The sequence below is a fragment of the Thalassovita mediterranea genome (assembly GCF_001458435.1).
In the GTDB taxonomy this organism is placed as follows: Bacteria; Pseudomonadota; Alphaproteobacteria; order Rhodobacterales; family Rhodobacteraceae; genus Thalassobius; species Thalassobius mediterraneus.
In genome coordinates this window covers 396958-453185 of the sequence record NZ_CYSF01000007.1, presented here as the reverse complement: position 1 = coordinate 453185, position 56228 = coordinate 396958, and the positions used below count along the sequence as shown (strand labels likewise).

The window sequence follows — 56228 nt, the reverse complement described above, 5'->3', positions numbered from 1 at the left end:
GATTTCCCCTGCGCGCTCCACGTCATCCTATCAAAGGCGACTTATTTCTGTGTGATACGGCCATCCACATAGGGGGTGTAAGGCGCGTTTTTGGCCAGGAACTCTGCCGTGACGTCGGCCAGATCGGGGCCGTAGTCATAGGCATTGTCTGCGTCGCGGAACATCTTGTAGCCGTCACCGCCATTGCGCACGTAGTTGTTGGACACCAGACCGTAGGTCTTGGCCGGATCAATCGCGACCCATGCGCCGCCTTCCATGACCATCACGTCCGAAACACGGCCTTCGTTCGGGGCAACTGCCAGATCGAAGGTGTATTTCAGACCCGAAACCTGCGGGAAGCGGCCTTTGCCTTCCTCAACTTGGCTGACACCGTTTTCCAGCGCCGCCACAACGGTTTCACCGCTGACATAGAAGGTGGACAGGGTGTTCTGGAACGGCAGTACCGTCAGTACTTCGCCCATGGTCACTTCACCCGCGTCGATGGAGGCACGCAGACCACCGCCGTTCTGGATCGCAATCGAAATGCCCTGATCCTTCACACGGTCCAGCATCGCATCCGCAACAAGGTTACCAATGGTGCATTCCTTGGCGCGGCAGACGTCGCGGTCGCCCACAATCACGTCAGAGGTTTCCGCAACAACGCGCTGCTTCATTTCCTCAATCGGGGCACCCATTTCGCCAACACGGGCTAGGATCGCCGCATCTGGGGTGACGGACGCATCCAACAGCATCGGCTCACCGCTGGCGGCGGTCACTTTGCCGTCTGCGTCAAAGGTAACGTTCAGCTCACCCAGATATTTGGAATAGGCATAGGCCTGAACCACCGGCACATCACCCACCATGGTGGGGTACGGGCCAGCGGCGCGATCGCTGGTGTTCGACAGCAGCGTGTGGGAGTGACCACCAACCACAACGTCGATACCCGGCACATTGGCCGCGATGTCCAGATCCTTGGGCAGGCCCACGTGGGTCAGCGCGATGATCTTGGTCACACCTTCCGCTTCCAGCGCGGCAACATCTGCCTTCAGGCTCTCAATCTCATCCTGAAAAACGACGTTGTCGCCGGGGGAAGAGGTTTCAACCGTGTCGGTCGCCAGAACGGAGATGACGCCAACCTTATGGCCGTTCACGTCCAGCACAACGTGGTTGCTAACCTTGTCTTTCAACAGCGGCTCGGACGACAGGTCGAGGTTGCCGGAAATGACCGGGAAAGACACCGCATCAACGAAATCGGCCAGACCTTTGGGGCCGTCGTCAAATTCGTGGTTGCCCACGGCCATGACGTCATAGCCGATGGCCTCCATAAACTCGGCCTCAGCCGCGCCTTTGTAGGTGGTGTAAAACAGCGAGCCCTGGAACGGGTCACCGGCATCCAGAACCAGCACGTTTTTACCGGCCAGTTCGGCGCGTTTCGCGTCAACGGCGGTTTTGATCCGTGCCACACCGCCGAAGCATTTGCCCTCAGCTTCGCTCTCGGCATTACAGGTCGAATCGTATTTGTTGATCGATTCGATACGGCTGTGAATGTCGTTGGTGTGCAGAATGGTCAGGTTGAAATCAGCAGCAGCAACGCCAGCGCTCAGCGCTAGGGTGGCAGCAGAAGCAAGCAGACGAACAGACATGGTCTTCCTCTCTGTTAAATTATGGCGGGAGCCTGCACTGTGTTGGCGCAACTGTCAAAATCTCTGTGCAGGAAATCGCCCAGCTTTCGGGATATTGCCCTTGCGATGCTCTTAGGGGGGCGATGTAACCAAATCGCGACAGTGACGCGGCGCAGGTCATGCTCCATATTCCAAAGCCGTTGCGACACCCCATTGCCCCAGCACCACTTGACGCACGCGCCATAGGGCGGCATCACGCGCCCATGCTGATTTACAAGATATTTCGCGCACCCGAATGGCAGGTGCTGGTCGATCACGGCGAAACCGATGGGGCGCCGATCGACATCGCTGATGGCTTTGTCCATTTTTCCACCGCCACGCAGGCCGCAGAAACCGCTGCCAAGCATTTCGCCGGTGAGGCTGACCTGATCCTTGTGGCACTGGACGCAGATGCCCTTGGCGATGCGTTGAAGTGGGAAGTGTCGCGCGGCGGTGCCGAGTTCCCACACCTTTACCGCAAGATGACCATGGCAGACGTCAGCTGGCACAAACCCCTGCCCTTGGTCGACGGCGCCCACCAGTTCCCGGAGGAGATGGTATGAAACTGATCGAAAAACTGGGCCTTGGCGCCCTGCACCGTCTGGATCCCGAACGCGCGCATGGTCTAGCGCTACTAGCGCTGCGCACCGGCGCGGTGCCTTTGGCGGGGATGGTCACATCGCCGCGCCTGCGCACATCGGTGGCGGGGCTGAACATGGCGAACCCTGTGGGCATCGCCGCCGGTTTTGACAAAAACGCCGAAGCGCTGTCGCCCCTGTCCCGCTCTGGCTTCGGGTTCATCGAGGTCGGCGCCGCAACGCCCCGCCCGCAGCCCGGCAACCCCAAACCCCGCCTGTTCCGCCTGTCCGAAGATCGCGCCGCGATCAACCGTTTCGGCTTCAACAACGAAGGGATGGAGGCGATCGGCACCCGCCTGTCCCAGCGCCCGCGCGATATGGTGCTGGGCCTGAACCTTGGTGCGAACAAGGACAGCGACGACCGCGCCAGCGATTTCGCCCGCGTTCTGGCCCATACAGGCGCGCATCTGGATTTTGCCACGGTCAATGTCTCGTCCCCCAACACCGAAAAACTGCGCGACCTGCAGGGCGCTGCGGCGCTGACCAGCTTGCTGGACGGTGTGGTCACGGCCCGCAACGCGCTGGATCGCCCGATCCCCATCTTCCTGAAAATCGCGCCGGATCTGACCAGCGACGAGATTGCCGAAATTGGCGAGGTGGCCCTGTCCACCGGCATTGATGCGGTGATTGCCACCAACACCACCCTGTCGCGGGATGGGTTGCAAAGCGCGCATGCCTCGGAGGCTGGCGGTCTCTCCGGCGCGCCGCTGTTTGAAAAATCGACCCGCGTTCTGGCGCGATTGTCGGCGCAGCTAGATGGCCGTTTGCCGATCATCGGCGTTGGCGGCATCGCCTCAGCCGAGGATGCCTATGCCAAGATTTGCGCCGGTGCCTCCGCCGTGCAGCTCTACACCGCGCTGATCTATGGCGGCCTGTCGCTAGGGGCAGAGATCGCCCGTGGTCTGGATAAATTGCTAGAGGCAGACGGGTTCACCAATGTGACCGACGCTGTGGGACACAAACGCGGGGACTGGCTATGATCACCATCTGGCACAATCCGCGTTGTTCCAAATCCCGCCAAACGCTGGCGTTGATAGAGGACAAAGGCGACGTCACCGTGCGCCGCTACCTCGACGATGCGCCGAGTGAGGCGGAGATTCGCGAGGCGCTAAGCCTGCTGGCGATCCCAGCCGTGGAACTGATGCGGGTGAAGGACAAACCGTTCAAGGAACTGGGCCTGAGCAAAGACGATCCAGAGGACATGCTGATCAAAGCAATGGCAGAAACGCCCGCGCTGATCGAACGGCCTGTGGTCTTTGCCAATGGCAAGGCCGCATTGGGCCGCCCGCCGGAACAGGTTTTGGATATTCTTTGAGTTTTGGTCGGCTCGGGCGACAGCCCGGGCCGCGCTCGACCCTACCGGATCACGCAGTGAACCGGTTCGCGTCCGACCCCGCCCGACAGGGCAGACGCGATTGGCAGACAGGATGGAAGCCTGTGTTCCCTCACCTCTTTGAAGTCATGACGGTGCAAACGGCGCGCCGCCCTCGGGGTCGGCCACAAACCTATGGCTTCCCCAAACCCATCCGCGCCTCCAGCGCCGGATAACGGCTGGCCAGCGTTCCGCCGCGCACCACAAAGGCGACCAGCATCGCCAACCACAGACCATGATTGCCTAGGCCCAATCCCCATACCAACAGCGCCACAGCCGCCAGATAGACGCCCAAACTCACTGCCATCATATTGCGCATGTCCCGCGTTGCCGTCGCGCCGATGAACACCCCGTCCAGCATATAGGCACCAAGGCCCAGCAGCGGGCAGATGACCAGATATGGCAGATAGACCCGCGCCACGTCGCGCACAACCTCTGCCGTGGTCAGCGTGTCGATGATCGTCCCGCCAAACAGCGCAAACCCAACGGTCATCGCAATGGCAACCGTCACGGCCCAGATACTGGTCAGCTTGATCGACCGCCGCATCGCCCCGCGCAGACCGGCGCCGAAATACTGCGCCACCAGCGCCTCGACCGCGAAAGCAAACCCGTCCAGCCCATAGGCAATCACATGCAGGAACTGCATCAACACCTGATTGGCCGCCAGCGTCACATCGCCAAACCCCGCGCCGACCAAGAGAAACGACAGGAACATCGCCTGCAACATCAGCGATCGCAGCAAAATATCGGTGTTCACCACCATCATGTGCCGCAGCGCCGCGCGGTCAAACACCCGCGCTGCCTGTCGCCATGCCGGATTGGCAAAGACATCGCGGCACAGGTACAGGCCCAGCGCCAGACCGCTCCATTCCGCCAGAAACGTGGCGAAGGCCACGCCTTCGACACCCCAGCCGAGGCCAAGGGCAAACCACAGATCCAACAGGATATTCACCCCGTTCATCCAGATTTGCAGAACAAACACCGCGCGGGTGCGCTCTTGGGCAATCAGCCAGCCCGTGACGCCATAGAGCGCGATGGCTGCTGGCGCGGACCAGACGCGGATCTGCATATAGGCCCGCGCCATGCCTTCCACCTCGCCCGACGCGGGCGAGATTTGGAACGCCGCCCAAAAGAGCGGCCCCTGCAACAGGATCAGCGCCAGTCCAGCAAAGCCAGCCACCAGCAGCGCCCGACTGAACAGCGCCGCAACCTCGCCCATACGGCCCGCGCCCAGCGCTTGGCCCACCAGTCCGGTTGTGCCCATCCGCAGAAAGCCGAAGATCCAGTAGAGCGCGCCCAAAAATACCGCGCCAACCCCCACAGCCCCAATCGGCGCCGCCTGCCCCATCTGACCGACAACGCCCGTATCCACCAGCCCCAGAAGCGGGACGGTGATATTGGACAGCACAATGGGCACCGCGATGTGCAGCACCCGTTTGTGCGTCACCTCTGATTGGGTGACCGGTTGCGCAGTGTTATCAACCATCCCGCGACGGCATCAGGAAATGGCCCGTGGCCTGCGCAAAAGGACGGGCGCGGTTGTCCTGCCATGCCTCTACATGCACGGATCCATAGCGACGCCCCGACCGGTTCACCTGTGCGCGTGCATAGGCATCGCGCGGCAGGCCCGAGCGTAGATAGTCCACAGTGAAATCGATGGTTTTGGGCAGGCGCGGCAGTTGCCCTGCCTCAATCATGGTGGCGTCGATCCCGCCTGTTTCGATTTCATCCCAGAGCGACACCCAACTTAGGCCGATGATTGCCGTCATTTCCAAAAACGCAGCGGTCGCCCCCCCGTGCAATGCGGGCAGCATCGGGTTCCCGATCAGCGTTTCCTTGAACGGCATGATCGCCGTCAACTCATCCCCGCGACGTTCAAACTCGATCCCCAGAAATTCGATATAAGGCACGCTATGCACCAGCGCGTGTAGCGCGGCGTCGCGACGCTGTTTGATCACCTGCACAGGTTCTGGTCGTTTATGCGCCATCACTTCTTCTCCGCTACAAAAGCACCCGTGGCGGTGGCCACAACCGAGGTGTCATCTTCATCCAATGCCTCGGCCCGCACGAAAGCGACAGACCGGGTCACGCGGTAGCAGGTCGCCCGTGTACGGATCGACTGACCGGGGGTGGCGGGGCGCATATAATCTATGCGTAAATCAATGGTAGCGGTTGTTCCCTTCACGTCGGGATGGGCCATCACCGCGGCGCCACAGGTGGTGTCCAGCAGCGCGAAAACCGCGCCGCCGTGAATGACGCCAGTTTCCGGATCACCGATAAACCGCTGATCATAGGGCATTTTCATCTCAGCGCAGCCATCCCCGAGTGAGGTAAACTGCATCCCCAACGCCTTGGCGTGGGGTATGGCCTCCATAAACTGCTGGGCAGCTTTTCTCTCTTTTTCGCTCATTTCGGACCCCTCCTTGCTGCGACGATATGATCCCCTTCGCGCTCAGATCGCAAGGCGTGCGAATACGGTTGCCTGTTGCTCTTGCCAAAACGACGTCCTAACTTGCCCCCAAGGGAGCATTAGACCATGTCCGACATCAGACTGTCCTTCAAAGAGATGTGCGCAAGATTCGACGTAACGCCGCGAACCCTGCGCTATTACGAATACATCGAACTGCTGCAGCCCGAACGGCAGGGCCGGTCGCGTTTCTATGGCGCGCGCGAAGTGGCCCGGATGACGCTGATTCTGCGCGGCCGCAAGTTCGGTTTCCCGCTGGAAGATATTCGCCAGTGGTTGCTAATCCGTGAAAACGAAGGCGACATCGCCCAGAAGAAGGCCTGGGTGGAAATGTCCTCCAGACAGCTGCAGGAACTGGCAGAGCAACGTCAGCAGATCGAAGAGGCAATCACCGAACTGCAAGAACTGCACGACGTAACCATGACGGCCCTCAAAGCAGGGTGATTCTGCCGCTTTTACGCCGTTTCAACGCAAAATAGAGGCAATATTGTCTCATTCTGTCGCGCACAGCCCCGGTGATTCCGGGGCTGTTTTGCATCTGACGGAGCGTAACTAGGGGTCTGCTTTTGCTTTCCCTTGATTGATCCCACGTAAAGAAACAAAGTGACGTTACGTATTGATTACGTCAACGTAAATCAGTGGTGTAGCCCTATCTGACAGCTCTAGATCTGTCTTCAGGGGCCAACGTGGGGAGCGTGAAATATGACCGTAGAAGACACAATGACCATCCGCGAAATGTGCGAAGCATTTCAGGTCACGCCAAGAACCCTGCGCTTCTATGAAGCGAAGGAACTGCTGTTTCCGATCCGGGAAGGGCAGAAGCGTCTGTTCACCAAAAGCGACCGTGCCCGCCTGAAACTGATCCTGCGAGGCAAGCGTTTTGGCTTCTCGCTCGAAGAGATCCGGCAGCTTCTGGAACTCTACGACATGGGTGATGCGCAGCTGACCCAGCTGACCCGCACCTATGAGGTGGCCCAGGATCGCCTCAACGACATGCTACGTCAGCGCGAAGAGCTGAACGAAGCGATCGAAGAGCTGAAAGACCAGATGAAGTGGGGCGCCGAGATGATCGCCTCGCTGAGTGAAAAGAAGGACGCCGCCGAGTAATCGCGGCAAGAAGTAAATCGGGAGAGAGAGATGCCTAGCTACACCGCCCCTACCAAAGACCTGCAGTTTGTCCTGCATGATCTACTGAATGTCAGCCAATCGACCATCCCCGGCTATTCCGATCTGGAAACCGAATTTACCTCGGCCGTTCTGGAAGAAGCTGGCAAAATCACCTCCGAAGTACTGGCGCCGCTGAACGTGGTTGGCGACAAAGAGGGGTGTTCGCTGGAAAACGGCGTGGTGCGCACGCCCACCGGCTTCCAGGAAGCGTTTGATCAGGTCCGCGAAGGCGGCTGGACCGGCCTCGACATGCCCGAAGAGTTCGGCGGCCAGAACCTGCCCGCGGTCCTCAGCACCGCAGTAGGTGAAATGTTCTCTGCCTCGAACCAGGCGTTCACCATGTACCAGGGTCTGACCCACGGCGCGGCGTCGGCCATTCTGGCGCACGGTACTGACGAACAGAAACAGACCTACCTGCCCAACATGGTCAGCTGCGAATGGACCGGCACCATGAACCTGACCGAACCGCACTGCGGTACCGATCTGGGCCTGATGCGCACCAAGGCTGAACCGCAGGACGACGGCACCTACAAGGTATCGGGTCAGAAGATCTTCATCTCCGCCGGTGAGCATGAGATGTCGAAAAACATCATCCATCTGGTTCTGGCCAAAATCCCCGGCGGCCCCGATGGCATCAAAGGTGTATCGCTGTTCATCGTGCCCAAGTTCATCGTGAACGAAGACGGCTCCGTCGGCGCGCGCAACGGCGTAAGCTGTGGCGCACTGGAAGAGAAGATGGGCATCCACGGCAACTCCACCTGTGTGATGAACTATGATGAGGCGACCGGCTACCTGCTGGGTGACATGCACAAAGGCATGCGCGCCATGTTCACCATGATGAACGAAGCGCGTCTGGGTGTGGGCATGCAGGGCATGGCACAGTCCGAAGTGGCCTACCAAAATGCTGTCATCTACGCCAACGACCGCCTGCAGGGCCGTGACGTGACCGGCGTGAAAAACCCCGATGGCCCGGCCGATCCGCTGATCGTACACCCCGATGTGCGTCGTTCGCTGATGGACCAGAAAAGCTTCAACGAAGGTGCGCGTGCCTTCCTGCTTTGGGGCGCTCAGCTGCTGGATAAAGCACACCGCGACGGCGACAAAGACGCCGACGGTCTGGTGTCGCTGCTGACCCCGGTCATCAAAGGCTTCCTCACCGACGAAGGCTACAACATGACCGTTCAGGCGCAACAGCTTTACGGTGGTCACGGCTACATCGAAGAATGGGGCATGTCTCAGTTCACCCGCGATGCCCGTATTGCGATGATCTACGAAGGTGCAAACGGCGTTCAGGCGCTGGACCTCGTGGGCCGTAAACTGGCGGTAGACGGCGGCAAGCACGTGATGGCCTTCTTTGATCTGGTGAAAAACTTCATCAAAGACAACGCCGACAACGAAGCGCTGAAAGCTGACTTCCTTGACCCGCTGAAAGAAGCGTCCAAGGACCTGCAGGCAGCAGGCATGTTCTTCATGCAGAACGGCATGAAGAACCCGAACGCTGCGCTGTCTGGCTCGAACGACTTCATGCACCTGTTCGGTCACGTCTGCCTGGGCCTGATGTGGGCGCAGATGGCCAAAGCCGCTCACGAAGCCCTGGAAGGCGGCGCATCGGACAAAGCCTTCTATGAGACCAAGCTGGCAACCGGCCGTTTCTACATGGCCCGCCGTCTGCCCGCGACCAAGATGCACCTGGCGCGCATCAACTCGGGCGCAGATCCGGTAATGTCGCTGGCCGCAGACCAGTTCTGATCAGAACCTTGAGGGCGGGCATGAGAATGCCCGCCCTTTTGGGCAGGTTGGAGGACCACGCCCAATCAAGAGGTGACATCGTCATTGCGGCACAGCTCTTTTCAGATCTGACGCCCCGTCACATGGCAATGATGTGATCTCTCCTACGGTAAGAGACAGGTAGTCTTTGACCACCAAACAGCAGGGTGCTGCCTGCACATCCGATCCGAGGATCGTTTTGACGCTTCGTCAAACTGGCACGGGATCACCAAGGGTGCGTTAGTACAGCCATGCCATTTTGGTTCGAAAAGAAAACCAAGTTTCTACGCCAGACGGCGTATGGTTCGGGAGGAAAACCATGACGATCAAACTCTACTGCTTCGGTGAAAGCGGCAATTCCTACAAGGCAGCACTGGCCCTTGAACTGTCAGGGCTGGACTGGGAACCGGTATTTGTCGACTTCTTCAAAGGTGCAGCGCGATCCGCCGACTATCTGGAACAGGTCAACAACATGGGCGAAGTGCCCGTGCTGGTCGACGGTGATATCCGACTGAGCCAATCCGGCGCGATCCAGCAGTACATCAGCGACAAGTCTGGCAAATTCGCCGGGTCTGACGCCGACAAATACGAAGTGCTGCGCTGGGTTCTGTGGGACAACCACAAACTGTCCAGTCAGGCAGGCATGACCCGCTTCTTGATGAACTTCCTCCCCGAGGACAAACGCCCGCAAGAGGTCATCGGCTTTATGCTGGGCCGCCTGAAGGGCGCTTACACCACGCTGAACGCCCATCTGGAAGGCCGCGACTGGATCGTCGGCGACGGGCTGACCAACGCAGATATTTCCTGCTGTGGCTACCTCCTTTACCCCGAACCGTTCGGCTTTGACCGTGCCGAATGGCCCAACATCGACCGCTGGCTGAAAAACATCGAACAGCTGGACGGTTGGAAACACCCCTATGACCTGATGCCCGGCCACCCATCGGATCGCGCCTAAGCGATTGGCCGACAGGGCGACCGGACATCAGCCACTGAAACCCAGTTCAACCTGAGAGAAACAGGAGACAACAAAATGAAAGACGTCTACATCTATGACGCGCTGCGCACCCCGCGTGGCAAGGGCCGCAAGGACGGCTCGTTGCATGAGGTGACGCCCTCGTACCTGTCGGCCAGCGTGCTGAACGCGCTGAAAGAGCGCAACAATCTGGAAGGTCACGCCGTTGAGGATGTGATCTGGGGCAACGCCACTCAGGTGATGGAACAGGGCGCATGTCTGGCCCGTACCGCCGTTCTGGGGTCCGATCTAGATGAACGCATCCCCGGCCTGTCGATCAACCGTTTCTGTGCCTCGGGCATGGAGGCCGTGAACCTTGCCGCCAACCAGATCGCTGGTGGCGCAGGCGAAGGCTACATCGCCGGTGGCGTCGAAATGATGAGCCGCGTGCCCATGGGCAGCGACGGTGCTGCCATTGCAGCAGACCCTTCGCTGGCGATCGACGGTTACTTCGTACCGCAAGGTATTTCGGCCGACATCATCGCAACCGAATATGGTTTCACCCGCGAACAGGCTGACCAACTGGCCGCCGAATCCCAGCGCCGCGCCGCGCAGGCGATGGCCGAAGGTCGTTTCGACAAATCGGTCATCTCGGTCAAGGACATCAACGGTCTGACCATTCTGGACCGCGACGAATACCCCCGCCCCGGCACCGACATGCAGTCGCTGGGCGGCCTGAAACCTGCGTTCAAAGACATGGGCGAAGTGATGCCCGGCTTTGACAAGGTTGCGATGCTGAAATACCCGCATCTGGAAAAGATCAACCACATCCACCACGCCGGTAACTCCTCGGGCATCGTGGACGGTTCCGCTGGCGTTCTGCTGGGCAGCAAAGAGTTCGGTGAGAAGTTCGGCCTGAAACCCCGCGCCCGCGTCCGCGGCACCGCGAAAATCGGTCTGGACCCCACCATCATGCTGACCGGCCCCGTGCCCGTCACCGAAAAGATCCTGGCCGACACCGGCATGGCGATCTCTGACTTCGACCTGTTTGAGGTGAACGAAGCCTTCGCATCTGTTGTTCTGCGCTTCCAGCAGGCCTTTGATGTGGATCCTTCGGTGGTCAACGTGAACGGCGGTTCCATCGCACTGGGTCACCCGCTGGGCGCAACGGGCGCGATCATCATCGGCACCCTGCTGGATGAACTGGAACGTCAGGACAAAGAGACCGGCCTTGCCACTCTCTGCGTTGCTTCCGGTATGGGCGCAGCCACCATCATCGAACGCGTGTAATTCAGGGGTAGGAGTTTAGATCATGACCGACTTTACCATGACCAAAGATGCCGAGGGCATCGCAACCATCACCTGGGACACTCAGGGCAAATCCATGAACGTGATGAGCGAACAAGGTTTCTATGACCTTGACGCGCACATGGATGACGCGCTGGCAGACGAGGCCGTCAAAGGCATCATCATCACCTCGGGCAAACCGGGTTCCTTTGCGGGCGGTATGGACCTCAACGTCATCGCCAAGATGAAAGACTCCGCAGGCGACAGCCCTGAACAGGCGCTGTTTGACGGGCTGATGAAAATGCACGGCGTGCTGCGCAAGATCGAACGCGCCGGTATGGATCCCAAAACCAACAAAGGCGGCAAGCCTGTGGCCTGTGTGATGCCCGGCACCGCATTGGGCATCGGCTTTGAGATCCCGCTGGCCTGCCACCGCACCTTTGCTGCCGACAACCCCAAGGCCAAAATCGGCCTGCCGGAAATCATGGTCGGCATCTTCCCCGGCATGGGCGGCACCACCCGTCTGACCCGCAAAATGGGCGCGATGGCCGCATCGCCGTTCCTGTTGCAGGGCAAACAGGTTGATCCGAAGAAAGCCAAAGGCGCTGGCCTGATTGATGAGGTCAGCGAAGATCCGATGGCGGACGCACGCGCATGGGTTCTGTCCGAACCCAAGATCGTGAAGCCTTGGGACGAAAAGGGCTACAAAATGCCCGGCGGCGCCCCCTACCACCCCGCTGGTTTCCAAACCTTCGTTGGTGCCTCGGCCATGGTGAACGCCAACACCCAAGGCGCCTTCCCCGCCGCCAAAGCTCTGCTGAGCGCGGTTTACGAAGGTGCGCTGGTACCGTTTGACACCGCCCTGAAGGTTGAAGCGCGCTGGTTCACCAACGTGCTGATGAACCCATCGTCTGCGGCAATGATCCGCTCGCTCTTCATCAACAAAGAGGCGCTGGACAAAGGCGCGGTACGTCCGCAAGGCATCGAAGACCAGTCGGTCAAGAAGCTGGGCGTTCTGGGCGCAGGCATGATGGGTGCAGGCATCGCGCTGGTATCGGCGCAGGCCGGTATCGAAGTGGTGCTGATCGACCGTGACCAAGAAGCCGCCGACAAGGGTAAAGCCTACACCGAGGCCTACCTGGACAAGGGCATGAAGCGTGGCAAAGTCACCGCCGACAAGAAAGAGGCGATGCTGGCCCGCATCACCGCAACGCCTGATCTGGAACAGCTGAAAGGTTGCGACCTGATCATCGAAGCGGTTTTTGAAGACACCGCAGTGAAGGCCGAAATGACCAAAAAGGTCGAAGCCATCATTCCCGAAGACTGCATCTTCGCCTCCAACACCTCGACCCTGCCGATCACCGGCCTGGCCGAAGCGTCGGTGCGCAAGGATCAGTTCATCGGCATCCACTTCTTCTCGCCCGTAGAGAAGATGCTGCTGGTGGAAATCATCAAAGGCGAACAAACTGGTGATCGCGCGGTGGCCAAGGCGCTGGATTATGTGCGCCAGATCCGCAAAACCCCGATCGTAGTGAACGATGCGCGCTTCTTCTACTGCAACCGCTGCATCATCCCCTACATCAACGAAGGTGCCCGCATGGTCACCGAAGGTGTGGCACCGGTGCTGATCGACAACGCCGCACGCCAGCTGGGCTTCCCTGTGGGTCCGGTGACGCTGACCGACGAAACCTCGATCGATCTGGGCGCCAAAATCGCCCGCGCCACCAAGGCCGCGATGGGCGACGCCTATCCCGAAAGCCCGTCGGACGATCTGGTGTTCTGGATGGAAAGCGAAGGTCGTCTGGGCCGCAAGTCCAAGGCTGGCTTCTTTGATTATGACGAAAAGGGCAAGCGTCTGGGCTACTGGAAAGGCATGCAGGACAAGTACCCGCTGGCCGAAGAGCAGCCCGATCTGCGCGAAGTTCAGGACCGTCTGATGTTCAGCCAGGTTCTGGAAGCGGTTCGCGCACTGGAAGAGGGTGTGATCGAAGACATCCGCGAAGCAGACGTTGGCGCCATTCTGGCCTGGGGCTTCGCACCTTGGTCCGGTGGCCCGCTGAGCTGGGTTGATATCATCGGCACGCCCTACGCGGCAGAACGCTGCGCCGAACTGGCCGCTAAGTATGGCGATCGCTTCACCCCGCCGGCACTGCTCTTGGAAATGGCAGAGAAGGGTCAATCCTTCTACGGACGCTTCGACAAATCGGCAGCCGCCAAAGCCGCCTAAGTCAAAGCGATCCGCTGAAACAACAAAACGCGCCCCCCCGGGGCGCGTTTTTGCGTTTCTTGTTTTAATCCCGCATATTGCCCACATTAGGGCATTCGGCGGCCGCATGTTTTAAGCGCATGAGTGCACTGTTTGTTCGATCAATACTGAGTACGTTCTTTTAAACCGATGATAAGTCACACTTTGAAATCAGAAGCGGCAGATGAATAGCCCGCTTATCTCCGTCTTGATGCCAGTCAAGAATGCACAAGACACAGTGGAAGAAGCTGTTCTTAGCATTTTGCATCAAACATTAGAAAATCTGGAACTGATCGTAGTTGACGACGGCTCCACCGATGGCACCCGCGCGTTGCTACAAAAACAGATGGATGCAGACAGCCGCATCCGACTGTTCACGGCCTCAGGGTGGGGCATCAGTGACGCATTGAACCAGGCCCTTGCCAACGCGCGCGCGCCATTCGTGGCGCGTATGGATGCCGATGATATCTCCATTCGACATCGTTTCAAAACGCAATACCAACGCTTTCAAGAGGCGCCGGAACTGGTACTTCTGGGGTCGAACGTCCATAAATTCTGCGGTGCAACTGACACGCCTTGGCAAAGCCAGCCCTCTCCGACCAAAACGGATATTCTGAAACAGCTTCAGACGCGCACAACACTTATGCACCCAACGATTATGGCGCGGACCAGCGCTTTGCGACAAGTCGGCGGATACCGTAGGCTCTTTGATGGTGCAGAAGATCACGATCTCTTTTTGCGCCTCAGCCGTGTAGGCGAGATCGAGATTTTGCCAGATACCCTATTGAAATACCGCATACACGACAAACAAGTTTCGACCCAATCAGCAGCACGCGGCCTCTGCGCGTCGGCGGCGGCTGCATTTTGTCACTTCTGCGTCCAAACGGGGCGTGCGGACCCTGCGCGAACCAGCCAAAGCTGCCAGCAGATAGCGCGGGGAATGCTAAAATTCTTTGCTGCAAACCCTGCTGAATTCACGCGCGATCATGCAAAACTGTGTGGGCTTGCTCTGAACAGTTTTGCACAATCGAATGACGCGTCCGAACAGGACCGCGCGCTGCGCAACCAGATTTTGCGGGGTGCCCTGCTATCAGGCAACGTACGAAGTGCCTATGCTCTTTGGCGCCGAACCGCCTCCAGACCTCAAATGAAAGAGCGATCTAGGGTTCGGTAGGTAGCGCAGCGTCGTTCATAAACACTGCCCTATCGCTCACGCCATCACATCGTCAAAGGCATAACCAAACCGCTCAATATCCTCGGCGCAGATCTCACCCAGAAAGGCTGCATCACTGTCGCTGTAATAGCGTCGGTAATCGCGGGTCCGGCTGGAAGCATTGACGTGCGGCAATTCCAGCGCCAATCCCAGATGCGCCTCTAGCGGCGGAATGTCTTCGGCCAGATGTTCCAGCCGGATATAGAGGTCGCACACCTCGTTGCCGCGTGCATCCGTCATATAGTGGCGCGCTGGTGCGGCTTTCTGCGCCTGCCATGTCATTGGATGGGCCAAGAAGCCTGAAAACTCCTCCTGACGTGCCAGTTGCACCGCCGGATGATCAAAATCCTGCCGCTGTAGCCAGTGGTAATAGCTGACCATCCGGTCCCACGGATTGCGCACAATGGTGAAGGTGAAATACCGCTCCACCTCATCGGGGCCAACCAGCCCCTCGATATCCGCCAAGGTCGAGTGTTTCCACAACCGCCCGCGCGTCTCTGCTTCGCGGAACCGACGGCGACGGCGGCTGGCCTTGGGGGTGTCACCGATCAGCACATCATCCTTTTTCGCCCGGGCCTCTAGTGCCAGCGCCATAGAGGTGCCACCGGTCTTGGGGATGTGGATGAAGATGTATTGGCGGCCATGAGAGATGAACATGTCCCAAAACTAGTCAATTCCACCGGATAGGCAAAGCCCGTTCACGCGGGATAGCCCCGACCTATACGTTCGCAACAAAATTTCCGCCTTACGCAGAAATACGTTCTTTTCAATCTCGCTGCATCTGCACAATATGCGCGCACAATTGTAACGGAGGATGTGCAATGGGCTGGATGGCAGACGAAACCGGATTGGACAAAAACGCGGCAAACCATGTGGCACTGACGCCGCTGTCATGGCTGAAACGGGCTGCCGTTGTCTATCGTGACCTGCCTGCCGTGGTCTATGGCACCCATCGCAAAACCTATGGCGAATATTACGCACGTGTCAGCCGCCTTGCCTCTGCCCTTGTGCAACGGGGTGTGAAACCCGGCGATGTGGTGGCGACCATCTTGCCCAACATCCCCGCTCAGGCCGAAGCACACTTTGGCGTGCCCGCCTGCGGTGCGGTGCTGAACACCATCAACACCCGTCTGGAACCCGACACCATCGCCTATATCCTCGACCATGGTGAGGCCAAGGTGGTGCTGTGCGATCCCCAATTTCTGCCCGCGCTGGCCACTGCGCTCGATCTGATGCAGGGCCCTGCCCCGGAAATCATCGAAGTGGCGGATGATCAGGCAGGCGTTCATGCCCATGGACACTACATGGAATATGAGGCGCTGCTGGCGTCTGGCGATCCTGACTATGACTGGATCATGCCGCAGGACGAATGGGAAAGCATCGCGCTGAACTACACCTCCGGCACCACCGGCCGGCCCAAAGGCGTGGTCTACCACCACCGCGGCGCATATCTGAACGCGATGAATCAGGTGATCAGCTGGCGCATGACCCTGCACCCGCGCTACCTGACCATTGTGCCGCTGTTTCACTGTAACGGCTGGTGTCACACTTGGCTGATGCCCGCGATGGGCGGCACGGTGATCTGCTGCCGTGATATCACGGCCAAGGCGATCTTTGACGCCATCGCGGATGAGGGCGTCACCCACTTCGGCGGCGCGCCCATCGTGCTGAACACACTGGTCCATGCGCCAGAGGCAGACCGCCGCAGCTTTGACCACACGGTTGAGGTGTTCACCGCCGGTGCCCCGCCCGCGCCTGCGACACTGGCCGCGATTGAACCGATGGGGTTCAACATCACACAGGTCTATGGCCTGACCGAGGTGTACGGCCCCGCCACCGAATGCACGTGGAAGGACGAATGGGACCACCTGGAGGGCGATGCGCGCGCCGCGATCAAGGCCCGCCAAGGCGTCGCCATGCCCGCCTATGAACATGTCACTGTGGTGGACGAACAGATGCAGCAGATCCCGATGGATGGCGCCACGCAGGGCGAAATCGTCTTCCGCGGCAATGGGGTGATGAAAGGCTATCTGAAAAATCCCGAAGCCACGGCAGAGGCCTTCAAAGGCGGTTATTTCCACACTGGCGACATCGCCATTCAGCATCCCGACAGCTACGTGCAAATTTCTGACCGTGCGAAAGACATCATCATCTCGGGCGGGGAAAACATCTCCTCCGTCGAGGTGGAGGGCGTGCTGATGGCGCACCCTGACGTACTGCTGTGCGCGGTGGTCGCCAAACCGGACGAAAAGTGGGGCGAGGTTCCTTGCGCCTTTGTGGAACTCAAAGATGGGCATGATGCGTCCGAGGCAGACCTGATCGCCTTTGCCCGCGAGCGTCTGGCAGGGTTCAAATCGCCGAAGAAAGTGGTGTTCCAAGAACTGCCCAAAACCTCGACCGGCAAGATCCAGAAATTTGAGCTGCGCACGCAGGCCAAATCTCTCTGACAACAGCGGGAAGGGTCCCGCCCTTCCCACCACCTCAAGGGCGGGTAAACCCGCATTGCCGCCCGCCCTGCGCCCGTGTTACCTCTGGTCAAAATGCCATAACAAAAAACGGGCAGAGCAGCCGAAATGAGCACCGCGCTACGCAAATACGAACGTCTTGAGGCGACAGCGCTATGGCGCGCTGGCCCCGATGAACAACGCCGCGAGGTGATTGTGTCTATCGGCCGTGCCACACTGGTGATGTCGGACATGCAGGACCGTCCCCTGACCCATTGGTCCCTGCCCGCCTTGGTGCGCGCCAACCCCGGCGAAGTTCCTGCGATTTATCACCCTGACGGCGATGCCGCAGAGACGCTGGAACTGGGTGCAGATGAGGATGCGATGGTCGAAGCCATTGAAACCCTGCAGCGCGCGATCCACAAACGCCGCCCCCGTTCCGGCCGGTTGCGCTGGGGATTGATGGGCGGGTCCCTCGCCTCTGTTCTGGCGGTCTGCGCGTTCTGGTTGCCCGGTGCCTTGGTGGATCATGCTGCATCTGTTTTGCCCACCAGCCAACAACAGGTCATCGGCAGCGCATTGCTAGAACGCCTGCAGGCCCAGACCAGCACACAACAATGCGACAACCGCCGCAATCGCGCCAGTCTGGATCGTCTGGCTGCGCGCTTGCAGCCGATTGCCCAGAACGATCTACGCATCGCGGTTCTGCGCGGCGATCAACCCGCAACGCTGATGCTGCCGGGCAATCTATTGGTGATCAACGCAGAGCTGCTGGAACGTCATGACGATCCGGATGTCGCGGCGGGTTACATACTGGCCGAACTGTTGCGCGCCCAAAGCAACGACCCACTGCACCGCGACCTCAGTGCCAGCGGGTTGATTGCAACGTTGCGCCTGATGACGACTGGCGATCTTGATGCGCGGTCGTTGGATCAGCGCGCGGCGGAACTGGCCCGATCACATGCCCCTGCCTTTCCACAAGATCCCGCCGCACGCACCACATGGGACAATGCGCTGATCGCGGCCTTCCGTCTGGTTGAAGTGAAATCGTCGCCTTATGGCTATGCCCTTGATCCGACTGGCGAAACGACCCTGTCGTTGATCGAGGCCGACCCCTATCCGCAATCTGCACCACGTCCGGTTCTCACCGACGGTGACTGGCTGCGCCTGCAGGCCATCTGCGAGGGCTAAGCGCCCCCGCAATTTTTCAAATCTAGCGTTTGTGTCTGCGCTTAACGCAGGTAGGCGTCCCCGAAACCAGCGCGGCGCACAATAGATAGCGCAGCGTTGGCCTGCCCCTTGTCCGCGAAGGGGCCGACAACAACCAACTGCACCGGTTTACCGCCACGTTTGGCAGTCCAGATCCGCATCGGCAGCCCTTTGGCTGCCAGATCGCCAGCGGTACGTTGTGCGTTGGCCGGCTGCGCAAAAGTCGCGACCTGAACGTAAGCTTTCAGCAATGCCTGAGCCGACGCCCCCTGCTGCGGTTTTGCCTGCTTGGGCTTGGCAACAAAGGACTTGCTGGACACGACTGCGGGCTGCTGTGCGCGGGCCTGTTCCGTCATGCTGGTATAGGGATACTGCAAACCAGGGAACAACCGCGTCACATCACGCCCAGAGGCACGATCAATCAGCTGACGCGGAACAGTCTGCGTCCAAATCAGATCCATCGCTGCCTTACCCGCTGCCGTCTGGTGTGCCCGTTTGGGATTCAGACGATCATCCGTCCACAACGGGCGGTATCCTTCGGGGATGGCAGTGTCGATCCGGGCATTCTGCTGCGCCTCATAGACATGGCGCGGCGCGATACGCTGCTGCCCGCCTGCGCCAATGCTCGGCAGGTTGGCATAGGGTTGTTGGGTCGCAGACGATGCAAGGCCCGGCGTCGCGGCCAGCGGTCTTTGCGGCTGCGATGGCGTTACCGATCGACGCGGCGTCTGCACTGTCACCCGGGCACCCGGGCTAATCGGATTAAACAGCGATCCGCGGTTAGTTTGCGCATTGCCAAAGATCGGCGACTGCGCCTGAGGGCCACACCGCACACCGCTGCCCGATCCCAGATACCGTTGCGACACAGCCGAACCGCCGCCACAGGCAGGATTGACCACAGCGCGCGGCGCAGGTGGCGCGGTGCGCAACGGCGGCACAATGGGTTTTGTTGCTGCAACAACGGGTTTGGTTTGGGTTTTAGCCTTGGATTTGGATGCGCCTGCACCAAACAACGACGACAACGTGAAACGCGGTGCGCGTTGGGTGGGCTGCGCCCGAACCTGTGTCTTTGCCTGTGGTTTTGCAACTGGCGCCGCAGCCACCTTGGGCGCAGGTCGCGCCACCACTTTGGGCGTGGCTGGCTTCGGCGTCACAGCTGCCGGAGCGCGCGCAACGGCTGTTTTAGGCGCCGTCGCCGTGGTCGCGGGAACCTCATCCGGAATAACCGGAAGATTGCGGTCGATGCCGCCTGCAAACGTTGGTTTCGCGTTACAAATATGGTCGCGCGTGCGCGTCACACGCGGGATCCAGTCCACCAGACCACCGGTGCTGGCACGGATATAAACACAACCGCGACTGTCGACATATTGCCGCCCCTTGTAACTAAGTGGCGGAAATTCAGCTGGAATACTGGTGTCACCCCGCGCCATAGCAGGCGCGGCGTTAAAACCGGCAGTCAGTCCAACGGACGACAGGATAAAAGCGGATAACAGAACTCGTTTCATACTACTAATGTGCCCCCACACAACATGTAGGGGCACAATGCACGAGTTGCGGTAGCCTGTAAAGAATCAGGGCTTATTTTGTACCGAACATACGGTCGCCCGCATCGCCGAGACCAGGCATGATGTAGCCCTTTTCATTCAGGCGCTCATCAAGCGACGCGGTGACGATCGGCACATCGGGGTGTGCTTCCTTCATTTTCGCAACACCTTCGGGTGCGGCCAGCAGGCACATGAAACGGATGTTGGTGGCGCCCGCCTCTTTCAGCAGATCAATCGCTGCGGCCGACGAATTGCCGGTCGCCAGCATCGGGTCCACGGCGATGACCAAACGGTCGCCCATGTTTTCCGGCACCTTGAAGTAGTACTGCACCGGCTCCAGCGTTTCCTCATCACGGTAGAGGCCAACAAAGCCCACACGTGCGCCGGGGATCAGCTCCAACACACCATCCATCAGGCCGTTGCCCGCCCGCAGGATCGACACCAGCGCCAGCTTTTTGCCCTTCAGCACCGGTGCATCCATTTCCTGCATCGGGGTCTGGATAGTTTTGGTGGTCAGTTCCATCTCGCGGGTGATTTCATAGGCCAACAGCTGGCTGATCTCGCGCAGCAGACGGCGAAATTCAGGGGTGGCAGTGTCCTTGTCACGCATCTGGGTCAGTTTGTGCTGTACCAGCGGGTGATCTACGACGGTCAGATGGTCGGTCATACGGCTTCCAATCGTTTCTTGATTTTTGTTTTGGTGGCTGTGTCGCAGAAAGCGGCCTCCGCTGCCACAAGATTCAGCGCGGTGAAATCATCCTGTCCCCAGCCAAAGGCCTGTTCCAGCATTTCATATTCCCGCGTCATCGTTGTGTGGAAGAAGGGCGGATCATCGGTGGACACCGTGACCTTCACCCCCGCATCGCGCAGGCGTTTGATCGGGTGGGCGTCAATCGACGGGTAAACGCCCAGAACGACGTTGGACCCCGGGCAGACCTCCAGCGTGACACCTTCGTCAATCACGCGCTGCATCAGCGCTGCATCCTCGATCACCTGAACACCGTGGCCCAGACGCTCCACCTTCAGATCATCCAGCGCCTGACGGATCGACTCTGGCCCGCCCCATTCGCCCGCGTGGGTGGTCAGCTGCAATCCCGCCTCGCGGGCGCAGTCATAGGCCCATTTGAACGTGCCTTGGGTGAACTGGTTTTCATCCCCGCCCATGCCGAAACCGGTGATGAAATCGCCCTTGGTCTCTGCCGCACAGAGCGCGGTTTCCTTCGCCCATTCGCCGCCAAAGTGACGGATACAGGTGACAATCCCCTTCAGCACAATGCCATGATCAGCCTCGGCCTTAGTGGCCGCTTCCTGAATGGCGTGCAGGTATTCCTTCCACGCCTCCACATCACGGCCACCGCAGAAATCGGGGCTGATGAAACTTTCGGCGTAGATTACCCCGTTGGCGGCGCATTCTTCCAGCACGGCGGTGGTCAGGCGGGCGTAATCCTCCGGCGTTTTCAGGACCGAGGTTGCGGCCTCATACACGCTGAGGAAATGCACAAAATCACGGAAGGCATAGCTGCCATCGTCATTGAAAACGCCGCTCAGATCGACCTTTTTCTCATGCGCCAACTGGCGGATGAAGGCGGGCGGTGCAGCACCCTCGTGGTGCAGATGCAATTCGACCTTGGGTGTGTCTTTCCAACTCATAGGAAACTCCGTCCTTTGCTCTGAGCGTTGCCCACTGCGGGCACATCCAGATGCGCCGCAACCGATGCGGCAATGTCTACAAATCCCACCTGCCCGATGCTGCCAGCGCCAAGGCCAGCGATCAAGACAGGGGTGCGTTCGCGGGTGTGATCGGTGCCCGACCAGCTGGGATCGTTGCCGTGGTCTGCCGTAATAAGCAGCATGTCATCCGCGCGCAGCTGCGCCAGAACCGCGCCCAGTTCACGGTCAAACCATTCCAGCGCGCGGGCATAGCCCGAAATGTCGCGGCGATGCCCATAAAGGCTGTCAAATTCGACAAAATTGGCGAAGGTCAGGCTGCCCTCCTCCGCCTCACCCACCAGATCTTTCAGATGCTGCATCAGCACCTCATCCGATCCTTTGCGCAGATCATCAATCCCCCGCATGGAGAAGATATCGCCAATCTTACCAACACCGTAGACCTTGCGCCCCGCGCCTTGCACCCAGTCGCACAGCGTAGGCGACGGCGGCGCAATGGCATAATCACGGCGGTTGGTGGTGCGGGTGAAACCGCTCGCCTCATCCCCCACGAATGGGCGCGCAATGACGCGGCCCACTTTCATCTCATGCACCATCGGCGCGATGTCTTGGCAAAGCTGCAACAACCGGTCGAGGCCAAAGTGTTCCTCATGCGCGGCGATCTGCAACACACTGTCCGCCGAGGTGTAGCAAATCGGCCAACCGCTACGAATATGTTCCGCGCCATGATCGGCAATCACCTGCGTGCCAGAGGCATGGCAATCCCCAAGGATACCGCCTGTCCCTGCCGCCTGCGCAATTTTAGCGCTGAGGTCGGCGGGGAAACTGGGCACCGTGTCGGGGAAGCAATGCCAATCCCACGGCACCGGCACGCCGGCGATTTCCCAATGCCCTGATGGCGTGTCCTTGCCCGGGCTTACCTCTGTCGCGGCACCCCAGCGGCCTGTGGGCGTGGCGCCCAGACCCGCCGCATCAACCCCAGACGCCAGTTTCACCGCCGCGCCCAACCCCAGCGCATCCATATTCGGCAGATGCAGGGGACCACTGCGCCCCTCCTCTGCCTCGCCTGCCGCGCAGGCGGCGGCGATATGGGCAATGGTGTTGGCGCCAGTATCGGGCAAATCGCCGTTGAAAAACCGATCCGCATCCGGCGCGCCGCCGATCCCGACGGAGTCAATCACAACCAAAAACGCTCGTGCCATGTCAGCCGATCCTTTCATGAACAAGGGGGGGCAGATCCGGCGCCACATCCCCGATGGTGATCGCGCCAGCAACAGCCGCTGCTGCCCGCTCTGCCGCGCCTTCGCGGGCGGCGTGAACGCAGGCCAACGTCTGACCCTTCTGCACTCGGACCCCAAGGGCCGCAACATCCGCCAGACCCACCGCAGGGTTGACCACATCACTTTCGACCTGACGCCCACCGCCAAGGGCAACCACCGCCAACCCCAGCGCGTGGCCATTGATCGCAGTGATGTAGCCATCACGCGGCGCTGTGACCTCTGAAATCACCGGTGCCTCTGGCAACATGCTGCGCCAATCGTCGATGAACCGTGGCGATCCGCCCTGCGCGGCGACCATACGGCCAAACACCTCTGCCGCGCGGCCATCTGCGATCACGGCGCGGATCTGATCTGCGCCCGCCACTGCATCCGCCGCCAGCCCAGCGTTGGCCAGCGCCACGCCGCCCAGTTCGGCGGTCAGATCCAGAAGCGCACCCGTGCTGCGCCCCGTCAGGACGCGCATCGAACTTGCCACCTCCAGCGCATTGCCCAGTTCTGGCACCAGCGGTTGGTTCATATCGGTGATCAGCGCCGATGTCTGGCATCCGGCGGCATTGGCGGTGCTGACCAGCGCGTTGGCCAGCGCCCGCGCCTCATCCGCCGTTTTCATAAACGCGCCAGAGCCGACTTTGACGTCCAGAACCAACCCCTCAAGGCCCGCCGCCAGCTTTTTCGACAGGATCGACGCGGTGATCAGATCAAGGCTTTCAACCGTGCCCGTCACATCGCGGATCGCATAAAGGCGGCGATCGGCTGGCGCCACCTCACCGGTGGCCGACACAATCGCGCAGCCGACATCGCCCACAACCTGACGAAACTGATCTTCGCTCAATCCAGTGCGATAGCCAGGAATCGCCTCCAGCTTATCCAATGTCCCACCAGTATGGCCAAGGCCACGGCCCGAAATCATCGGCACGTAGCCGCCGCACGCCGCCAACGCAGGGGCCAGAACCAGCGACACACAATCGCCGACGCCGCCAGTGGAATGCTTGTCGATCACTGGACGGTCCAGATCCCAACGCATCACATCGCCGCTGTCGCGCATCGCCAGCGTCAGGCCAACGCGCCCTGCCTCGTCCATACCGTTCAGCAGGGCGGCCATGGCAAAGGCACCGGCCTGCGCGTCGCTGACGGTTTCATCAGCCAAACCACGGGCAAACCACGCTAATTCCGCCCGCTCCAACGGCTGGCGGTCGCGCAGTTTCACAATGATTGCACGCGCATCAAATGTCGGGGCATCCATCGCTCAGGTCCGTTCCATATGGGACATGTCAAAGGCACCGGGCAGCAGATCGCCAATGGTGGTCTGCAAGCTGGTGCCATCTGTGGTCGCCAGCGTCACAGTGACATCGCGCGCGCCAAATTCGGCCAGTTTCTGACGGCAGCCCCCACAGGGCGGCACCGGCGCGGGGCTGTCGGCGATCACACACACCTCGGTCAGTTCCTTGGTACCAGCGGCGACCATCGCGGCAATTGCGCCCGCCTCGGCACAGGTGCCTTCGGGGTAGGCGACGTTTTCCACGTTGCAGCCCTGATAGACCACGCCATCCTTGCCCAGAATGGCCGCCCCGACCTTGAAATTCGAATAAGGCGCATGGGCGTTTTCACGCACGCGCGTGGCGGCGGCTAGCAGGGTTTCGGTGGTCGGCATGGATTACGTCCTTTGCTCTTCTCATCCACGTCACCCAAAACTCGCGACACAAACGGCAGCAAAGGGTCAGGCGGATATGTATGGCGGGTATTTTTGATCGAATGAGAAACTTTTGCCCAAAGGCATGGCCTTTGCAAGCACGCGTTAGCGCATAAACACCCCATAAGCCAAATTCCGCACCTTCCGCTAGGTCAAAAAATGGTTTAACACTAAACTAACTGATATTTATTGAGGCGAACCGATGTCCGACAGCCAGAAACAAACCCTGCGCCAGGCCGCTCTACTGTATCATGAGACCCCGAAACCCGGCAAACTAGAGGTGCGCGCCACCAAACCGCTGGCCAATGGGCGCGATCTGTCACTGGCCTACAGCCCCGGCGTCGCCGAAGCCTGCCTAGAGATTAAGGCAGATCCGGCAGACGCCAGCCGCTACACCGCGCGCGGCAATCTGGTGGGCGTGGTATCCAACGGCTCCGCCGTTTTGGGTCTGGGCAACATCGGCGCGCTGGCGTCGAAACCGGTGATGGAAGGCAAGGCGGTTCTGTTCAAGAAATTCGCCAACATCGACTGTTTCGACATCGAAGTGGACGAAAAAGACCCCGAAAAACTGGCAGAGATTGTCTGCGCCCTCGGCCCGACCTTCGGCGCCATCAACCTCGAAGACATCAAGGCACCCGATTGCTTTATCGTCGAAAAGATCTGCCGTGAACGGATGAACATCCCCGTGTTCCACGACGATCAGCACGGCACCGCGATTGTTGTCGGCGCGGCGGCGACCAACGCTTTGCAGGTGGCCGGCAAACGGTTTGAGGATATCAAAATCGTCTCCACTGGTGGCGGCGCAGCAGGCATTGCCTGCCTCAACATGCTGCTGAAACTGGGCGTCAAACGCGAAAACGTCTGGCTGTGCGATATCGACGGTTTGGTCTATGAGGGCCGCACCAGCGAAATGACCCCACAAAAGGCCGAATATGCCCAAGCCAGCGACAAACGCACGCTGGATGAGGTGATCGAAGGCGCGGACATGTTCCTTGGCCTGTCTGGCCCCGGCGTGTTGAAACCCGAAATGGTCGCCAAAATGGCCGACCGCCCCATCGTTTTCGCCCTTGCCAACCCGACGCCGGAAATCATGCCGGATGAGGCGCGCAGCGTCGCGCCAGAGGCGATCATCGCCACAGGCCGCAGCGATTTCCCCAATCAGGTCAACAACGTATTGTGTTTCCCCTTCATCTTCCGTGGGGCGCTGGATGTAGGCGCGACCGAGATCAACGATGAAATGTGCGTCGCCTGTGTGCAAGGCATCGCTGAGCTGGCCCGCGCCACCACCTCTGCCGAGGCGGCAGCGGCCTACAAAGGTGAACAGCTGACCTTTGGCGCGGATTATCTGATCCCGAAACCGTTTGATCCGCGTCTGGTTGGCGTGGTCTCTGCCGCTGTAGCCAAGGCCGCGATGGACAGTGGCGTCGCCACCCGCCCGATCGACGATCTGGAGGCGTATAAACACAAGCTGGACCAGTCGGTGTTCAAATCCGCGCTGTTGATGCGTCCGCTGTTTGAAAGTGCGCGCGCTGCCGCCCGCCGCATCATCTTTGCCGAGGGTGAGGATGAACGCGTGCTGCGCGCCGCACAGGCGATTCTGGAAGAAACCACAGAGACCCCGATCCTGATCGGCCGTCCCGAGGTTCTGGAAGCACGCTGCGAACGCGCGGGCCTCAACATCCGTCCGGGCGTGGATTTCCAGTTCGTGAACCCCGAAAACGATCCGCGCTATTTCGATTTCTGGACCAGCTATCATGAGCTGATGGAGCGCAAGGGCGTCACCCCCGATCTGGCCAAGGCGATCATGCGCACCAACACCACCGCCATTGCCGCCGTCGCTGTACATCGGGGTGAGGCAGACAGCATGATCTGCGGCACCTTCGGCGAATACCGCTGGCACCTGAACTATATCCAGCAGATCCTTGGCACCCCTGACCTCAGCCCGCATGGCGCGCTTTCGCTGATGATCCTAGAGGATGGGCCGCTGTTCATTGCTGACACACAGGTGCATGAACTGCCGACCCCCGAACAACTGGCCCGTATCGCCGAAGGCGCGGCGCGCCATGTGCGCCGCTTTGGTCTGGAACCGAACGTCGCACTGTGTTCGCAAAGCCAGTTCGGCAACCACGCCGAAGGATCGGGCAAGCGCCTGCGCGAAGCACTGGAGATCCTCGACAGCCGCGACACTGATTTCTGCTATGAAGGAGAAATGAACGTGGATGTGGCACTTGACCCGGGTCTGCGCCAAAAACTGTTCCCGCGCTCGCGCATGCCAGGCGTGGCCAATACGTTGGTCTTTGCCCACGCGGATGCGGCATCGGGTGTGCGCAACATTCTAAAAATGCGCGCCGATGGTCTGGAAGTGGGACCAATCCTGATGGGCATGGGCAACAAGGCACATATCGTCAGCCCATCCATCACTGCGCGTGGCCTGCTGAACATGGCGGCCATCGCAGGCACACCAGTGGCACATTACGGCTGATAGTGGCACACAATATTTACAACGACAGGCCCCAGCCATCGGTTGGGGCCTGTCGCGTTTGGGGCGCCCCCAACTCAGACGCCCCGGCAGATCACGTCCATCCCAACGTGACCTGCGTTATCTATGCTTCATAAGGAAAGTAAGACGCTTCAGGCGCGGTTGATGCGCGCCAGAATACGCAAATCAATTTGTGGCCCGACCAAAGCGGCATAACCCGATGCCCCAAAATCATGTCGGTCCAGGCTGCCAGTCAGCAAGATCGATAGATTGTTCAGATCGCCCGCCTCTGTGCCGCGCTGGCGAAACAGCTGCGCATTTAGCGTTACCGGACGCGACACACCGCGCACCGTCAGATCGCCTGTCACCTTGGCATCATGAATCGTGCCAGTGATGCGGCGTCCGACAAACCGGATGGTTGGATGATTACGCACATCCAGTACCTCGGCACCTTTCAACGCCTCGGTGGCAAAGAAAAAGCCTGCGCGCGCCTTCTTCGGGCTGAGGGTCACGTCAATCTTGCTGCGGGAAATATTACGCAAATCCAATTGCAGATCGGCCGATTGCACCGGCATACTGCCCTTGGTTCCGTCCGAATCCAGATAGTAGGTAAAGCCGACAACGCTGTCCTCTTTGTCCAGCAGGTACTTTGCAGGCGCAGCCTGCGCAAACGGTGCGGACATCATAGTCAAACCAAAAGCCGCGATAGAACGGGCAAAATGACGTCTGTTCATAGTCTCTTCCTTTTCTTGCCCGACGCGCTGACACACAAACGGATACTGGGTTGGGCAGATCGCGCTGCCGAGAGCGCCTGCCGTTAAGACCAGTATGCCAGAGGGTCCGCTCACATGCGCCCAAACTCTCTGCGAGGGGATGCACACGCAAACAGACGCCGCCGTGATCACCCCGTGAAGCCGCCAGACAAACCGGAGCAGCACGACTGGCGAGTCACGATATTAACGACTGCAAACTTTGCAATTTTGCAAAAATGCGCACTCTGCGTTAGAAATCAGCAAAGTCTTCGCCGCTTTGCGAAGCCGTTTCGCGTGATTTGGCCGAAAATGCCAATCAGGCGCAATATTGTGACCGTGCGTCACAGGCAATGCTTGCCCCGTCTTGACGCCCTCCCCTATCCAATAGGCATGGAATGAGGAGGAGGAAAACCATGTCATATAAAGAGGTCTATCAAAGCTGGCAGGACAATCCCGAAGCTTTCTGGATGGATGCCGCCAAGGCGATCGACTGGGACAGCGCCCCCTCAAAGGCGCTCTTTGACAAGGGCGACAACCTGTATGAATGGTTCGCGGATGCCAAGGTAAACACCTGCTGGAACGCCGTTGACCGCCACGTTGAAAACGGCCGCGGTGAACAGACCGCGATCATCTACGACAGCCCGATCACCCACACCAAGCGCGAAATCTCTTATGTCGAGCTGCGCAACCGTGTTGCCTCTCTGGCTGGTGCGTTGCGTGCCAAAGGCGTTGAAAAAGGCGATCGCGTCATCATCTACATGCCGATGATCCCCGAAGCACTGGAAGCGATGCTGGCCTGTGCCCGCCTTGGTGCAATCCATTCGGTGGTCTTTGGTGGCTTTGCAGCCAACGAACTGGCCGTGCGCATTGACGATTGTGAACCCAAGGCGATCATCGCTGCCTCCTGCGGGTTGGAACCGGGCCGCGTGGTCCACTACAAACCGCTGCTGGACGGCGCCATCGAACTGGCCGAACATAAACCGGATTTCTGCGTCATCTTCCAACGTGAACAAGAGGTCGCCGAACTGGTCGAAGGTCGGGACGTAAACTGGCACGGGTTCCAATACGGCGTCGAACCCGCCGAATGCGTTCCGGTTGAGGGCAACCACCCCGCCTACATCCTCTATACCTCGGGCACCACAGGTCAGCCCAAAGGCGTTGTCCGCCATACCGCAGGCCAGTTGGTCGCGCTGAACTGGACGATGAAAAACATCTACAACGTCGATCCCGGTGATGTGTTCTGGGCCGCCTCGGACGTGGGTTGGGTGGTTGGCCACAGCTACATCTGCTACGGCCCCCTCATCCACGGCAACACCACCATCGTGTTCGAAGGTAAACCCGTCGGCACCCCCGATGCAGGCACTTTCTGGCGGGTGATTGAGGAACATAAGGTGAAGTCGTTCTTCACCGCGCCCACCGCGTTCCGCGCCGTGAAACGCGAAGACCCGACTGGCGAGTTCGTCAAGAAATACGACCTCAGCTGTCTGGACCAAGTCTTCCTCGCCGGGGAACGTGCAGACCCCGACACCATCGTCTGGGCGCAGGAACAGCTGCGCAAGCCGATCATCGACCACTGGTGGCAGACCGAACTGGGCTTCCCCGGTGTGTGTAACCCCGTTGGCATCGAACTGCTGCCGGTGAAACTCGGTTCCCCCTCGGTGCCGCTGCCGGGTTATGACATGAAGATCCTTGATGATGCAGGCAACGAGCTGCCTGCGGGCGAACTGGGCGCAATCGTCACCCCGCTGCCGCTGCCGCCGGGCACCTTCCCGACCCTGTGGAAAGCCGAAGAACGGTTCAAATCATCCTACCTCAGCAACTTCCCGGGTTACTATGAAACCGGCGATGCGGGCATGATCGACGAAGACGGCTACCTCTACATCATGGCGCGCACCGATGACGTGATCAACGTGGCCGGCCACCGCCTGTCCACCGGCGCAATGGAAGAGGTTCTGGCAGGCCACCCCGATGTGGCGGAATGTGCCGTGATCGGCGTCGCGGATTCGCTGAAAGGCCAGATGCCGATGGGCTTCCTCTGCCTGAACGCGGGCTGTGATCGCGCCCACACTGATGTGGTGAAAGAGGTGGTTGCACTGGTGCGCGAAAAGATCGGCCCTGTTGCCGCGTTCAAACTGGCCACCGTTGTCGACCGCCTGCCCAAAACCCGCTCGGGCAAGATCCTGCGCGCCACCATGGTGTCGATCGCCGATGGCAAGGAATACAAAATGCCCGCCACCATCGACGATCCCGCCATTCTGGACGAGATCAAGCTGGCCCTGCAGGGTCTGGGCTACGCCCACGACTAAGGCCAGCGTCCGTGTGAAACGTCAGAAGGCCGCGCATCTACGCGGCCTTTTTGAGCATTTAGGGAACATTGAAAGGTGCAGGGGCAGCGCGCTATTCGAACTGTTCGCGCAGCAGCCGCTCCTCTAGCCCGTGGCCGGGGTCAAACAGCAACCGGTGCGAGATTTGCGGCTCCGAGCGGATTTCAACCGATGTGACATTGGGCACCAGATTGCTATCCGCTTCGGCCATCACGGGGCGCTTTTCCGCCTCGATCACATCAAACCGCACAGTCGCCGTGGTCGGCAGCAGCGCCCCGCGCCAGCGCCGCGGACGAAAAGGCGCAATCGCGGTCAACGCCAAAATGTCAGTCCCCACTGGCAGGATCGGCCCGTGAGCCGAGTAGTTATAGGCGGTTGATCCTGCAGGGGTCGCAACAAGGGCACCGTCACAGATCAGCTCTTCCATACGCAGGCGTCCGTCGATGGAAATCCGCAGCTTCGCCGCCTGCGAACCAGAACGCAACACCGACACCTCGTTCAGCGCCAGCGCGCGATGCGTGGTGCCATCGCGGCAGGTTGCGGTCATCGACAGCGGATGAATTTCCGCCTCCTCTGCCTCACCCAGGCGTTTCAGCAGATTGCTTTCAGAATACTCATTCATCAGAAAGCCAATGGTGCCGCGGTTCATCCCATAGACCGGCAGCGCCAGATCACGGGTGCGGTGCAGGGTCGACAGCATAAAACCGTCACCACCAAGCGCGACGATCACATCTGCCTCTTCCTCCTCAACACAGCCATAACGACTAAGAAGCGCGGCGCGTCCGGTCTGCGCCGAAGGGCTGTCACTGGCAACAAAAGAGATTTTCATGGGGATTCGGCAATCTTGTGGTTTCCGATAGGCGTATTTGGTGCCGATCGAACCACAACTTTGCGTCAAGCACCACCCCTGCCGCCTACACACGCCACTTGGTCGCATTCATCGCTTTCTGAAAGGCCATTATTCCGTTACCTAAACGCAATCAATCTCTGCCCTCTAAATTCTGACGGAGTGTCCCATGTCCGACAACGGTTTCTTCACCGAAAGCCTCGCAACCCGCGATCCCGAGCTGTTTGGCTCCATCACCGACGAACTGGGCCGCCAGCGTCATGAGATCGAACTGATCGCATCGGAAAACATCGTTTCCGCCGCCGTGATGGAAGCACAGGGTTCCGTGCTGACCAACAAATACGCCGAAGGCTACCCGGGCCGCCGCTACTATGGCGGTTGCCAGTACGTCGACGTTGCCGAAAACCTGGCCATCGACCGCGCCAAGGAACTGTTTGGCTGTGAGTACGTGAACGTTCAGCCGAACTCCGGTTCGCAGGCGAACCAAGGCGCCTTCATGGCGATGATCAAACCCGGCGACACCATTCTGGGTATGAACCTGGCCTCCGGTGGTCACCTGACCCACGGCGCAGCCCCCAACCAGTCGGGCAAATGGTTCAACGCTGTTCAGTACGGTGTACGCGAAGACAACAACCTGATCGACTACGATCAAGTGGCCGAGCTGGCGCGCGAGCACAAGCCTGCCCTGATCATCGCCGGTGGCTCCGCCATCCCGCGTCAGATCGACTTTGCCAAGTTCCGTGAAATCGCTGACGAAGTTGGCGCCTTCCTGATGGTCGACATGGCCCACTTTGCCGGTCTGGTTGCCGCAGGCGAACACCCCTCGCCCTTCCCCTATGCGGATGTTGCGACCACCACCACCCACAAGACCCTGCGCGGTCCCCGTGGCGGCATGATCCTGACCAACAACGAAGCGCTGGCCAAGAAAATCAACTCTGCCATCTTCCCCGGCATTCAGGGTGGTCCGCTGATGCACGTCATCGCCGGTAAAGCCGCTGCCTTCGGCGAAGCGCTGCGTCCCGAGTTCAAAGCCTACCAGAAGCAAGTGCGCGCAAACGCTGTTGCACTGGCCGATCAGCTGATCAAGGGCGGTCTGGACATCGTCACCGGTGGCACCGACACCCACGTGATGCTGGTAGACCTGCGCCCCAAAGGTGTGAAAGGCAACGCCACCGAAAAGGCCCTGGGCCGCGCGCACATCACCTGCAACAAAAACGGCATCCCGTTTGACCCGGAAAAGCCGATGGTCACCTCGGGCATCCGTCTGGGCACCCCCGCCGGCACCACCCGTGGTTTCGGTGAGGCGGAATTCCGTCAGATCGCTGACTGGATCGTCGAAGTGGTCGACGGTCTGGCCGCCAACGGCGAAGAAGGCAACGCCGCCGTCGAAGCCAAGGTGAAAGCCGAAGTTGAAGCGCTGTGCGCAAAGTTTGAGATGTACCCGAACCTGTAAGGTTTGCCTGCATCCATGACACAGGAAACCCCGGACCAGCGGTCCGGGGTTTTTATTTGGTGCAGCGGTCGGATCACGCCTCTTCGCGCAGCGCCTCTTCCAGCATCTTTTCGTTGCGCGCATCCTCAATTTTGCGAATACGATCTTCGCTGGAACGCTGGTCAAAACGGTATTTCACCACGTTGATCAGGCTGAGCGTCAGCAACACGATACCCATGCCCCAGAAACCTTTGGTCGACAGCGGCACATCAGTGGACAGCCACAAAGAAATCGCCAGCAAACCATAAGAGAGGGCCACACCGGCCATGTTCAGGGTGATAATCAGGGCGTTGTCGTTACGGTCGGTCATAAGTTTAATCCTTTAATATCGTTAATATTGTTCAGTTATGCAGTTTTCAGGCGGGCCAGCACGGCGCTACCTGTCACCTTTTGCGCGGCGCCATAGCCCGCATCGGCCAGCTTACTCAGCGCGCTGTCGGGCTTCAGGCCACTGTCGATCTCATGCAGGATCTGCGCCTGTTCAAACGGATCTTCGGCACCCAAAACCTGTTCGATCAACGCTTCTGCGTCGTCGAAGGCGCTGTCGTGTGCGATGTGGCGGCTCAGCCCCTTTTGCGCGACCTGCTCACGGCGCACGGCACGGGCGGCGATTGCCCCCTGTTTCAGATCAAGAATGCGGCGACTGGCGCGTTCCACGGCGTTTTGCAGCTGCAACACACGGGCATCCAGCCGCTCTACCGTCTGACGGCGCAGGGTGGCTTCGTTTTCCAGCGACGCTATCGCCTCTGCCGCCTGTGCGGCCAGGTCATCGCGCGCATCCGCCAGCGCTGCGGTCGCGCGGTCGGTCAGGTCGGTGATCTGCCCCTCAATCCGGGTCAGCTGCGCCGCCTCGCTACGCTGTTTTTGGATCAGGCTGGCAAGGCTGAATTTGGCGTTCTTCAGGCCTGCTTCGGCCTCGCGGATTTTCTGGTCAATCAATTCGATGGCATGCACATCACGCAGCCGCTCTTCAGCGCGGGCGTTGGTGCCTTGGATCAAAGTCTTCAGCGTTGAAAACATCTTCTACCTCCGTTGTTGCGGCGCTCAACAATTATGAACGTCGTTCACAAGACGGATATAGAAACAATTTGAACATTGTTCAAGATATTTTTTGAACAATGTTCAAATTTTATCGAATATGGCTCAAAACCTGCGCGATCATCACCTCGATCTGATCGCGTGGCACGCCGGAAATCCGATTCTCCAAGCCTAACAACACAATGCCATGAACCGAAGAAAACAGCGCGCGCGTCATCAATGACAGTTCTTCTGCCTCCATCTCGGGAAAGATTTGCGACAAAGGCTGCGAGATCAACGCAAACAAACCACCCAAGGCGGACATGTACCAATCCGGCACGTTGTGATCAGTGGACATCTCCACATCAAACAGCGCCCGCCACAGATGCGTATGTTCCGCGGCGAAGGACAAATAGGCGTTACTCATCACGATCAGGCGGTCATTGGGCGCCAGCCCCTCTGCCCCCTCAAACGACGCCCGTACAGCCTGCCCCAACGCCTGAAAGGTGCGCCCGTTGACCGCCAGAACCAACGCCGTCATGTCGTCAAACACCGTGTAGATCGCCCCTAGCGCGCAACCCGCATCCTGCGCCAGTTGCCGCGCCTTGAGCGAAGAAAGGCCACCTGCGACGATCTGCGCCTCTGCCAGTTCGATCAGTTTTTCCCGCAATGCGGCACGCCGCGCCTCTACTTTGCCTGCCATTTTATTCCCCTCTGCATCGTCTCGAGTGAACATCGTTCATAATCGTCCCGAAAGCAAACGAAGAAAGCGCACCATGCTGGACAGCACAAACCAGAGGGCGTTAGTTAAAAGAATGAAAAAAGCACTTATTTCCAAAAGCAAATTTCTTAGCCTTGTTCTACGGCACGCCCCTGAAGAAATTGATCTGACACTCGACAAGTCTGGCTGGGCATCGGTCGAGAAGATACTTTCCAATCGTCGCCAACCAATAACACGCGATGAACTGATCGAAATTATCGACACCAATCCAAAGCAACGGTTCGCACTCTCTGAAGATGGGCAATACATCCGCGCCCGTCAGGGTCACTCACGCGATGTCGATCTGGGCCTGAAACCAGCAATTCCGCCCGAAAAACTATTTCACGGCACCTCTGCAGCGTCATGTGACGCAATCTTGTCAGAAGGGCTTAAACCCATGGGGCGCCAGCACGTACATCTCTCCGTTGATGTTGACACCGCGCGCACTGTTGGCGCCCGCCACGGCAAACCCGTTGTCTTGCAGATCGCTGCCGGTCCCCTGCATCAAAATGGACAGCTTTTCTATTTGTCAGAAAACGGGGTCTGGTTGACCGGTGCAATTCCGCCAGATGCCATTACGCGATGACCGAACACGCCCTAACCATCGAACGCCGTCTGGGCGACCGAATGCGCGCCCGCCTGCCGCATGGGGTCGTCGAGTTTGTCATGTTCGTCCTGAAACAGGGCTGGGCCTGCCTGTTCGGGATCTGCCTGCTGGCCGCGATCCTTGTGACCAAGGCAATATGGCAACCGGAATGGTCGCTACATCGCTATGATGCGCTGGTGGGTATCGCACTGGCTCTGCAGGTGGCCTTTCTGGCGCTCAAACTGGAAAGCTGGGAAGAGGCCAAGGTCATCGCGCTGTTCCATCTGACTGGAACGGCGATGGAACTGTTCAAGGTACAAGCGGGCAGCTGGGCCTATCCGGAACCGGGCCTGCTAAAACTGATGGGCGTACCGCTGTTTTCGGGATTTATGTACGCCGCCGTCGGATCCTATATGGCGCGGGTGATCCGGTTGTTTGACATGACCTTCGCACCCTACCCGCCATTCTGGACCACAGTGGTGCTGGCAACTGCTATCTATGTGAATTTCTTTGCACATCATTTTGTGCCAGACATCCGCATCGCGCTGTTTGCCGCCACATTGGTTCTGTTCCTGCGCACGCGGATCTGGTTCCGCATCGGGGCAAACTGGTACTGGATGCCGTTGCCGCTGGCGGCGTTCTTTTCCAGCTTCTTCCTGTGGCTGGCAGAAAACATCGGCACGCTGACAGGCACGTGGCTCTACGCCGGTCAAAACCCGCTGGATCGGGTCAGCTTTGCCAAGATGGGATCGTGGTATCTGCTGCTTTACGTCAGTTTCGTCACTGTAACGCTAGTGCTGCGCCACGCCTTGCAGCGCCAACCTCATGATCCACGCAACAGCTAAAGAACCCACTGGCGCCCTGCCCCACGCTGTTCTATCCAGTTCCTATGCTGAACCAGATCGTCCACGGTGACCCGACCAACCAACCCGCCCTTCTGATCGTGCATGGCCTTTACGGGTCAGGCCGCAACTGGGGGGTGATTGCCAAACGCCTGTCTGATGAACGTCAGGTGATCGCAGTCGACCAGCGCAACCATGGCTACAGCCCCTGGATCGACGATCACAGCTACGCTGGCATGGCTGCGGACCTGGCCGAGGTCATTCGCGCCCACGGGGCCCCTATGGACGTCCTGGGCCATTCCATGGGCGGCAAAGCGGCGATGGTGTTGGCGCTAGAACACCCAGACCTGGTGAACCGCCTGATTGTCGCTGACATCGCGCCCGTGACCTACACCCATTCACAGATCCAATATGTCGAAGCGATGCGGGCCGTCGATCTGGCACGGGTGGACAAGCGCTCGGACGCAGAGGCGCAGCTGCGCGCGATCGTAGAGGATCCAATTCTGCCAACCTTTTTCACCCAGTCCCTGGATGTGGCTGGCAAGCGCTGGCGGCTAAACTTGGATGTACTGGCGCGGGATATGGATCAAATCCTGAGCTTTCCAGAAATCGACCGTCAATATTTTGGCGACACGCTTTTCCTGTCCGGCGCCCTGTCTGATTATGTGAAACGCGAAGACAGAAATTTGACCAAATCGCTATTTCCCAACAGCCATTTCGCCAAAATTCCAGAGGCTGGTCATTGGCTGCACGCAGAAAAGCCGCGCGAATTTGAAGCGGCCGTGCGCAGCTATCTGAACCGCGGCTAAGTCAACAGGCTGGAAAGGTGGTGGCGACAACGTTTGGGGGACCCCTTCCCACGCACGTCATCGCCACCGTCCCACCGAGGCGGGATTCGCACAAAGCTTTGATCAATCAGTGAAAAGAGCCCGTGCGACAAAATAGGTCGCCGGTAGGGAAACGACAAAACCGATCAATGCTGCGGTTACCAAACCGCTGACACTGTCGTGTCCAGTCACCAGCGCCACGATAAGCGCCGAACCAGCCAGCGTTGTCCCAATGAAGAGGTGCAAAATGGCTGCAAGTCTGAACATGTCATGTCCCCCAATTCGTTAGCTTCGATTTGAGTGATCATATTACCCCCCTTGAATGCTGCGGAGCATGATTTGAATCAACTCTTAACTACGGAAATTTGACGCTTACGTAGGGTCAATGCGGTAGATTTCCGGATAAAAATCGCCGCTTAGTTGAAAAACTAATCAAAATACACAGGTTTAGGGGTGCCGAAAAATATCGATCAAAATCAAATGGTTTTCATGTAAATAAATCATAGGTTTTGCCACGCACCTTTTATCCCCCCGAAGGAGAGGGCACCAAGCCGCGCCACAGGGTGTCTGTTTTTTGACACCAATTTCATCGATCAACGTCAAACGTAGACAGCGGCCACGAAAAACCCCGCCTCCAGATTTTGGGGCGGGGTTTTCTGTTTAATCGTCCATTTTCAGGGCAGAGATGAAGGCCTCTTGTGGGATGTCCACCTTGCCGAATTGGCGCATCTTCTTCTTACCGGCTTTCTGCTTTTCCAGCAGTTTCTTCTTCCGGGTCATGTCGCCGCCGTAACACTTGGCGGTCACGTCCTTACGCAGGGCTGCCAGCGTTTCCCGGGCGATCACCTTGCCGCCGATGGCGGCCTGGATCGGGATTTTGAACATGTGACGCGGGATCAGATCCTTCAGCTTTTCGCACATGGCGCGACCACGCAGTTCGGCACGGTCACGGTGCACCATGACGGACAGCGCATCCACCGGTTCCTCGTTCACCAGAATGGACATCTTCACCAGCGTATCTTCGCGGTAGCCGGTCATCTGATAATCGAAAGAGGCATAGCCCTTGGTCACCGATTTCAGACGGTCATAGAAATCAAACACAACCTCGTTCAGCGGCAGGTCATAGACCGCCATCGCACGGCTACCCGCGTAGGTCAGATCCTCTTGGATACCACGGCGGTCCTGACACAGTTTCAGCACGTCACCCAGATATTCATCGGGCACCATGATGGTCGCCTTGATGCGCGGCTCCTCAAGGTGGTCCACCTTGGACAGGTCGGGCATGTCTGCGGGGTTGTGCAGTTCGATCATCTCGCCCGGTTCATTATCCTTGCCCTTCATGTAGACATGGTAAATCACCGACGGCGCGGTTGTGATCAGTTCGATGTTGTATTCACGTTCAATCCGGTCGCGGATCACCTCAAGGTGCAAAAGACCAAGGAAGCCACAGCGGAAGCCAAAGCCAAGCGCGGCAGAGGTTTCCATTTCATAAGAGAAGGAGGCGTCGTTCAGCGCCAGTTTCTCAATCGCGCCGCGCAGGTCCTCGAACTCAGCCGAATCGACAGGGAACAGGCCACAGAACACAACCGGCTGGCTTGGCTTAAAGCCTTCGAGCGGCTCTTCGGCGCCCTTCTTTTCGGTGGTGATGGTGTCGCCCACCTTGGTGTCGCGCACCTGTTTGATCGACGCGGTGATAAAGCCGATCTCACCCGGGCCCAACTCGTCCACCTGCGCCATTTCAGGGCGGAACACCCCGATGCGGTCCACAGGGTAGTTGGCGCCGGTCTGCATCATGGTGATACGCTGACCCTTGCGCAGGGTACCGTCCATGATCCGCACCAGAACCACAACGCCAAGATAGGCGTCATACCAGCTGTCCACCAGCATCGCCTTCAACGGCGCGTCACGGTCACCGGTGGGGGCTGGCAGGCGGGTGACGATCGCTTCCAGCGTGTCCTCGATGCCGATGCCCGATTTGGCCGAAACCTGAACCGCGTCGGTGGAGTCAATGCCGATCACATCCTCAATCTGTTCCGCCACACGGTCACAGTCGGACGCAGGCAGGTCGATCTTGTTCAGAACCGGCACAATCTCATGATCCGCCTCAATCGCCTGATAGACGTTGGCCAGCGTCTGCGCCTCGACCCCTTGGGTCGAGTCGACAACCAGCAGCGATCCCTCAACCGCGCGCATAGAACGCGACACCTCGTAGGCGAAGTCGACGTGGCCGGGGGTGTCGATAAGGTTTAGCACATAGGTCTCACCGTCCTTCGCCTGATAGTCGATGCGAACGGTGTTGGCCTTGATGGTGATGCCGCGTTCCCTCTCGATATCCATCGAGTCCAGGAGCTGTTCCTTCATGTCCCGATCGGCCACTGTGTTGGTCGATTGGATCAGGCGGTCAGCCAGCGTGGATTTACCGTGGTCGATATGCGCCACGATCGAGAAATTGCGGATATGTTTCAGGTCGGTCATGGGCCGGATATGCGTTGGAATCAGGCGTTGGTCAATATGGCGCGTAGACCCCAAGCCCTGTAAAAGCACAAAGATGCAGGGTTTGGGGATGTTTTGCCGATGCCGCAGGGCAAAGACGGTATGCCTTAGCCCGACGTTTCGCGAAAATGCGCAGCAGGGTGCGCGCGCAAATCAGGTCAGTCGAAATCGAAAATCTCTGACAGGAAGCTCTTGGGCTTCTTCTTTTTCTGGTAGTGCTGCCGGCGATCATCGTAGCGCTGCGCAGGTTGCGCCGCGGGCTGCGGGGCACGGGGCGCTTCGGGCATGGCAGAGCGTTCGACGATCTTGTCCAACTCTCCACGATCCAACCACACGCCGCGGCATTGGGGACAATAGTCAATTTCGACCCCTGCGCGTTCGGTCATGACCAGTTGGGCACCATCAATAGGACATTGCATTGATCTCACTCCTCCATGATTACTCAATAGAAATGGGGCCTGCCCCCACCGGAACAAGCCCCACCTCTCTGGATTTCGAACGTGTCAGCGACAATCAGCGCAGCACATGCACCGCGCATTTGGCGTGGCGCACCACCTGTGTCGCGGTAGAGCCGAGCAACAGGTTCTGCATGCCCGGGCGGTGCGATGCGATCACGATGCAATCCACATCATTTTCTGCCGCATAATCCACGATTGTGCGGCCCGAATGACCATCGACAACCTGAACCTCTGCGTTGTCGACGGTCTCGATCATTTGCCCCAGCTCTTCGGCGACTGATTTCTGCATATCTTCGTGGAACCCTGCAGGCACATAGGTCAGCGCGTAACCGGGCACCGCCTCCATCACGTGCAAGAGGGTCAGCTTGCCACCCTCTTCGCGGATGGCCTGTGCGATTTCAATGGCGCCAACAGCATCACGGTTGGCCTCGAACGAGACGGGGACAAGGATATTTTTATACATAAGGGGTTCTCCTTTCGCTTGGCGACACAGTCGCACAAGCAGAAAACCCCCGCTTTGATCGAAGTCAGATACGTGACCCTACGTCGGCAGACCTACCGTTTCCGGTCAGAGAACCGTCACCTTGGTGCCGCGCGGTACGCGATCATACAGGTCGGCAACATGATCGTTGATCATACGGATACAGCCATTGGACACTGACCGGCCGATGGTATGCGGCTGTGTCGTGCCATGGATGCGGAAATAGGTGTCACGCCCATCTTTGTAGAGGTAGAGCGCCCGCGCGCCCAGCGGGTTAGACGGACCACCGGGCTGGATGTAATCATTGTCGACGAATTTCGCATAGGTGCGCGGTTCGCGCTGGATCATCGACGGCGTCGGGCGCCATTGCGGCCATTTGGCCTTGCGCTGGATGATGGCGTCGCCTTTGAATTCCAGACCTGCTTTGCCAACGCCGACGCCATACCGCCGCGCGGTGCCCACGCCAGTCACAAGGTAAAGGAAATGCGCCTGCGGCAGCACCAGAATTTGGCCTGGTTCCACATCCGATTTAATCGCCACATCCTGCGGCAGATATTTCGGGTCCACCTCAAACGCCCGCGCAATCGACGGCATGGCAAGGGTGGTGGTGGCGGCAGCGGCGGTGGTCAGGAAATGACGGCGTTTCATCGGCAATACTCATGTGCTGGTCAAATAACTGTCCAGCCAGCATGGCGCGAAGCATGTGAAAAATCAACGCAGGGGGCGATGGTAGCGATCACATTTCAGCCAGTTGTGCGTCGATCAGATCGCCGCCCAATCAGTGAACCGATGCGTCTGCGGCGCAGGTTTGCGCGGTGCTTCAGCGCTGGATTTGGCGGGTTGGTTGCGGTTGTGCTGTGTGGTCTGTGACATAGTTTTGTCCTCCTATGCGATAGACATGGGAAGGCAGGCGCCGCGTTGCGAGGGATGTTTCAACCGGCTGGCGGGGGTGTGAGGGGATGTGTTTGTGACCACTCAAGCGAAGCACATTTGCCAAATCAAAGATTTGGCAGCGCCCGAACCGCCCCCACGGGGCGGGCGCTCCGCTTCGCCCCTCGGTTCGTGCGCGATCAGCTCTAAACTACTAATGAGTCATACAATTCGGCGCACGCCCGCAAACGACACCACAATTCATAACTAATGACAGATTGCAATTTCACCCAGTAGAAGAAAGAGTGCAGGCAATACTACTCAAGGCTCAAAAAGATAATTTAACGCATGACAAAAACTACCACGCTCCCGAAACCAGACAGCCCCACTATCCTAACCCTACGAATTGATAACAGTGAACCAATTGAACTCAACGATTTCGTTGGCGCATTCACGTCCTTGGCTCGCGCATACCGAAACCAAGCTGCAGAGAACCCCGATATCGAGGACAATGCTGAAATTTACGTCAAAGAAGTTCGGAAAGGGTCTATTGAAGCCGACTTACTTCCGTATGTCATGTCCACCGCCCCAATCATCGCGCAACATGCAGATCAAGCACTTCAAGCAATTGAGTTTGTCGCGCAATGGAGACAGCGCATTACTGATCTGATCGAGGGGAATGTGCCCAAAGACCCTCAAAAATCCGATCTAGATACTTTCAGCAGTGCCGTAGCTGCCATTGCCCGAGATCCTAACGCAACCTCGACACTTGAAGCCGCCACCTTCGAAGATGGGAAACGAGAAGTACGCGCGGCTTTTAAATTTAATACCAAACAAGCAATCCAAGCGGAGCAAACACTGCAAACTGCTTATAAGCAAATCAAAGAAGAGAGAACTAAACGGGCCGAGCGCGTTCTAATGACTTTCACTCGGTCCGACATAAAAGACACACCAAATGGCAAACGAAGCGGCGAACGAGTCGTCATAGACGAAATATCAAAACGCGATCTCGCAATCATGTATGCATCTGACCTAGCCAAAGAACGTGTCAAACACGAAGTGCGCGAAGCCGACGAAAATGTTTATAAAAAGGGATTTGTTGTAGATGTAATGATTGTTTCTAAAAACGAAAAAGCAGTCGCATACAAAATATTAGAGGTTCATGAGGTGATAGATCTACCCGATGACATCGAATAAAGCGGCCCCGAAGGGCCGCTTTACCACCCTTTAGCGGGTGAACTTCTTGTGCTTGATGCGCTTGGGTTCCAGCGCATCGGGGCCAAGGCGGCGCTTCTTGTCTTCCTCGTAATCCGCGAAGTTGCCTTCAAACCACTCCACATGTGCATCACCCTCAAAGGCGAGGATGTGGGTACAGATCCGGTCAAGGAAGAAACGGTCGTGCGAGATGACAACCGCGCAGCCGGCGAAATCGACCAGCGCATCTTCCAGCGCCCGCAGGGTTTCCACGTCCAGGTCGTTGGTCGGTTCGTCGAGCAGCAGCACGTTGCCGCCCTCTTTCAACAGACGCGCCATGTGCACGCGGTTGCGCTCACCACCGGAGAGGAGGTTCAGCGTCTTTTGCTGATCGCCACCCTTGAAGTTGAAGGACGAGCAGTAAGCGCGCGAGTTCACCTGCGCATCACCCAGCTCAATCAGCTCGGCCCCGCCGGAAATCGCTTCCCATACGGTTTCGTTGTCCTTCAGGTCATCCCGCGACTGATCCACATAGGACAGCTGCACGGTGTCACCATACTCCACAGTCCCCTCATCAGGCTGTTCCTGACCGGTCAACATACGGAACAATGTGGTCTTACCGGCGCCGTTCGGGCCGATCACGCCAACGATGCCACCGGGCGGCAGGCTGAACGACAGATCCTCGACCAGCAGCTTGTCACCCATGGCTTTTTTCAGACCGTTGACCTCAATCACCTTGCCGCCCAGACGCTGACCGTTCGGGATAACGATCTGCGCGCGGGTGATTTTCTCGCGCTCGGACTGGTTGGCCAGATCGTTATAGGCGGCGATACGGGCCTTGGATTTCGCCTGACGCGCCTTGGCGCCCTGACGCATCCATTCCAATTCACGCTCAAGAGTCTTCTGGCGCGCTTTATCTTCCTTGGCCTCGTGCTGCAGGCGTTTTGCCTTCTGCTCCAGCCATGCGGAATAGTTGCCTTCGTAGGGAATGCCGCGGCCACGGTCCAGTTCCAGGATCCAGCCGGTGATGTCGTCCAGGAAGTAGCGGTCGTGGGTGACGATCAGGATGGTGCCTTTGTAATCGATCAGGTGCTGTTGCAGCCAGGCGATGGTTTCGGCGTCCAAGTGGTTGGTCGGTTCGTCGAGCAGCAGCATGTCAGGCGCTTCCAGCAGCAGCTTACACAGCGCCACACGGCGTTTTTCACCACCCGACAGGCTGGTCACATCGGCATCATCGGCGGGGCAGCGCAGCGCTTCCAGCGAGATGTCGACCTGACTGTCCAGATCCCACAGGTTCTGGCTGTCAATCTCATCCTGCAGCTGGGCCATTTCATCAGCGGTTTCATCGCTGTAGTTCATCGCCAGCTCGTTGTAGCGATCCAGAATGGCCTTCTTTTCGGCCACGCCCAGCATCACGTTGCCGCGCACGTCAAGGTTCGGGTCCAGCTCAGGCTCCTGCGGCAGGTAGCCCACTTTGGCGCCCTCAGCGTGCCAGGCTTCACCGGTGAAGTCCTTGTCCATACCGGCCATGATTTTCATCAGGGTGGATTTACCGGCACCGTTGACGCCCACGACGCCGATTTTCACACCGGGCAGGAAGTTCAGGTGGATGTTTTCAAAGCACTTCTTGCCGCCCGGATAGGTCTTGGAGACGCCGGACATGTGGTAGACAAACTGATAAGATGCCATGGGTTGCTCTCTTGCAGGGGAATAGGGTTGGCAGAGGTTCTAGACAAGCCGAAGCAAAAGGGCAATTGTCGACGTATTACGCCCAGAAGGATTCACATGCCATTTTATAAAATTGCATTTTGCGGATTGCTGCTGCAGTCCACATTCAGCCTCGCGCAAGCGCAGGTAAACATCCAAAACTACGAAATTGAAGGCAACCTTGCCTCTACTCAGGACTTGGGGTGCATCACACTCCGAGAAGCTCCTTCAAACCAATCTCCAGCAGATCTCGCAGTTAGCGTCTTGGATTGCTACGCGATCGGCAAGGATACGATGGCAGCGGAGCTCATGTCTTTGATGCTAATTCGCGGCCGGTTTGATATCCTGAGAGTCACCGATAAGTCAGCGCATCAGGCAATTAGCGTGCTCATGCTACAGCTTCGGCAAGCGGGTGGCCCGCAATGGGAAAGTCGCATGGGGCCAAGTTTCAATGACTTATCAAAACACCGCGATGCCCACTGTCAGGAGCTTCGTACGCTCGGCACGCCAACTCATTCACCAGACTATATGATCAAACACGGGATGGGTGCGTTCACTAAGCCCGACGACGACGTGATCCGCTCCGATTTCGACGCAGATAAAGCTTGGGACGATGTACTGGTCAGCTACGTGAAATGCCCGCTCGTTTCTGACTAATGCGCTGGGCAATCTGGCGCCAGATTGCCCTGCCGAAAATGCCGCCATTTTCGGACGCGTTCATATCGCCTTCTCAAAAAAGTAATCTGGGTAGGGATCCTCATTAAACCGCTCGATCTCACGCCAGCCCGACCGCTGATAAAGCGCGATTGCCTCTGGCAGGGCGGAGTTTGTGTCGAGCCGCATGAGCGTGATGCCCAGCGCCTTGGCGCGCGCCTCGGCCTCTGCCATCAGGGTGCGGGACAGGCCCAGACCGCGGGCGGCGGGGGAAATCCATAGACGCTTGATCTCGGCGTATCCTTTATCCGTGCCCTTCACCCCGACGCAGCCCAGCGGCATGCCGTCGCTGTAAGCGACCAGAAAACAGCCGCGCGGGGCCATCATGTCCCCAGCTTCGGGATCGGCGCTGAGATTTACGTCAAATCCGGTCGCCAACCGCGCGCCAAGCTCTTGATAATACGCCTCCAGACAGCTTACCGCGTCCGCGTCGCGCGGGTCACATTCCACCAGTTCGATCCGATCCCGCCCAAGGGCCGAGGCCACCAGATCCATCGCCGCCAACAGCGCGTCGGGATTGGGATGGCGCGACAGCAGATCATCGGCGCGGGCATCTGACAGGGCGTTATAGGCAGCACGCTCGCGCAAACCCGCCTCGGTCAGCACCGCGATGCGGCGGCGGCCATCGGTTTCATCGCGTTCCAGCCGCAACAACCCCTCATCCTGAAGGGATTTCAGAAACCGGCTCAGCACCGGTTTTTCCAGATCAAGGTAGGTGCGGATCGATTCAAGCTCCCGCCCCTCTGGGCCAATCGCATGCAGGACACGCGCCGGACCCAGCGGTCGGCCACGCCCCAGAAACGACTGATCCAAGGCACCGGTTTCACGGGTGACTGCGCGGTTGAAACGGCGGATGCGGGCGACAGCGTCAGTGGTCATAGGCGGGCTTTTGGTGATCTTCGATATAGTTGCATTATGTTAACCATTTTCGGAATGCAATACCATACGCCCTCGCATGGGCCACCGTATGAGACAGCGAACCGCAGTCTTACGGCACGCTTTCCAGTTGACAGCCCACCCCCTGCCGAGGATGAAACCACATGCGCAACGCACTGCCATATGCCCGCGCCGGTCAGGTGATCGGCCTGTTGGGGGGATCCTTTGATCCCGCCCACGAAGGACATGTGCAGCTCACCCTTGAAGCGTTGAAACAGTTTGGTCTGGATCGGGTTTGGTGGCTGGTCAGCCCCGGCAACCCGCTGAAATCACACGGCCCCGCCGACATCGGCAAACGGTTGCACCGCGCGGCGCAGGTCATGGATCACCCGCGTGTCACCATCACCGATCTGGAAACGCAAACCGGCACCCGTTACACGGCTGAAACGCTGGAAGCGCTACAGCATCTTTATCCCGGTGTGCGCTTTGTCTGGTTGATGGGGGCCGACAATCTGGCGCAATTTCACCATTGGCAGGATTGGCAGTCGATCATGGCCTCTGTACCGATTGGCGTCTTGGCCCGCCCAGGGGATCGGATGGCGGCGCGCTGTTCCAAGGCAGCCCAAATGTTTCGCGCTCACCGCATTGCGGCCCACAACAGTCAGGCATTGGCCGACGGCCCTGCACCGCGCTGGTGTTTTTCAAACATGCCGATGAATGCACAATCCTCGTCCAAATTGCGTGCTACGGGCAACTGGCCCTAACCCTTTGCTATGGAACGAGCGACCCGGCGAAAGTGTCGCAAGAATTTCATGGCAAACTGCCGCCTCTGTGCTTGAGGACAGGACGCAACACAGGCTAATCTCTGCGTCATGATTAATGCCTTTTCCCGACGTGCCTTTCTCACGTCGCTGGCCGCATTTTCGGCCAGCAGTAGCCTTGCCGCCCCATTGGGGCGCTCCCTGCGCCCTGTTGCACGGCCAAATCTTTCTGGCCCAGAGGCGACAGCCCTACGGTCGCAGTCTCTTGAGGCGCTGCTCAAGCAATCCAAACTCAGCGGTGGGTTCAGCCTTGCAGTTGCGGATCCCAGCAATGGTAAGATCCTTGAGGGACGCAACGCCAATGCCCTGCTCCCGCCCGCCAGTGTGACCAAGGCGGTGACGGCGCTCTATGCGCTGGCGCATCTGGGGGCGAACCACCGTTTTCGCACGCGGGTGATTGCCACTGCACCGATACAAAACGGCGTGTTGAACGGTGACCTGATCCTAGCCGGTGGCGGCGATCCGACGCTGGACACGGATCAACTGGCCCAATTGGCCAAAGCGCTGAAGGCCACGGGCCTGCGCGAAGTGCGCGGGCGCTTTCTGATCTATGCAGGCACCCTGCCCTACCTGCCCCATATTGATGACAGTCAGCCGGATCACGTCGGCTATAACCCCGCAATTTCGGGCCTGTCGCTGAATTTCAACCGTGTGCATTTTGAATGGAAGCGGGCGCAATCCGGCTGGGGCGTGACGATGGACGCACGATCTGACCGCTACCGCCCCGCCGTCACCGTGGCCAAGATGAAAGTGGTGCGCCGTCAGGCCCCCACCTACACCTACGCGCAAAAGGGCACGCAGGACCATTGGACCGTCGCCAGCGCCGCGCTTGGCAAGGGGGGCAGTCGCTGGTTGCCTGTACGCCGCCCCGATCTCTATGCAGCAGAAACATTCCGCACATTGGCGCGCGCGCATGGGATCGTGTTGCCCAAAGAAAAAACAGTCACCCGCTTACCTGCAGGCACCACGCTGGCCAGCGTCCAAAGCGCGCCACTGCGCGACATCCTGCGGGCGATGATGAAATATTCCACCAACCTGACCGCCGAAATGGTCGGGCTGGCGGCATCACAGGCAGCAGGGGGCAATCCCAAGTCGCTGAAAGCATCGGCCAGAATGATGACTGACTGGGCGGACAAACATCTGGCAATGGATGCCGCGCGGTTTGTCGATCATTCCGGCTTGGGTGACGGATCGCGGGTGTCAGCACAGGACATGGTCGCCGCACTGAGTACCCCACTGGCCCAGCGCCACCTGTCGCCTCTGATGAAGCAGATCACCCTGCGCGATGCCCGTGGCAAGCCGGACAAAAAACACCCGCTGCAGGTGATAGCCAAAACCGGCACGCTGAATTTCACTTCGGCCCTAGCGGGCTATGTCACCACACCGGCGGGCCAACACATGGCTTTTGCCATCTTCAGCGCCGACAACAAGCGCCGCAGTCAGCTGAAGAAGAGCGAACGCGAACGCCCCGAAGGCGGCCGCAGCTGGAACAAACGCGCGAAGACCTTACAGCAGGCATTGCTGGAACGCTGGGGCGGGCTGTACGGGCGGTAGGCAGGCGACCCTTGACCAACCGCGCATCGCCATAAATCCGCGATCAGCGCTCCTCTTGCGCGCGATGGGCTGCCAGACCGTCGGCCCAGTCCTTGGACCATGCGCCAAAGGGTTTCAGCAGGACGAACAAGTCTGCGCCCTGGGTGGTCAACTGATACCCCTGATCCCCCCGCGCGACGAGGCCGCTGGCGGTCAATTCTTTGATGCGCCGGTTCAAAATCGTGGGTGACATGTTTTCGCAGGCAGTCTGGATTTGACGGAATGTCAAAGGACCATCTGACAATTGCCAAATAATGCCCAGCGCCCAACTGCGCCCCAACAGGTCAAAGAGCGCCATGATCGGCTTGCCTGTTTTGGACCCCCTTACAGGCTGCCCGGGCACGGGTGTTCTCTCTGCCATTTTTACCATCCTCATCAAAAAGCGATTGCTACACTTTATGTAGCACACTAATGCTACATAAAGTGTAGCGAATCCATAAGGCCCTGTCATGTTCATTCTCCCGGCGTTAGCCGCTGTCGGTGCCTCCTTTGGCTGGGCCACTGGCATCGTTCTGGCCCAATGGCCTGCGCGCCAGTTAGGTGCGTTTGAGTTTACCCGCATTCAGCTGATCGCCTGTTCCGCCCTCTTGTGCGCTGGCGTCACCGCTTTGGGATATTGGCCAAGTGTTGCTTGGGATCACTGGCCGTCCTTTGTGGCCAGCACCGTGATCGGCATCGTTTTGGGAAACCTCGCCATGATCGAATGCCTGCGGCGAGGCGGGCCGCGCCGGACAGAGCTGATATTATCGCTCAAAGCACCGCTGGTGGGGCTGATGGCCTATGTCTGGCTGGGCGAAACACCCAATGCGGCGGACCTGATCGGTGCGATGATCGCACTGATCGGGGTCGGGCTGGCGGTGTTCTTTGGTGGTGATGCACGATCCGACAGCGACAGGGCCACGGGCAGCATCGTCACAGTCATCGCACTGGGCATCGCCGCCACGGCCTGTCAGGGCTTTGGGTTTCTTGTGGTAAAACCCGCAATGCTGGCGGGCACCGATCCGCTTGCGGTCTCGGCTCTCCGCCTGTTGGGGGCAGCGTTCCTGATATCTGTGGTCGCGCTATGGCCCGCCAAGGCGTTCAGACCCGCACGCCCCGTCACCCCGTACCTACTGGGCAGAACCATCCTGCCCGGCGCGATCGGATATGGGGTGTCGTCTACGCTGCTGCTTTATGCGTTCACAATGCTGGATGCAGGGATCGCGGCAGTCCTCGGCTCCCTCTCACCTGTGCTGATTTTGCCGATCCTGTGGATGAAGGAAGGCTTGGTCCCCCACCCGCAAGCGATCATTGGGGCAATGCTGGCGTTGCTGGGTACAGGCGTGGTAGTTTTGACATCGTGAAACTGCCCCGAACCCTAGGCAATACGCAGACACACAAAACCCTGCTCACAACAAGCGGGGTTTCTCATTCACAGCGGTGCCTACCGCACCTCACCCCGAAATATGCCGTGCGCGCGATCCGCGCTCAATCGCGGCGGCGTGCAGGCGGTCGATGTTCAGCTCGTGGCGCATCTCTTCCAGCAGGCGCAGCTCGGACTCGGGGATGTTGCCATCCGCCGCCGCAACGTCACAGGCCAGCGCATAGGCGGTTTCAAACAGATGCTCCGGCAGGTTGGCGCGGATCAGGCCGAACAGGGCGTCGAGGCCCTCTTCTTCAGAGAACAGGTCAAACACAATCCGCGACACATCGCCGATGCGGTCAATGTCATAGGCGCCGAAAATGGGCAGGTGGTTCACGGCGTTCTGGATCTTCACCAGCTCGGCGGTGCGCATATTCGCATCTGCGGCGGAAATCGCGATCATGATCGCAACCAGACAGTCCTGCGGGCTGAGCGGATGGGGGGGCTGTTCACGGGTCATAAATGCTGGCCTTTCCGGGCTTATTTGGGACTGTTCGCAATTGCAGAATATTGACTGACAGCCATTGTCGCAATAGGAAGCGTCGGTCTGTCGCGCATGGGGCGCGAACGGACCCCTGATCTAATGGAGACAGCAGATGTCTGAATTGCGTGACGCCGCATTGAAATCCAAAGCCTGGCCGTTCGAGGAGGCCCGGAAGCTGGTCAAGCGTTACGCAAAGGGCGCACCTGAAAAGGGCTATGTGCTGTTTGAAACTGGCTATGGTCCGTCGGGCCTGCCGCATATCGGCACCTTTGGCGAGGTGGCGCGCACCACGATGATCAAACGCGCCTTTGAGGTGATCAGCGACATTCCTACCAAACTGATCTGTTTTTCCGACGATCTGGACGGGATGCGCAAGGTGCCCGGCAACGTGCCGAACGCCGACAGCCTGCAGGAGCATCTGCAAAAACCGCTGACTTCGGTGCCCGATCCCTTTGGCGAATATGAGAGCTTTGGCCACCACAACAACGCCATGCTGCGCCGGTTCCTGGATACCTTTGGGTTTGAATATGAGTTTTATTCGGCCAAGGAGTTTTACGAATCCGGTCAGTTTGACGAGGTGCTGAAGCGCGCGGTGGAAAAGTATGATGACGTCATGGCCATCATGCTGAAATCCCTGCGCGAAGAACGCGCCGCGACCTATTCCATCTTCCTGCCCATTCACCCTGAAACCGGCCGTGTTCTCTACGTGCCGATGAAAAAGGTCTGCGCGGAAACCTACACCATCACCTTTGATGATGAGGACGGCAAAGAATGGACCGTGCCCGTCACCGGCGGCAACGTGAAGCTGCAGTGGAAGCCAGACTTCGGCGCCCGTTGGGCCGCGCTGGGTGTAGACTTTGAGATGTATGGCAAGGACCACTCGACCAACACGCCGATCTATGACGGCATCTGCCGCGTGCTGGGCCAGCGCGCGCCGGAACACTTCACCTACGAACTGTTTCTGGATGCCAACGGGCAGAAGATCTCCAAAACCTCGGGCAACGGTATCTCGATTGACGAATGGCTGACCTACGCCCCGACCGAGAGCCTCGCCTACTTCATGTATCAAAAGCCCAAAACCGCCAAGCGGATGCATTTTGACGTGATCCCCAAGGCGATGGATGAATACCACCAGCAGCTGCGCGCCTATGCCGGTCAGGACGTGAAAGCACAGCTGAACAACCCCGTGTGGCACATCCATTCCGGTGAGGTTCCAGCCTCGGATATGGTTGTTCCCTTCTCGATGCTTCTGAACCTCGCCTCCGTCGCGGGTGCTGATGACAAGGCGCAGCTCTGGGGCTTCATCCAGCGCTATGCGCCCGATGCCTCGCCCGAGGCAAACCCACAGCTGGATGCCGCGGCGGGTTACGCGGTGCGTTACTACAACGACTTCGTGAAGCCCGAGAAGGTGTTCCGCGCGCCGACCGATCAGGAACGTGCCGCACTGGAAGATCTGAAAGCGGCCTTTGCCTCGGCGGACGTAGCGCTGGAACAGATCGCCAAGAAAAACGCCATGATGGGCAACGAAGATGCGCTGCCAGAGGCGGATTTTGCTGATGGCGATTTCCTGCAATCGGTGGTCTTTGCGGTTGGCAAGAACCACGGGTTTGAAAACCTGCGTGACTGGTTCAAGGCACTTTACGAAGTGCTGCTGGGTCAGTCCCAAGGTCCGCGCTTCGGCTCTTTCGCAGCGCTTTATGGCGCGACAGAGACCGTGGCGCTGATCGATCAGGGCCTGAAGGGCGAGTTGTCGTAAGGCACCCCCACAGATTTGACGAACACTTTGGCGGGCCTACCTGAATATCAGGAGGCCCGCCATGCGTTTGATCCCTGCCCTACTGCTGACCCTGACCCTCGCCCTGCCCCGTCCTGTTTGGGCGGAACCAGAGGCGGTGAAACAGGTGATCCGCGATCAGATCGCCGCCTTTCAGGTGGATGATTTCACCACCGCCTTCGGCTACGCCACGGACAAGATCCAAGGGCTGTTCGGCACGCCGCAGAACTTCGGCCAGATGGTGCAGCGCGGCTATCCGATGGTCTGGCGTCCGACGGCGCTGACCTTCCTGTCCACCAAGGATCATCCCGGTGGCGTTGTCCAAAGCATTGAGGTGCAGGACCGCAAAGGCAGACGTTATGTGCTGGATTATCTGGTACTGGATACAGACGCTGGCTGGCGCATTGATGGCGTCTTTCTGCGCCCGCCTTCAGACGTTGGTGTCTGACGGCGGCGTCTCACCCACGCAACACCCACCGTCACGGTGGGCCAAGATGGCCTTAACCCTTGCCGCCTACATCTGTCCCCCACTTCGCTGAAAAGGGACATCCGATGAACAAGGCAATCACCGACGGCATCACCTTCACCCCCAGCGCGTTCGAGTTTGGGCTGGATCAATGGTCCAGCGGCGACGGCACACCGGGCACCCCCACCTATGACGGCGCGGCCAATGCCGCCTTTGTGCCCGCAGACGCGGATTTTGGCGGCTGTATGGAACTGCTGAAGACCGATGGCACCCAACGGCTGCGCTACATGGGACAAACGCCGCTGGAACCGGGGTGCTATCTGCGCATCACCGCACGGATCAAAGCGATCAGCGGCAACCTGCCCGATGTGCGCATTAGCGCATGGGCAGGGGATGGCAACGGCGCGGCAATCGGCGGTGTGACCACCATCGGCCCCACCACAACGCTGACCCAATATGGCCAGATCGTCACCGTCAGCGCCATTGTCGGGTCAGGCAGCCGCGCCGGCGTTGATATGGTTTGGGGCACGCAGGCCGCCTATGGCCATTTTGGCCTAGACCTCTTGGGCGCCAATGGTGGGGTGGTCCGCATTGATGACCTACAGATCGAAGACATCACCGCCGCCTTTCACCGCGACATGCTGGCCCGCGTGGATGTGCGCGACTATGGCGCGGTGGGTGACGGCAGCACCGATGACAGCGCCGCCTTCACCGCCGCCGATGTCGCCGCGCAGGGGCGTGAGGTGCTGGTGCCCGCAGGCACCTATCATCTGGCCAATTCCGTCACCCTGCACAATCCGGTGCAGTTTCAGGGCAGGCTGACCATGCCGGATGCGGCCATTCTGTCGCTGACCAAGTCCTTTGATTTGCCGACGTACATTGAGGCGTTTGGCGATGAGGTTCTGGCCTTCAAAAAGGCGTTTCAGTCGCTCTTGAACAACGCCGATCACGAAGGGCTGGATCTGGGCGGGCGGCGCATCAACATCTCTGCCCCGATCGACATGGCGGCGGCAGTGCCGAACCGCACGCAATACGCCCAACGCCGCCATATTCGCAACGGGATGTTCTATGTCGAGAACTCCGCCGATTGGGACACGGAAACCGTCACCTCTGCCGCCAGCTACAGCGCGTCGAACAACAAACAGCTGACCAGCGTGGACAATATCGCCAACATCCCCGTCGGTTCCCTGATCACCGGCAGCGGCGTCGGGCGCGAGGTGTATGTGCGCGCCAAGAATGAGGCGACGGGGGTGATCACCCTGTCAGCCCCGCTGTATGACGCGGTGGGGCGACAAAACTTCACCTTCAGCCGGTTCAAATACGTGCTGGATTTCAGCGGCTTTCAGAAGCTGTCCAAATTCTCCATGTCGGATATAGAATTTTTGTGCAACGGCCGCGCCAGCGCGATCCTGCTGCCCTCGGAAGGGTTGATCTTCCATGTGAAGGATTGCTTTTTCACCACGCCCAAGGATCGCGGCATCACCTCACCCGGGGATGGCTGCCAGGGGATGCTCATCGACCGTTGCCAGTTCCTGTCAAACGAGACCGGCGCGCGGGTGCAAGATCGCACGACGGTGGCGCTGAACGCCAATGCCAACGACGTCAAACTGCGCGACAACCGGATCACTCAATTCCGTCACTTCGCCGTCCTTGGCGGCACCTCGTCGATCATCACGGGCAATCACTGGTTTCTGGGCGACAACGAACCCGAAGGCGTGCGTGGGGCGGGCATCGTGCTGACCGCCACCCAAAACCGCGCCACGATCAATGGCAACTACATCGACAACTGTTCGATTGAGTGGAGCAATGAACACGACAGCGCCCCGGATTTTTCGGCTGAATTTTCCTTCTCGGCGCTGAACATCACCGACAACATCTTTCAAACCATCGGCGCGGCGCCGTGGTCACGGTTTATCGTGATCAAGCCGCATGGGCCGGGGCATTTCATCAACGGGCTGACCATCGCGGGCAATATGTTCCGCGCCATTCACGGCAATCTGGACCGGGTGGAGATGGTAGACACCTCATTCGCCGATCTGAACTATGACCGCATCCGTAACGTGCTGGTGCAGGGCAACAGTTTTCAATCGATCACCCAAGGCATCGAAAACCCCGCCCGTATCAGCCATGACCAGAACACGCTGGCGAACCTGTGGACAGTCGACTGCGCTGGCCCGCTGCCCTTTGGCGGTTATGCGCGCAACGTGGATTCGGTGGTTGCGCGGGGCAAGATCGCCAATGCGGCCAATGTTGCGAACTATGATTTCCCCTATGTCTCGACCCAGCAGGGGGCGGCCAACGATCAGGTCACGTTGCGGTTTTCCGAAAATACTGAGGGCAGCGTCAGCCTGCTGGTCAGGATGGACGCCTAGAGGCCCAGATCCGCAGCCGTCAGCGTGTAGGCACGGGCAAAGCCGCCGTTAAGGTAGGCTTTGCCGACCTGAAACAGGGCAAAGCGGAAATCGGGGAAGTCGATGTAAAGCTTCGATTTCGGGTGGCTTTGCAGATAATGCGCCGCCAACTCGTCGCGCCCCGCATCGCCATGACAGACGAAGGTCATATGCCCCATCAAGGTCAAGCGCGGGTGGGTCAGCGGATCACCCTTTTCCCCCGGCTCCCCAACCAAGAGCGAACAGCGGGGATCGTCGGTCAGCGCTTTGGTGTGATGGGCAAGGCCCGAAATCAGCGTGACCGGACGCCCCTCAACCGTGGTGCCCATCGCTACGCGACTGACCAGTGGCAGGCCGGTTTCTGCCTCGTTCACCGCCAATGCGGCAAAACGGGCGTCATCAATCAACTGCCGCGCCAGCGCGCGGGCTTCATCATCGGTGGGTTGGGTCAATTCTGGCATGGCAGAGGTGTAGCCCGCGACATTGGGGCAGGCAAGCATAACTGACAAATTTAGTATGAAATTGCACCATTTCGCCCTGCGTCAAAACACTTGGGGATGCGCAAGCGCTGGTGCTAGGCTGAGGATGGAGGAGGATACCATGCCCAAAATCTCAACCACCAAGGATTTTCAAACCGTTATCACTACCTTTGAAATGACCCCAGGCACCTGTCAGGATCTGATGGAGGCGTTGCAGGATGCCTATGACAGCTTCATCTCCAAACAGCCGGGGTTCATCGCGGCGGGGCTGCATGTGAACGATGCCCAGACACGGATTGCAAACTATTCGCAATGGCGGCGGCGCGAGGATTTTCAGGCCATGTTGCGCACGGACGAAATGCGCAAACGCAACCGCCGGATCGCCGAGTTGTGCAAAGGGTTTGAGCCGGTGATGTATGACGTCGCCAAGACCTACGACTAATGACGCGAGCCGCAGGGATCAAAGCGTCCCCTGCACCCATTGCAGAATGCCCGCTGTGGGCATCGCGCCTGCATTGCGTCCGCGCTCCTTGCCGCCCTTGAAGGTGGCCAGCATCGGGATGCCGCGAATGCCATAGCGGCGACTGGCCTGCGGATGGGCCTCTGTGTTCAGTTTGACCAAACGCGCACGGCCCGACAGCGGCGCAACCGCAGCGGCAAACTGCGGTGTCATCTGGCGGCACGGTCCACACCACGGTGCCCAGAAATCCACAACCAGCGGCACATCGTCATTGCGCGCGGCCTTTTGCAGGGTGGCCAGATCCACCTCCACCGGTTTCTGCGCAAACAGTTTGGTGCCGCAGGTGCCACATTTGGGGCCAGAGGTCAGGCGATCCTCGGGCACGCGGTTCACTTGCCCACAGCTGAGACAGGTCAGTTTTTTGCCAGCCATCTGCGGCCTCCATTCATCGTGCGGCGCTGATATATGTGCGATAGACGCAATAACAAGTGAGCTTTTACATCACTTTCACTTGTCAGAATCCTGAAACCGCCCCATATCTTGGGGGCAACGTTATTGCTTTCGACCTCTGCTCCTATTCAACGGCTCAGTTTTTCGATCTTGCGACTGACGCGCCAAGCTGCCGCACCGACGCGGGCAGCGACTAAATTTTAGGAGACTACGGATGGCTACTGGCACCGTAAAATGGTTCAACACCACCAAAGGCTACGGCTTCATTGCACCTGAAGAGGGCGGCAAAGACATCTTCGTTCACATTTCTGCAGTTGAGCGTTCCGGTCTGACCGGTCTGGCCGACAACCAGAAAGTGACCTACGAGCTGCAAGAAGGTCGTGACGGTCGTGAATCGGCGATCAACCTGGCACTGGTCTAAGACCTAAGCGCAGGACGATGATGAGGCGGGCCTTTCGGGGCCCGTTTTTTGTTGGGTGCACCACGCAAGGGTCGGGCGCGGCCCGGGCTGACGCCCGTGCTCAGTTATTGCGGTCTCATTCCACCAACAGCTTTGCCACCTCTGGCCCCAGCCCTTCGACGATCAGCGCGACACCTTCGGCGTTCG

At 59.0% G+C, this 56228-nt stretch carries 56 protein-coding genes (1 of these 56 running past the window's edge); 28 read left to right on the top strand and 28 right to left on the bottom strand.

The genetic code is table 11. The features are described from left to right. Positions 1-41: 41 nt before the first annotated feature. The gene (locus tag TM5383_RS09650) at positions 42-1622 is read right to left on the bottom strand and encodes a bifunctional metallophosphatase/5'-nucleotidase (protein WP_058318811.1); all 1581 of its coding nucleotides are present in this window, start codon (positions 1620-1622) and stop codon (positions 42-44) included. Between the two features lie 242 nt (positions 1623-1864). On the opposite strand from TM5383_RS09650, the gene TM5383_RS09645 reads away from it, so the two are divergent. The 3 genes from TM5383_RS09645 to arsC are packed head-to-tail and all read left to right on the top strand — an operon-like array spanning position 1865 to position 3593. Further along, positions 1865-2203, top strand: a complete 339-nt coding sequence (locus TM5383_RS09645; protein WP_058318810.1) for a DUF952 domain-containing protein — start codon at positions 1865-1867, stop codon at positions 2201-2203. Beyond that, entirely contained in the window at positions 2200-3258 is a 1059-nt protein-coding gene (locus TM5383_RS09640; protein ID WP_058318809.1) for a quinone-dependent dihydroorotate dehydrogenase, read from the top strand. Before TM5383_RS09645 ends, TM5383_RS09640 begins: the two co-directional genes overlap by 4 nt. Beyond that, complete coding sequence (arsC, locus tag TM5383_RS09635; RefSeq protein WP_058318808.1) at positions 3255-3593, top strand: arsenate reductase (glutaredoxin); 339 nt, start codon at positions 3255-3257, stop codon at positions 3591-3593. Before TM5383_RS09640 ends, arsC begins: the two co-directional genes overlap by 4 nt. 190 nt (positions 3594-3783) lie before the next feature. Here arsC and TM5383_RS09630 read toward each other — a convergent pair whose 3' ends face one another. Genes TM5383_RS09630 through TM5383_RS09620 form a run of 3 tightly spaced genes read right to left on the bottom strand, consistent with a single transcriptional unit; the run spans position 3784 to position 6060 of the window. Further along, positions 3784-5136 (bottom strand): MATE family efflux transporter, encoded by a 1353-nt coding sequence (locus TM5383_RS09630; protein WP_058318807.1) that lies wholly within the window; start codon positions 5134-5136, stop codon positions 3784-3786. After that, on the bottom strand, positions 5129-5638 hold the full coding sequence (locus tag TM5383_RS09625; protein WP_058318806.1) for a PaaI family thioesterase: 510 nt from the start codon (positions 5636-5638) through the stop codon (positions 5129-5131). Before TM5383_RS09625 ends, TM5383_RS09630 begins: the two co-directional genes overlap by 8 nt. Then, positions 5638-6060 carry a PaaI family thioesterase gene (locus TM5383_RS09620; protein WP_058318805.1) on the bottom strand — a complete coding sequence of 141 codons (423 nt, stop codon included), beginning with the start codon at positions 6058-6060 and terminating at the stop codon, positions 5638-5640. Before TM5383_RS09620 ends, TM5383_RS09625 begins: the two co-directional genes overlap by 1 nt. Positions 6061-6186: 126 nt before the next feature. On the opposite strand from TM5383_RS09620, the gene TM5383_RS09615 reads away from it, so the two are divergent. The 7 genes from TM5383_RS09615 to TM5383_RS09585 all read left to right on the top strand — a co-directional run bounded on the left by TM5383_RS09615 (position 6187) and on the right by TM5383_RS09585 (position 14709). Continuing rightward, positions 6187-6561: a MerR family transcriptional regulator gene (locus TM5383_RS09615; protein WP_058318804.1), complete on the top strand. Its 375-nt coding sequence runs from the start codon at positions 6187-6189 to the stop codon at positions 6559-6561. A 258-nt stretch (positions 6562-6819) separates the two neighbouring features. Continuing rightward, positions 6820-7224, top strand: a complete 405-nt coding sequence (locus tag TM5383_RS09610; protein WP_058318803.1) for a MerR family transcriptional regulator — start codon at positions 6820-6822, stop codon at positions 7222-7224. A gap of 30 nt (positions 7225-7254) precedes the next feature. After that, positions 7255-9033: an acyl-CoA dehydrogenase C-terminal domain-containing protein gene (locus TM5383_RS09605; protein WP_058318802.1), complete on the top strand. Its 1779-nt coding sequence runs from the start codon at positions 7255-7257 to the stop codon at positions 9031-9033. A gap of 337 nt (positions 9034-9370) precedes the next feature. Beyond that, on the top strand, positions 9371-10006 hold the full coding sequence (locus TM5383_RS09600) for a glutathione S-transferase family protein (protein WP_058318801.1): 636 nt from the start codon (positions 9371-9373) through the stop codon (positions 10004-10006). Positions 10007-10081: 75 nt separating this feature from the next. Next, positions 10082-11293, top strand: a complete 1212-nt coding sequence (locus tag TM5383_RS09595) for an acetyl-CoA C-acetyltransferase (RefSeq protein WP_058318800.1) — start codon at positions 10082-10084, stop codon at positions 11291-11293. Positions 11294-11315: 22 nt separating this feature from the next. Further along, on the top strand, positions 11316-13517 hold the full coding sequence (locus TM5383_RS09590; protein WP_058318799.1) for a 3-hydroxyacyl-CoA dehydrogenase NAD-binding domain-containing protein: 2202 nt from the start codon (positions 11316-11318) through the stop codon (positions 13515-13517). A gap of 202 nt (positions 13518-13719) precedes the next feature. Next, complete coding sequence (locus TM5383_RS09585; RefSeq protein WP_058318798.1) at positions 13720-14709, top strand: glycosyltransferase family 2 protein; 990 nt, start codon at positions 13720-13722, stop codon at positions 14707-14709. A gap of 36 nt (positions 14710-14745) precedes the next feature. Here TM5383_RS09585 and TM5383_RS09580 read toward each other — a convergent pair whose 3' ends face one another. Continuing rightward, positions 14746-15405: a sulfotransferase family 2 domain-containing protein gene (locus TM5383_RS09580; protein ID WP_058318797.1), complete on the bottom strand. Its 660-nt coding sequence runs from the start codon at positions 15403-15405 to the stop codon at positions 14746-14748. Positions 15406-15569: 164 nt separating this feature from the next. On the opposite strand from TM5383_RS09580, the gene TM5383_RS09575 reads away from it, so the two are divergent. Continuing rightward, positions 15570-17195, top strand: coding sequence for an AMP-binding protein (locus TM5383_RS09575; protein ID WP_058318796.1), 1626 nt, complete (start codon positions 15570-15572; stop codon positions 17193-17195). Between the two features lie 126 nt (positions 17196-17321). After that, positions 17322-18383 (top strand): hypothetical protein, encoded by a 1062-nt coding sequence (locus TM5383_RS09570; protein ID WP_058318795.1) that lies wholly within the window; start codon positions 17322-17324, stop codon positions 18381-18383. A gap of 41 nt (positions 18384-18424) precedes the next feature. On the opposite strand, the gene TM5383_RS09565 is transcribed toward TM5383_RS09570, so the two are convergent. From TM5383_RS09565 to TM5383_RS09540, 6 genes are all read right to left on the bottom strand, one after another. After that, positions 18425-19906, bottom strand: a complete 1482-nt coding sequence (locus TM5383_RS09565; protein ID WP_082645441.1) for an SPOR domain-containing protein — start codon at positions 19904-19906, stop codon at positions 18425-18427. 73 nt (positions 19907-19979) lie between these two features. After that, the gene (upp, locus tag TM5383_RS09560) at positions 19980-20612 is read right to left on the bottom strand and encodes a uracil phosphoribosyltransferase (protein ID WP_058318793.1); all 633 of its coding nucleotides are present in this window, start codon (positions 20610-20612) and stop codon (positions 19980-19982) included. Continuing rightward, complete coding sequence (locus TM5383_RS09555) at positions 20609-21595, bottom strand: adenosine deaminase (protein WP_058318792.1); 987 nt, start codon at positions 21593-21595, stop codon at positions 20609-20611. The genes upp and TM5383_RS09555 overlap by 4 nt, the downstream gene beginning before the upstream one ends. Continuing rightward, positions 21592-22815 carry a phosphopentomutase gene (locus tag TM5383_RS09550; protein WP_058318791.1) on the bottom strand — a complete coding sequence of 408 codons (1224 nt, stop codon included), beginning with the start codon at positions 22813-22815 and terminating at the stop codon, positions 21592-21594. The genes TM5383_RS09555 and TM5383_RS09550 overlap by 4 nt, the downstream gene beginning before the upstream one ends. Position 22816: 1 nt before the next feature. Further along, the gene (locus TM5383_RS09545; protein WP_058318790.1) at positions 22817-24136 is read right to left on the bottom strand and encodes a thymidine phosphorylase; all 1320 of its coding nucleotides are present in this window, start codon (positions 24134-24136) and stop codon (positions 22817-22819) included. A 3-nt stretch (positions 24137-24139) separates the two neighbouring features. Further along, positions 24140-24544: a cytidine deaminase gene (locus TM5383_RS09540; protein WP_058318789.1), complete on the bottom strand. Its 405-nt coding sequence runs from the start codon at positions 24542-24544 to the stop codon at positions 24140-24142. A 241-nt stretch (positions 24545-24785) separates the two neighbouring features. Between TM5383_RS09540 and TM5383_RS09535 the strand changes: the two genes are divergently transcribed. After that, positions 24786-27065 (top strand): NADP-dependent malic enzyme, encoded by a 2280-nt coding sequence (locus tag TM5383_RS09535; protein WP_058318788.1) that lies wholly within the window; start codon positions 24786-24788, stop codon positions 27063-27065. A gap of 149 nt (positions 27066-27214) precedes the next feature. Here TM5383_RS09535 and TM5383_RS09530 read toward each other — a convergent pair whose 3' ends face one another. Beyond that, positions 27215-27796, bottom strand: a complete 582-nt coding sequence (locus tag TM5383_RS09530) for a YceI family protein (protein WP_058318787.1) — start codon at positions 27794-27796, stop codon at positions 27215-27217. Between the two features lie 431 nt (positions 27797-28227). Between TM5383_RS09530 and prpE the strand changes: the two genes are divergently transcribed. Beyond that, positions 28228-30120 carry a propionate-CoA ligase PrpE gene (gene prpE, locus TM5383_RS09525; protein WP_058318786.1) on the top strand — a complete coding sequence of 631 codons (1893 nt, stop codon included), beginning with the start codon at positions 28228-28230 and terminating at the stop codon, positions 30118-30120. A 91-nt stretch (positions 30121-30211) separates the two neighbouring features. Here prpE and TM5383_RS09520 read toward each other — a convergent pair whose 3' ends face one another. Beyond that, positions 30212-30973 carry an NAD kinase gene (locus TM5383_RS09520; protein WP_143570271.1) on the bottom strand — a complete coding sequence of 254 codons (762 nt, stop codon included), beginning with the start codon at positions 30971-30973 and terminating at the stop codon, positions 30212-30214. Between the two features lie 181 nt (positions 30974-31154). Here TM5383_RS09520 and glyA point away from each other — a divergent pair, with 181 nt between their 5' ends. Then, a complete protein-coding gene (gene glyA / locus TM5383_RS09515; RefSeq protein ID WP_143570270.1) occupies positions 31155-32438 on the top strand; it encodes a serine hydroxymethyltransferase in 1284 nt (427 codons plus the stop codon). A 73-nt stretch (positions 32439-32511) separates the two neighbouring features. Here the strand turns inward: glyA and TM5383_RS09510 are convergent, their stop codons facing one another. The 3 genes from TM5383_RS09510 to TM5383_RS09500 all read right to left on the bottom strand — a co-directional run bounded on the left by TM5383_RS09510 (position 32512) and on the right by TM5383_RS09500 (position 34197). Next, a complete protein-coding gene (locus tag TM5383_RS09510; protein ID WP_058318783.1) occupies positions 32512-32787 on the bottom strand; it encodes a YiaA/YiaB family inner membrane protein in 276 nt (91 codons plus the stop codon). A 35-nt stretch (positions 32788-32822) separates the two neighbouring features. Continuing rightward, entirely contained in the window at positions 32823-33497 is a 675-nt protein-coding gene (locus tag TM5383_RS09505; protein ID WP_058318782.1) for a PspA/IM30 family protein, read from the bottom strand. Positions 33498-33606: 109 nt separating this feature from the next. Further along, entirely contained in the window at positions 33607-34197 is a 591-nt protein-coding gene (locus TM5383_RS09500; RefSeq protein ID WP_058318781.1) for a TetR/AcrR family transcriptional regulator, read from the bottom strand. A 25-nt stretch (positions 34198-34222) separates the two neighbouring features. Between TM5383_RS09500 and TM5383_RS09495 the strand changes: the two genes are divergently transcribed. From TM5383_RS09495 to TM5383_RS09485, 3 genes are read left to right on the top strand one after another with little or no spacing between them, the layout of a single operon-like run. Next, positions 34223-34840: an RNA 2'-phosphotransferase gene (locus TM5383_RS09495; RefSeq protein WP_231725092.1), complete on the top strand. Its 618-nt coding sequence runs from the start codon at positions 34223-34225 to the stop codon at positions 34838-34840. Next, the gene (locus TM5383_RS09490) at positions 34837-35685 is read left to right on the top strand and encodes a DUF817 domain-containing protein (protein ID WP_058318779.1); all 849 of its coding nucleotides are present in this window, start codon (positions 34837-34839) and stop codon (positions 35683-35685) included. The genes TM5383_RS09495 and TM5383_RS09490 overlap by 4 nt, the downstream gene beginning before the upstream one ends. A gap of 44 nt (positions 35686-35729) precedes the next feature. Further along, positions 35730-36491, top strand: a complete 762-nt coding sequence (locus tag TM5383_RS09485; RefSeq protein ID WP_058318778.1) for an alpha/beta fold hydrolase — start codon at positions 35730-35732, stop codon at positions 36489-36491. Between the two features lie 102 nt (positions 36492-36593). On the opposite strand, the gene TM5383_RS09480 is transcribed toward TM5383_RS09485, so the two are convergent. From TM5383_RS09480 to TM5383_RS09460, 5 genes are all read right to left on the bottom strand, one after another. Continuing rightward, complete coding sequence (locus TM5383_RS09480) at positions 36594-36776, bottom strand: hypothetical protein (RefSeq protein ID WP_058318777.1); 183 nt, start codon at positions 36774-36776, stop codon at positions 36594-36596. Between the two features lie 393 nt (positions 36777-37169). Then, entirely contained in the window at positions 37170-38984 is a 1815-nt protein-coding gene (gene lepA, locus TM5383_RS09475; RefSeq protein ID WP_058318776.1) for a translation elongation factor 4, read from the bottom strand. A gap of 176 nt (positions 38985-39160) precedes the next feature. Next, the gene (locus tag TM5383_RS09470) at positions 39161-39421 is read right to left on the bottom strand and encodes a TFIIB-type zinc ribbon-containing protein (protein WP_058318775.1); all 261 of its coding nucleotides are present in this window, start codon (positions 39419-39421) and stop codon (positions 39161-39163) included. Positions 39422-39515: 94 nt separating this feature from the next. Then, on the bottom strand, positions 39516-39923 hold the full coding sequence (locus TM5383_RS09465) for a universal stress protein (RefSeq protein WP_058318774.1): 408 nt from the start codon (positions 39921-39923) through the stop codon (positions 39516-39518). Positions 39924-40028: 105 nt separating this feature from the next. Then, positions 40029-40589 (bottom strand): L,D-transpeptidase, encoded by a 561-nt coding sequence (locus tag TM5383_RS09460; protein ID WP_058318773.1) that lies wholly within the window; start codon positions 40587-40589, stop codon positions 40029-40031. Positions 40590-41159: 570 nt separating this feature from the next. Between TM5383_RS09460 and TM5383_RS09455 the strand changes: the two genes are divergently transcribed. After that, positions 41160-42008: a hypothetical protein gene (locus TM5383_RS09455; protein WP_058318772.1), complete on the top strand. Its 849-nt coding sequence runs from the start codon at positions 41160-41162 to the stop codon at positions 42006-42008. A 30-nt stretch (positions 42009-42038) separates the two neighbouring features. Here the strand turns inward: TM5383_RS09455 and ettA are convergent, their stop codons facing one another. Beyond that, complete coding sequence (gene ettA / locus TM5383_RS09450; protein ID WP_058318771.1) at positions 42039-43694, bottom strand: energy-dependent translational throttle protein EttA; 1656 nt, start codon at positions 43692-43694, stop codon at positions 42039-42041. A 96-nt stretch (positions 43695-43790) separates the two neighbouring features. On the opposite strand from ettA, the gene TM5383_RS09445 reads away from it, so the two are divergent. Next, entirely contained in the window at positions 43791-44369 is a 579-nt protein-coding gene (locus TM5383_RS09445; protein ID WP_058318770.1) for a hypothetical protein, read from the top strand. A gap of 60 nt (positions 44370-44429) precedes the next feature. Here TM5383_RS09445 and TM5383_RS09440 read toward each other — a convergent pair whose 3' ends face one another. Then, complete coding sequence (locus TM5383_RS09440) at positions 44430-45305, bottom strand: bifunctional helix-turn-helix transcriptional regulator/GNAT family N-acetyltransferase (protein WP_058318769.1); 876 nt, start codon at positions 45303-45305, stop codon at positions 44430-44432. A 161-nt stretch (positions 45306-45466) separates the two neighbouring features. On the opposite strand from TM5383_RS09440, the gene TM5383_RS09435 reads away from it, so the two are divergent. Together TM5383_RS09435 and dacB are read left to right on the top strand one after the other, a co-directional pair. Then, a complete protein-coding gene (locus TM5383_RS09435; protein WP_058318768.1) occupies positions 45467-46066 on the top strand; it encodes a nicotinate-nucleotide adenylyltransferase in 600 nt (199 codons plus the stop codon). Between the two features lie 108 nt (positions 46067-46174). Continuing rightward, complete coding sequence (dacB, locus tag TM5383_RS09430; RefSeq protein WP_058318767.1) at positions 46175-47677, top strand: D-alanyl-D-alanine carboxypeptidase/D-alanyl-D-alanine endopeptidase; 1503 nt, start codon at positions 46175-46177, stop codon at positions 47675-47677. 43 nt (positions 47678-47720) lie between these two features. On the opposite strand, the gene TM5383_RS09425 is transcribed toward dacB, so the two are convergent. Then, a complete protein-coding gene (locus tag TM5383_RS09425) occupies positions 47721-48077 on the bottom strand; it encodes a winged helix-turn-helix transcriptional regulator (protein ID WP_058318766.1) in 357 nt (118 codons plus the stop codon). Positions 48078-48165: 88 nt separating this feature from the next. On the opposite strand from TM5383_RS09425, the gene TM5383_RS09420 reads away from it, so the two are divergent. Next, the gene (locus tag TM5383_RS09420) at positions 48166-49059 is read left to right on the top strand and encodes a DMT family transporter (protein ID WP_058318765.1); all 894 of its coding nucleotides are present in this window, start codon (positions 48166-48168) and stop codon (positions 49057-49059) included. Between the two features lie 90 nt (positions 49060-49149). Here TM5383_RS09420 and TM5383_RS09415 read toward each other — a convergent pair whose 3' ends face one another. Further along, complete coding sequence (locus tag TM5383_RS09415) at positions 49150-49578, bottom strand: tellurite resistance TerB family protein (RefSeq protein ID WP_058318764.1); 429 nt, start codon at positions 49576-49578, stop codon at positions 49150-49152. 136 nt (positions 49579-49714) lie between these two features. Here TM5383_RS09415 and TM5383_RS09410 point away from each other — a divergent pair, with 136 nt between their 5' ends. The 3 genes from TM5383_RS09410 to TM5383_RS09400 all read left to right on the top strand — a co-directional run bounded on the left by TM5383_RS09410 (position 49715) and on the right by TM5383_RS09400 (position 54214). Then, positions 49715-51358: a lysine--tRNA ligase gene (locus tag TM5383_RS09410; protein WP_058318763.1), complete on the top strand. Its 1644-nt coding sequence runs from the start codon at positions 49715-49717 to the stop codon at positions 51356-51358. 61 nt (positions 51359-51419) lie between these two features. Then, a complete protein-coding gene (locus TM5383_RS09405; RefSeq protein ID WP_058318762.1) occupies positions 51420-51824 on the top strand; it encodes a DUF4864 domain-containing protein in 405 nt (134 codons plus the stop codon). A gap of 104 nt (positions 51825-51928) precedes the next feature. After that, positions 51929-54214 carry a glycosyl hydrolase family 28-related protein gene (locus TM5383_RS09400; RefSeq protein WP_058318761.1) on the top strand — a complete coding sequence of 762 codons (2286 nt, stop codon included), beginning with the start codon at positions 51929-51931 and terminating at the stop codon, positions 54212-54214. Here TM5383_RS09400 and TM5383_RS09395 read toward each other — a convergent pair. Beyond that, a complete protein-coding gene (locus tag TM5383_RS09395) occupies positions 54211-54732 on the bottom strand; it encodes a HugZ family pyridoxamine 5'-phosphate oxidase (protein WP_231725111.1) in 522 nt (173 codons plus the stop codon). The two genes, TM5383_RS09400 and TM5383_RS09395, sit on opposite strands and share 4 nt — an antisense overlap. A 100-nt stretch (positions 54733-54832) precedes the next feature. On the opposite strand from TM5383_RS09395, the gene TM5383_RS09390 reads away from it, so the two are divergent. Then, positions 54833-55153, top strand: a complete 321-nt coding sequence (locus tag TM5383_RS09390) for an antibiotic biosynthesis monooxygenase family protein (RefSeq protein ID WP_058318760.1) — start codon at positions 54833-54835, stop codon at positions 55151-55153. Between the two features lie 18 nt (positions 55154-55171). Here TM5383_RS09390 and trxC read toward each other — a convergent pair whose 3' ends face one another. Next, complete coding sequence (gene trxC, locus TM5383_RS09385) at positions 55172-55603, bottom strand: thioredoxin TrxC (RefSeq protein ID WP_058318759.1); 432 nt, start codon at positions 55601-55603, stop codon at positions 55172-55174. A 232-nt stretch (positions 55604-55835) separates the two neighbouring features. On the opposite strand from trxC, the gene TM5383_RS09380 reads away from it, so the two are divergent. Continuing rightward, a complete protein-coding gene (locus TM5383_RS09380) occupies positions 55836-56042 on the top strand; it encodes a cold-shock protein (protein WP_058318758.1) in 207 nt (68 codons plus the stop codon). Positions 56043-56157: 115 nt separating this feature from the next. Here the strand turns inward: TM5383_RS09380 and TM5383_RS09375 are convergent, their stop codons facing one another. Then, positions 56158-56228, bottom strand: partial view of an arylesterase gene (locus TM5383_RS09375; RefSeq protein ID WP_058318873.1) — the 3' end only. It continues 553 nt past the right edge of the window; only the last 71 of its 624 coding nucleotides appear in the window; its start codon lies off the right edge, out of view; its stop codon occupies positions 56158-56160.

Coding starts and splice junctions, on each gene's coding strand:
- TM5383_RS09605 (WP_058318802.1), top strand. CDS start 7,255: ATGCCTAGCTACACCGCCCCTACCAAAGACCTGCAGTTTGTCCTGCAT.
- TM5383_RS09570 (WP_058318795.1), top strand. CDS start 17,322: ATGAGCACCGCGCTACGCAAATACGAACGTCTTGAGGCGACAGCGCTA.
- TM5383_RS09505 (WP_058318782.1), bottom strand. CDS start 33,497: ATGTTTTCAACGCTGAAGACTTTGATCCAAGGCACCAACGCCCGCGCT.
- TM5383_RS09610 (WP_058318803.1), top strand. CDS start 6,820: ATGACCGTAGAAGACACAATGACCATCCGCGAAATGTGCGAAGCATTT.
- TM5383_RS09510 (WP_058318783.1), bottom strand. CDS start 32,787: ATGACCGACCGTAACGACAACGCCCTGATTATCACCCTGAACATGGCC.
- TM5383_RS09380 (WP_058318758.1), top strand. CDS start 55,836: ATGGCTACTGGCACCGTAAAATGGTTCAACACCACCAAAGGCTACGGC.
- arsC (WP_058318808.1), top strand. CDS start 3,255: ATGATCACCATCTGGCACAATCCGCGTTGTTCCAAATCCCGCCAAACG.
- TM5383_RS09575 (WP_058318796.1), top strand. CDS start 15,570: ATGGGCTGGATGGCAGACGAAACCGGATTGGACAAAAACGCGGCAAAC.
- TM5383_RS09480 (WP_058318777.1), bottom strand. CDS start 36,776: ATGTTCAGACTTGCAGCCATTTTGCACCTCTTCATTGGGACAACGCTG.
- dacB (WP_058318767.1), top strand. CDS start 46,175: ATGATTAATGCCTTTTCCCGACGTGCCTTTCTCACGTCGCTGGCCGCA.
- TM5383_RS09590 (WP_058318799.1), top strand. CDS start 11,316: ATGACCGACTTTACCATGACCAAAGATGCCGAGGGCATCGCAACCATC.
- ettA (WP_058318771.1), bottom strand. CDS start 43,694: ATGGCATCTTATCAGTTTGTCTACCACATGTCCGGCGTCTCCAAGACC.
- TM5383_RS09565 (WP_082645441.1), bottom strand. CDS start 19,906: ATGAAACGAGTTCTGTTATCCGCTTTTATCCTGTCGTCCGTTGGACTG.
- TM5383_RS09445 (WP_058318770.1), top strand. CDS start 43,791: ATGCCATTTTATAAAATTGCATTTTGCGGATTGCTGCTGCAGTCCACA.
- prpE (WP_058318786.1), top strand. CDS start 28,228: ATGTCATATAAAGAGGTCTATCAAAGCTGGCAGGACAATCCCGAAGCT.
- glyA (WP_143570270.1), top strand. CDS start 31,155: ATGTCCGACAACGGTTTCTTCACCGAAAGCCTCGCAACCCGCGATCCC.
- trxC (WP_058318759.1), bottom strand. CDS start 55,603: ATGGCTGGCAAAAAACTGACCTGTCTCAGCTGTGGGCAAGTGAACCGC.
- upp (WP_058318793.1), bottom strand. CDS start 20,612: ATGACCGACCATCTGACCGTCGTAGATCACCCGCTGGTACAGCACAAA.
- TM5383_RS09630 (WP_058318807.1), bottom strand. CDS start 5,136: ATGGTTGATAACACTGCGCAACCGGTCACCCAATCAGAGGTGACGCAC.
- TM5383_RS09420 (WP_058318765.1), top strand. CDS start 48,166: ATGTTCATTCTCCCGGCGTTAGCCGCTGTCGGTGCCTCCTTTGGCTGG.
- TM5383_RS09395 (WP_231725111.1), bottom strand. CDS start 54,732: ATGCTTGCCTGCCCCAATGTCGCGGGCTACACCTCTGCCATGCCAGAA.
- TM5383_RS09540 (WP_058318789.1), bottom strand. CDS start 24,544: ATGCCGACCACCGAAACCCTGCTAGCCGCCGCCACGCGCGTGCGTGAA.
- TM5383_RS09625 (WP_058318806.1), bottom strand. CDS start 5,638: ATGGCGCATAAACGACCAGAACCTGTGCAGGTGATCAAACAGCGTCGC.
- TM5383_RS09390 (WP_058318760.1), top strand. CDS start 54,833: ATGCCCAAAATCTCAACCACCAAGGATTTTCAAACCGTTATCACTACC.
- TM5383_RS09485 (WP_058318778.1), top strand. CDS start 35,730: ATGCTGAACCAGATCGTCCACGGTGACCCGACCAACCAACCCGCCCTT.
- TM5383_RS09645 (WP_058318810.1), top strand. CDS start 1,865: ATGCTGATTTACAAGATATTTCGCGCACCCGAATGGCAGGTGCTGGTC.
- TM5383_RS09425 (WP_058318766.1), bottom strand. CDS start 48,077: ATGGCAGAGAGAACACCCGTGCCCGGGCAGCCTGTAAGGGGGTCCAAA.
- TM5383_RS09405 (WP_058318762.1), top strand. CDS start 51,420: ATGCGTTTGATCCCTGCCCTACTGCTGACCCTGACCCTCGCCCTGCCC.
- TM5383_RS09555 (WP_058318792.1), bottom strand. CDS start 21,595: ATGAGTTGGAAAGACACACCCAAGGTCGAATTGCATCTGCACCACGAG.
- TM5383_RS09400 (WP_058318761.1), top strand. CDS start 51,929: ATGAACAAGGCAATCACCGACGGCATCACCTTCACCCCCAGCGCGTTC.
- TM5383_RS09410 (WP_058318763.1), top strand. CDS start 49,715: ATGTCTGAATTGCGTGACGCCGCATTGAAATCCAAAGCCTGGCCGTTC.
- TM5383_RS09545 (WP_058318790.1), bottom strand. CDS start 24,136: ATGGATGCCCCGACATTTGATGCGCGTGCAATCATTGTGAAACTGCGC.
- lepA (WP_058318776.1), bottom strand. CDS start 38,984: ATGACCGACCTGAAACATATCCGCAATTTCTCGATCGTGGCGCATATC.
- TM5383_RS09455 (WP_058318772.1), top strand. CDS start 41,160: ATGACAAAAACTACCACGCTCCCGAAACCAGACAGCCCCACTATCCTA.
- TM5383_RS09530 (WP_058318787.1), bottom strand. CDS start 27,796: ATGAACAGACGTCATTTTGCCCGTTCTATCGCGGCTTTTGGTTTGACT.
- TM5383_RS09595 (WP_058318800.1), top strand. CDS start 10,082: ATGAAAGACGTCTACATCTATGACGCGCTGCGCACCCCGCGTGGCAAG.
- TM5383_RS09460 (WP_058318773.1), bottom strand. CDS start 40,589: ATGAAACGCCGTCATTTCCTGACCACCGCCGCTGCCGCCACCACCACC.
- TM5383_RS09600 (WP_058318801.1), top strand. CDS start 9,371: ATGACGATCAAACTCTACTGCTTCGGTGAAAGCGGCAATTCCTACAAG.
- TM5383_RS09535 (WP_058318788.1), top strand. CDS start 24,786: ATGTCCGACAGCCAGAAACAAACCCTGCGCCAGGCCGCTCTACTGTAT.
- TM5383_RS09640 (WP_058318809.1), top strand. CDS start 2,200: ATGAAACTGATCGAAAAACTGGGCCTTGGCGCCCTGCACCGTCTGGAT.
- TM5383_RS09490 (WP_058318779.1), top strand. CDS start 34,837: ATGACCGAACACGCCCTAACCATCGAACGCCGTCTGGGCGACCGAATG.
- TM5383_RS09615 (WP_058318804.1), top strand. CDS start 6,187: ATGTCCGACATCAGACTGTCCTTCAAAGAGATGTGCGCAAGATTCGAC.
- TM5383_RS09585 (WP_058318798.1), top strand. CDS start 13,720: ATGAATAGCCCGCTTATCTCCGTCTTGATGCCAGTCAAGAATGCACAA.
- TM5383_RS09465 (WP_058318774.1), bottom strand. CDS start 39,923: ATGTATAAAAATATCCTTGTCCCCGTCTCGTTCGAGGCCAACCGTGAT.
- TM5383_RS09620 (WP_058318805.1), bottom strand. CDS start 6,060: ATGAGCGAAAAAGAGAGAAAAGCTGCCCAGCAGTTTATGGAGGCCATA.
- TM5383_RS09580 (WP_058318797.1), bottom strand. CDS start 15,405: ATGTTCATCTCTCATGGCCGCCAATACATCTTCATCCACATCCCCAAG.
- TM5383_RS09500 (WP_058318781.1), bottom strand. CDS start 34,197: ATGGCAGGCAAAGTAGAGGCGCGGCGTGCCGCATTGCGGGAAAAACTG.
- TM5383_RS09440 (WP_058318769.1), bottom strand. CDS start 45,305: ATGACCACTGACGCTGTCGCCCGCATCCGCCGTTTCAACCGCGCAGTC.
- TM5383_RS09650 (WP_058318811.1), bottom strand. CDS start 1,622: ATGTCTGTTCGTCTGCTTGCTTCTGCTGCCACCCTAGCGCTGAGCGCT.
- TM5383_RS09470 (WP_058318775.1), bottom strand. CDS start 39,421: ATGCAATGTCCTATTGATGGTGCCCAACTGGTCATGACCGAACGCGCA.
- TM5383_RS09550 (WP_058318791.1), bottom strand. CDS start 22,815: ATGGCACGAGCGTTTTTGGTTGTGATTGACTCCGTCGGGATCGGCGGC.
- TM5383_RS09415 (WP_058318764.1), bottom strand. CDS start 49,578: ATGACCCGTGAACAGCCCCCCCATCCGCTCAGCCCGCAGGACTGTCTG.
- TM5383_RS09435 (WP_058318768.1), top strand. CDS start 45,467: ATGCGCAACGCACTGCCATATGCCCGCGCCGGTCAGGTGATCGGCCTG.